Consider the following 57,671-nt stretch of genomic DNA (forward strand, 5'->3'; position numbering starts at 1 on the left):
CCTTGTCGCAGGTTTAATTGCCTATTCCTTCTTACCTAAAAAGCCCGCAATCAAGTATCAACCCGTCGAAACAAACCAATTAGCCGTTTTTTAAAATCGAACTCAGGTTACGAGGTCGATCAATTGGGTAAAAGAACTGTTTATGAAGGTCCTCAATTTATCTTTTATGCTGGAAAATATAGTGATTCAAAAAAGAGTACACAGGCAAGTGAAAAATAAGAACAGTTTATGAATATGCAAATGGAGAAAAAGTTATAGATGATACAGTAGGACATTGGAAAATGTCTAGATCTCCCTTCTGATATATTTTCATATCTATCATCACCCACCCAACTCCATCACCTTCCCCACAGTCTCAGGTACATCCTCGACATAGTGGCTGACATAGATCAAGGTAATCGTACTTCGCTCGCAGATTTGCTGCACGGTATCTTTAAAAAGTCTGCGCTGAAACTCATCCATGCCCTGTGACGCTTCGTCGAGAATCAGAAGTTTGGGTTGCTTGATTAGCGCTCGGGCAAGTAAAGTCCAGCGTTGGTTTTCTAAGGAAAGTCGATTGATGGGGATATTCTCAAATGCTTCCAGTTGGAAAAGTTTCATCCAGGATTCAGCTAAGGATTCATGCTCTTCATTTACTTTTCTAAATAAACCCATCGTATCAAAAAGCCCTGAAAGTATGACCTTACGACAAGTCTGATTAGTGGGAAAGAATCGACTGAGTTCTGGTGCTACAAATCCCGTAGGTCTTTTCACATCCCATATACTCTCACCGGTTCCACGCTTGCGTCCAAAAAGCCAGAAATTTTTAGAATAGGCTTGGGGATTTTCTCCAATCAGCAAACTGATCAAGGTCGATTTCCCAGTGCCATTAGCTCCTTTCAGAAGCCAACGCTCACCGGATTTCACTTCCCAATTGAGATTTTTCAGAATCTGCTTCTCTCCATAGTTGATACTGAGATTTTGCAGGCGAATAACTTCAGCATTTTCATTTGGCCTTTTTGACAAAAGCGAATCCAAAAGGCCCCAATCAAAAGACAATTTTTGTTCATGCTTGCCCGTCAGATGAAAGTCTTCTGCCAGCCAAGTATCTCCCACTCCCTTATTACTCAATCTTGCTATATGAGTAATTCCCGTGGGAATTTCATTCGCAGAAGTGGTCAGCAGCACATGAACTCCCTCGGAAATGATCGCTTTCAAAATCTCTCCAAACTCCTCCCTACTTTTCACATCCAAACCTGTCATCGGCTGATCCATCAGGTAAATGCTAGGCTGACGCATCAGTCCCACAGCCAGCGCCAGTCGTCTGGTTTCCCCATTAGAGAGCAAGAGTAGCGACTTATCCAGCAAGTGCTCCAAATGCAGCAATTCAGACACTTTCTCCAACGTCCAAGGCCCATCAACTTTCGCTTTTACTTCCAATAAATATTCCCCTACGGTAGCTGTATCCTCAGATTCTGAGGAATTGAACCGCTGCTGAAAGTAAAAGTTTTGCTGATTGGACTTATTGCGGATTTCGTAGCGCTGTGACACATACGCTATCAGATCCCGAAACGAATTGATCTCTCCTGACTTGGTCTTCTCTTCAGTATATTGCTTCGCAAAAGGACGGACAATTTCACCTGTTCGAACTACTGCATTTCCGCGAATAGCCTCTATGAAAGCAGTCATCTCTGCTCCAGAATTCCCAATAATAGCCCAGTGCTGCCTTTTTTCCCACTTGAAATCTAAGGATTTAAAAACTTGCTTTCCTTTTGAAAGAACTTGTGCGGAAGTGATTTTGAGAAGAGATTGCAAAATTTAAAATTGATGATTAGACTTTATTTTTACTGTCCATGACAATTGTTACTGGACCATCATTGACTAGTGAAACTTTCATATCTGCACCGAATTCTCCTGTACCAATGGGTTTGTCTAGTTCTGTTTGTAAGGCAGTGATCATTTTCTCATACAGGGGAATGGCGATGTCAGGCTTGGCCGCTTTGATATAAGAAGGCCGATTTCCTTTTTTGGTACTGGCATGAAGTGTAAACTGGGAAATCAGCAAAATCTCTCCGTCAATATCCAGCAGGCTTTTGTTCATCACCTCATTTTCGTCCGGGAAGATTCTCAGGTTCACGATTTTCTTCGAAAGCCAGGCGATATCCTCCTCCGTATCCGCCTCCTCAATTCCCAGTAAAATCATCAGGCCAATTCCGATTTCGGCTTTGACATTCCCGCCAATTTTCACTGATGCTTCAGAAGCGCGTTGGATTACTACGATCATTTACTTAAGTCTTGCATTTCTCCAGAGGAGATGATTTCTACAGAAGTTGTTTTTTGCGATAGCGCTGTTTTCACCATGGCCTTGGCTACTTGATAATCATGGATTGGTCGAAGATTTTTGAAAAGCTTCAGCCAAACCAAGGGTTTCATTGCGATGGTTGCTAGCTGTTCGCCAAGTCGGAACTCATTCCTATTTCCCAATAAAAGCGAAGGTCTGAATAAGCCCAAATAGGCAAACCCAATTGCTTTGAGATCTTCTTCCGTTTTGCCTTTGGTCTGGCTGTAAAATATTGAAGATTTTTCATCTGCACCTGAAGCTGATACATAGAGGAATTTGGATGCTCCAATTTTTTTAGCCCATTTCCCGAAGGTGATCACCAAGTCATGATCAATGGCGTAAAACTTCTCCTTGGAACCTGCTTGCTTGATGGTCGTTCCCAGTGAGGAAAATGCATGTACCTCAGCTGTTTTTTCGGTTATACTCTGGACAAGAGAATAAAATTCTCCACCCAAACTCTGAGAAGTGACTTTATCTACCCAATCCCAAGTGTCTAATTTCGCCATATCCCCTTCTATCTGGACAAGCTTCTGCTGCTTAATTGCAAGCTTTCTTCGGCCAATACTCAGGACGTAATCATAGCCCTCATTTTTAAAAAGATGGTGGAGAATCTCCTTACCTACAAGACCTGAAGCCCCAGAAATCAGTGCGATTTTCATCTGTTTATAATTGTTTTTTTAAAGGTCACATAGCCTGTCTCGTCCCGATAGTTATCGGGATCGATTCTGGAGAATCTCGCATAACAAATAATCATCCCACAGTGTGTCGCTTGCGTCATGCTCGATGTCATATGTTATATCGTTGAGGCAAACTGTGGAGTCAACTCCTCAGCTATTGCTTTATTTTTATCCCGTGCATACCACAGGTGTGTGCCATCGGCAAATTTTTTGGGAGTAATATTTTGAGGATCAAGTTTGAATGCTTTCAGGCGGTTTTGAAGAAATTCAGGCCTTGGTCCCCAGACAAAAAGCTCTTTGCTTAGGTCTTTACTCAAGCCAATCAAAATTGGAATTGACCTTGCTCCATCAGTAAGATAAGCATTCATCAGCTCTGGATTCTCATCCCTCAAGACAAATTTCAGCTCGATCAGTGGGTTCAATGCAGCTAGCTTAGCGATGAATGGCAAACTTTGCGCAGCATCTCCACACCAAGCTTCTGTGATCACCAGCCATACTTGTGGCGATGAAATGGAAGTGATTATTTTATCTAATTCTGGTGAAATCTTAGCCGTTTTATCCCAGCGATTCATTCGCTGCAGATTCATTTTTGTATAGTTCAGATAGCTTTCTGAGTGATTGACTCCAGTGGTCTTGCCCTCAGCCAGAAGCTGATCTATCATTTCTCGGTATTCTGAATATGTCTGAGCAGAATCAATAAGCTCAGGAGTAATCAATAACGTTTCTTGGTCTAGCATATCTTGTAATTTGGGAGCTAACAAGACATACTAAATCTGAGTTCTTTCCCAATCCAAAAAACCGTCAATCTCATCTTTTACTTTTGCATAAATGGCCAATATCACACTTAAATCATCTGCAAATCCAATCACTCCCAAAAAGTCAGGAATGATATCGATGGGAGAAACAAAGTAAACCAATGCTAAAAGTATCAATCCCAGCGTACTGTTGGTAAGTTTATGTGAACCGTTGAAATGTGCTTTGATCATTCGGATGAAAACTGAAACTGGCTCAATGAGTTTTTTCACACGAGGATTATCCCCAAATCTCAATATTTTATTCCCTACTCCTGCGATCAACTCACTGACTTTTTCTTTTTGCTTACCAAGCGCATCTACTTGTTTACCAAACAGTGCTTTGGCATTTTCGATTGTCACGGAAGTTTTAGATTTGAAGGATCCCATTTTCAAAAGTAAATTTGAATCTCTGATTTCACTTGTTTCAACGCATAACCTATAGGATCGTTTTTCCTTTCCAATGCTTGCGCAAAAATCGCCTTTGCCATATCAATCCCCGTAGCCTCTTCATTGAGCATTTGCCGGCTTTGGTTAATAATAGTAGTCACTTCCTCGACAGCACGCTTTACTGCCTCCCAAGTTTCCTCGGAAAAATATACCTGCTGAGAAAAATTATGGTTGAATTCCTCACGAATTTCCGCCAACAAAAGTGAATGTAATTCACCTGAAGTCAATCCTCCGGGATTAGATCTTCGCACCAAATTATTTGGAGTGATTCGCTCAAGAAATAGGCAAATTCGCTCAGCTGCCTGCAATCGAATTGGGAGAATTGTTTGAGAATTTTGGGTTTTCAATTCTACCAGTGTTTTTTCTCTTTCCTTCGAAAGAAAAGAAACAACCACGAGGTACATGCCATAAAGGACGATGCCAGCTGGCAAAAGAATTTTCAATAAATCGACTGCGTATTCCATTTTTGGGGATTAAACTCGAATTTGCACAAATTATCCCCGTTAGAAAACATCGAGGGAATGTAAATTACTATTTAGACGAACCAATTCCCTGCCAAAAGCATTTTCCACACATGATAATCCCAATTAAGATCACCGAAAAGGCCGAAGCAGAGATCAAAAATATTATGGCCAATAAAAACATTCCTGCTGATTATCACCTGCGCGTAGGTGTGAAAGGCGGTGGATGCGGTGGAATGTCATATGCATTGGGGTTTGACAAACCAAAAGAAGAAGATCAGCAATTTGAGATTTTAGGGATACCTGTGCTGATAGAGAAGCGCCATTTTATGTTCCTGATGGGAATGCAGATTGATTTTTTTGAAGGAGACGAAGCCCGAGGTTTTACTTTTGTTAATCCTGAAATTCCAAAGCGCCACGATCTGTGACTGCGCTACATTTTAAAGTTGTCCTGCTTCTCCAGAAGCTAGACTTAGTTAATGTATTCGTTCTCGCAACTGATCCGGGATTTTCCTAAATTCAGGGAGTTTTAAAGCCTTATTTTATGAAAAAGTCACTTCTCTCCTCAATACTATTTTTCATCTGTTTCATTACATTTTCTCAGGTAAAACAGCTTGAAAAAGACCAGGAAGCTGGCAAAGGAAATGTTTCTGCTCTAAACTGGCTGGAAGGCTTTTGGACTGGAACAGGATTCGGTGGCGAATGCGAGGAAGTGTGGATGCCAGCAGTGAATGGCAATATGATTGGGACTTTTCGCTTTTGGAGCGAAGGCAAACTTATTTTTTCAGAATTCATGAACATCGTCCAAGAAGGAGAAACCTTCTCTTTGAAACTCAAACATTTTAATGCAGACCTTTCCGCATGGGAGGAAAAGGAAGAGTGGACTACCTTCCGTTTGGTAGAAGTTGGTGAGAATATCGTTTATTTTCACGGATTAACTATGAAGCGAGAAGGTGATGAAATCAAGCTTTGGCTTGCGCTGACTGAAGATGGAGTAAGAACGATTGAGGAATTGAAATATGTGAAAAAGGCATTTTGATTAACACGAAATGAACTTGCCCTGAAAGGGATAATACCACAACAACGGTCATTAGGCCATTGTTTATTAAATTAGTTTTCATTTTTAAAGCCCAGAAAGGGCGCAATAACCTAACTCTCAAACCCTGGTTTTACTATCTCCCAAAACTCATCTAATGCGATAATTCTGGGTTTAAGGAATGCTATTATTTCTGGCCAATCTCCTTCATCCATCACATTGACAGCAGGCAACACTTTTTCAATTCTAGAAACCAACTGTCCAAACTCATTTTCCTGATGCAATTTCCAGCTCCACTCCTCGCCTACTGTTGACTCGAGCATTTGTTTAAATTGCCCAAACTGATCAAAATACAATTCCTGCAATTCTTCGTCGGGATGGCCAATTTCAATTCCAATTGACGCAAAATCACGCTCTGCTTTCATCCTAAAATAGATATGACGAACTCCTGTTTTGTAATTCGGCCAATTGATTCTTCTTCCCTCCGCATTCGGAATTGGCTTCATGTACTGCCCAAAAGCAATCCAAAACTCCGAACGTATTCTCGATGTCTCAGCTTTATTGTACAAGATTAGTAAGGTTGTTTGATTTTCAATAGTGCTTTGAGGATTCCAAGTGACCCAAAAATCCGTAGAATGACTAAGAAATGATTACGTATAATCTTCAGGATATTGGATTTGAACTGAGGAAAAACTTACTAATCCTCCAAGTGCGGGGTGATGTTTTTTGAGAGTTAATCTAATTTTGGTCGTTTTGGGATAGGCTTCCAAAATATCTGTCACGATCATATGCCCTAGATGCTCCAGCAATTTTACTTTTACATCCATTCTGGCTTTGATCAATTTGTACAATTTTGAATAATCCACCGTCGCACTCAAGTCATCCTGAAGCATTGCCTGGCGAAAATCTGTTTCCAGTTCTAGATCTAAAGTAAATCGATTCCCAAGGATGGATTCCTCCGGATAGGCTCCGTGATACGCATGAAATTCTATCCCTTCGAGGCTTACTTTTCCCATTAGTCAAATTGGTCAAAGAATGACCCCGATTGGTTCTTGGGATTTTCAGGATATTTAGGCTGAACTGCCTGAGGCTTGACCGTTTCAACAATTGGCTTTTGCTTGGCTTCTTCAAGTTCTTCTATGTCTTCTTCTAATGATTCATCCTCCAACTGCATCTTGGTATCTTCCATTTCTAGCTCTTCCTCTGCAACCTCAGCTTCATCAGTTTTCATTTCCAGATCAGGAGTGGAATCATGCGCTTCAATCTCAAGCTGCTCTTCGATCACTTCCATCTCTTCTAAAGGATTTTCCTCAATTTCTTCTTCAGAAATTTCTTCTTCATACCCGAGATTTTCCAGATTTGCAAAAGTAAACGTCTGGGATCTGCTCAATTCATCAATTGCTCTGGCATGTGCCTTGGCGTCGATTCTGGTGTAATGAGCTTCTGAAAGGTCAATTTGATTCAACGTGTCCTGTGCTATTCTCTTCAAGCTTTTCACCATAGATTCCCGTTGCTCCGCAAGACCTTCATAAGATCTTACCAATCCTTGCATGCTCTCCCGTAATTCTACAATGGTTTTTTTTGCTTTGGTTTCCGCAGCACCTATGATAGCAGCTGCCTGATCTTCTGACTGTTTCCTAGAGTCGGCTATCAACTGATCTATGTGCTTTGTTGCATTATCTGCCGTTTCATTTGCGTCAGCTATAATCAAATCCGCGGCTTCATTAGCTTCTACGATTATTGCTGCTCCAGTATCTTCAGCAGTTTTCAGTGTACGGAAAAGCGATTCCTCCACATCCTTCAATCGTTTTGCCTCAGCTTCTGTATTCTGGAGCTTGGTTTTAAGCTCCATATTTTCTTTATGAAGCTGGTCAACTACTTCACTGATTTCATCCAAAAAGATGGTTACTTCTTTTTTCTCATATCCTCTGAATCCAACTTCAAAGGTTTTTTGCCGAATGGCTGCTGGTGTAATCTTCATGGGTTAATTTGCTTCAATTTGCCAAATAGAAATAGTACGGTCGTCCGACACAGAAATTACATTGCCTTGATAGCTACTCCAAATTACTTTGTTTATTGAAGTGCCGTGACCCGCATTTCTAGCTTTGTCGATGACCTTGAGGAGTTTTTTCTCAGCTGCATCCCAAATCTTGATCGATTTGTCCATAGAGCAGGTGACTAGGAGATTCCCGTCCTCCTTGAAATATAAATAATTAATGGCATACATATGTGCCACAATGTTTTCTTGTAGTGAATAGGTGTCAGTTTCCCAAAATTTCAACCGCGCATCCCTACCCGCACTGACCAGAATCGATTCATCAGGAGAATATGAAAGTGCGAAGACTGAGTTGGTATGCCCAGTCAGGTTATTAAGGGGATGAAAATTGTCTGACAAATCAAGAATCTTGACAGTATGATCGCTCAAGCCTATTGCTAACTGACGTTTGTCTTTTGCCAAAGAAATGACACGAATACTCTTTTCACCCAGTTTGATATGCTTTTTAATCGTTTTTAAAAGAACATCTACTATGATCAATACACCATCCCCTGTTCCTATGTAGGCTTCATCCCCAAAGACTTTGATATCAAAAATAGCTTGGTCAGTCAATTTCAGCGACCAGATTTCCTTACCTTCATTCAGGTCAATGACATGAATTCCTTCGAAATTATGACCTATGAAAAGTAAATTCCTGAGTGAGTCTGTTGCCAAGGCATAAACTGAGTGTGGAAGTCTCGCGATCAACTTACCGTCCTTTGGATGTTCAAGATCCCACTCCACCACCATTCCATCTCCAGCCCCAGTATAAAAAAAACGGGGGTCACAGCCTTCAGTCAACGCATAGATGCAGTCATTGTGCCCTGTTAGTGTTTGTAACTTATTAACTTCTATTTTTGACATATATTGGACATAGACTTTGGTGCCCTTCTAGCCTATGCAAACAAAAATAGAAAAAATAGATTCTTCCTCGGCTTTGGCCATCAAGATTATCGAAACTCATGATGAATATGAGTTGGATTTCCTCAGCTTTAGAGAAAAACTATCCTATGCAAATATTTCCCATCTGGAAAAAAAGAGAGAATGGGCCACAGCACGAATGGCAATACGAGATGCGTTGGATCTGTTATACGTCCCTTATCCAGGATTTTTCAAAGATGAGCATGGGAAATCTCAGGCTATGAATGGTCACGGATATATTTCGCTATCTCATACAATAGGCTACGCAGGAGCAATCTATCACAGAGATAATCCAGTCGGAATTGATATGGATTTGATTAGGGAGAAAATCCTGAGAATTGGATTTAGGTTTTTGGATCAATCGGAACTGGACTTCTTGGAAAAAGACCCGCTACATTACACGATGGCTTGGTCGGCTAAAGAGTCCATCTTTAAATGTCAAGGGAAAAGAGGAGTTTCCTTTAGGGAAAACATACTTTTAGAACCATTTGATTCAAAGACTGGAATAATCAAAGGTAAGATCCGAGGGACGGATTTTACAGATCATCATTATACAGTACAAGTTCGAGTGATCTCGGATGTAGTATTGACTTACACCATTTGGTAAATGAAAAAACTACATCTAGTACTTCTTATTCTCCTTTCTACCACTTTTTCACTTTCCGCTCAAAATCTGCAAGTCATCAATCTCACAGATGCGGTCACTGGTAAAGTCATGAATATTCAATCACAGGTAAAAGGGAAAGGCTTGGTACTGATTTTTCATAGCTTGGCATGTCCTTTTGCAAAAATGTATGAGTCACGCTTAATCGCTTTGCGAAGCAAATACCAAAGTCAGGGCTTTACATTCCTGATGGTGAATCCGGAAGTCAGCAATAATGAGGGTGACAAAACGGCTTTGCGAAGCTATATCGATCAATCGGGCCTCAACATGCCCTACCTAATTGATGAAAACCAGACTTTAACTAAAGCTTACAAAATCACAAAAATCCCAGAAGTGATTGTGCTATCACCAGATGGCAACATTAGTTACAGGGGAGCCTTAGACAACAACCCCCAAGCTGAAAGTGCTGTGTCAGCCAAATACCTGGATAGAGCATTGGATTCGATTCTAAAGGGAGAAGCACCAAGTCCTCCGCAAGCCAGAGCAGTGGGCTGCAATGTTCGAACCTATTGAGCGTTCAATAGCTCAATTAACTCTTTGATTTCTTGTACTTTATCCGATTCTCCGAGCTTTTCGAAGGAATTCTCAAGATTTCGAAACATCCGCAACATGATCTGCAGATGCGCACAAGGCTCAAAGTAATCCTCCTTTGGTTCTATCTTCAACTGCTCCAAGTAATTAAAAATATCCCTTCTGCTAAAGATCAAGCCTTTGTTAAAAGCATTGATATAGAAAGTAATATCAGCTGATTTATAAGTAAGTACAAATAGATTTGGAAGATTCACGCCATAGATCGGCAAGCCAAGCTTCTTTGCTACGAGTAAATAAATAGAACATAAGGTTAATGGATTGCCACGCTTGGAATCCAGTACCGAGGACAGCATGCTATTAGCAGGGGAGTGAAAATTTTTGGTATTTGCAGAGAAACGGAGCGTATTAAACAACACATTATTGATCGCGCGAACCTGCTCGTATGGAGTTAAATCATTTTTAAATGCCGTCCAGACATCAAAGTAAATCTGGTGCATTTCAGCATTCAGCTTAGCATATTCCAGATCAGGATATTGATAAGTATTGATAATCCAAAGTCCAGTGAGTAAATCTCTATCATCGGTATCTCGCCAGTCAGTCAGCCTCGCTTTCAATAAGGAAAACTGAAGATCGTGCACCAATTCCTCAATCTCTTTTTGAATTTCAGGATTGAAGCTATTCTCCCACTTTTTTTCCAGAAAAGGGATAATATCATTCCCCAGAGAGATAATTCGATCCCGTACATGCATTCTTACTTCACGATCTGAATCATCCAATAAGGAAACCAAGGCGTTTAATTCTCCAGGTGTCAATTCACTCATAGTCAAAAGGCTACGGATAATAGAATAAAACTTATAATTAAGCTACTAAAAATCTTCTTAAGTCTGGATCACTCCAACGTTAAATCTTTCAGTAATCGGCGCATGATTCGCGGCTTCAATGCCCATGCTGATTACCTTTCTAGTCTCCCGAGGATCGATTACTCCATCTACCCAAAGTCTGGACGCAGCGTAGTAAGGGCTCAGTTCTTCGTTGTATTTGGAGGTGATTTCGTCTAGCAATTCTTTTTCATCCTTAGGAGTGATCTCTAGCCCCTTCTTCTTCAATCCAGCGACTTTGATCTGAAGCAAGGTATTTGCCGCAGCCGCTCCTGACATTACAGCCATCTGGGCGGTGGGCCAAGAGAATATTAGTCGAGGATCATAGGCTTTGCCGCACATCGCGTAATTGCCGGCACCGTAGGAATTACCTAAAATGAAGGTGAATTTTGGCACTACAGAATTGGCCATTGCATTGACCATCTTCGCACCATCTTTGATAATGCCTCCATGCTCTGCCTTGCTCCCCACCATAAACCCACTGACATCCTGAAGGAAAACCAGCGGTATTTTTCGCTGATTGCAATTCATAATAAATCGAGCAGCTTTGTCTGCCGAATCTGAATAAATCACTCCTCCCATCTGCATTTCTCCCTTGGCAGTTTTTACTATTTTGCGCTGATTTGCCACTATTCCAACTGCCCAGCCATCGACTCTAGCTGTCCCGCAGATCAGAGTTTTACCGTATTCTTCTTTGTACTCATCAAAGCTTCCACCATCTACAAGCCCCTTCAGGATCTGAAGCATATCATATGGCTTCACTCGCTCTGTCGGAAATGATGCAACTAGCTCTTCCCCCGTATAGCCTGGTTTTTGGGATTCTGAACGGTCAAATCCCGCTTTGGAATTGTGGCCTATTTTATCAAAAATCTTTCGGATCGCATCCAGACAATCCTGATCTGTGTCGTATTTGTTGTCTGTCACTCCAGAGATTTCGCAATGCGTAGTCGCTCCGCCCAATGTTTCATTGTCGATTGTTTCACCGATCGCTGACTTCACTAAATAAGAACCGGCCAGAAAAATAGATCCTGTCTTATCCACAATCATCGCCTCGTCCGACATAATAGGCAGATAGGCTCCGCCTGCTACGCAGCTACCCATGATCGCAGCAACTTGCACAATTCCCATTGCTGACATTTTCGCATTGTTTCGAAATTGCCTCCCGAAATGCTCCTTGTCCGGGAAAATCTCATTCTGCATAGGGAGAAAAACCCCTGCACTATCGACAAGGTAAATCACAGGAATATGATTTTCCATGGCGATTTCCTGTGCACGGAGATTCTTTTTGGCAGTCATAGGAAACCAAGCCCCAGCCTTTACGGTAGCATCATTGGCAACGATCATACACATTCTCCCACTCACATAGCCAATTCCTGTCACCACTCCTCCCGAAGGACATCCACCCTCTTCCTTATACATTCCATCAGCGACAAAAGCCCCAACTTCTAAAAAATCAGTGTTTTTATCACGCAGATAGTCAATTCGCTCACGAGCTGTGAGTTTTCCTTTAGCGTGCTCTTTTTCAATTCTTTTGGCCCCTCCACCTAGTTTTACCTGCTCGTATTTAGCTTGTAAATCCTGAAGTAAATTTTCCAGGCTTGGATTAGAATTTCCGGTAGTTACTGTCATTAGTCAAATTTGGGTTTAGAATCAAAATTCGCTGTTGATGCGATCAGTTATAATCATCAAGGTAAAAAAAAGCCCTTTCCAATTAAGAAAAAGGGCTATGAGATTCCAATTTAGTTTGCAAATTAATTCGCTTCTATAGATTCCTTATAGTTTCTGATAGATCGGTAGATCGCTGAGGCCATATACTCCTTACCTTGCTGGCTCATCAGAAATTTCTCTTCCGTGGAGTTGGATAAGAAGCCCAACTCAACCAGAACAGATGGCATAGAAGGAGTCCAAAGTACGTAGAAAGGGCCTTGCTTTACACCTCGGCTTTTACGCCCTACACGATCTCTAAATTGAGTTTCTACATTATCCGCTAGAGATACCGAATTCTCAAAATGAATCTTTGACATCAAATTGAACATCATATAAGACTCCGGTGAAGCAGGATCAAACCCTTCGTAGTTTTCCTCGTAATTATCTTCCAATAGGATTACTGAGTTTTCACGCTTTACAATATCAAAGTTGGCATCAAAATGTTTCGTCCCCATTACAAAAGTCTCTGTCCCATAAGCTGATTTATTTGGAGCCGAATTCGAATGAATGGAGACAAATAGATGAGCTTTGTTATTATTGGCGATCAGTGGCCGCTCTTTGAGGGTAGGAAAACTATCATCGTCCCTAGTATAAATAACTTCTACATCAGGCAGGTTTTCCTTGATGTATTTTCCAACCAAAAGTGTGACCGCAAGATTAATGTCTTTCTCCTTTGACCTAGATCCCAGATTGCCAGGATCTTTACCTCCGTGGCCAGCATCGAGGACTATCTTTGTCATCCTAAATGTAGGGACCATCGATTCGTTGGTGATAAATCCACCGAATACAAAGGGAATGCATAAAATCAGACTAAGAAGAATTTTTTTGTTTTTGGACCGTTCCATGAGGGCAATAAAATTAACTTTACACGAAATTTCACTCAAATTAAATAAAGCGTAAGCAACAGTGCAGGGATTCAAGCTCTTTTTATTTTGCTTTTTTGGGCTATTGATTGTTCCGCTAGTGGCGACTGCACAAGACCCCGTTCGCAAACCTGTAGAAAAGCCATTAGCACTTCCCGATACATTGATGCCGCCTTTGCGAGATTTGATAGATCTGGATACTATTCCGAATCCTACCGAAACACTCGCGCTTTCTGATTCGACAAAAATGATGCCCAGGAGTGATATCTCTACAGATATTACTTATTACGGTGAAGATAGTATCGTTTCGGATTTTACAGAAAACAAAGTTTACCTCTATAACCAAGCCTGGTTTGAGTACGGAACGATGAGGCTGGAGGCAGATCTGATTGTAATTGATTGGAAAAACTCTGAACTGTATGCAACCGGTGTCACAGATAGCTTGGGAAATGTAACCGGAAATCCATTTTTCAAAGACGGCTCTTCCTCCTATGAAATCAGGAAAGAAATGCGGTATAATTTTAAAACCCAGAAAGCCATTATCAAAGATGTGGTCACTGAACAGCAGGACGGTATTCTGAGAGGGGAAACCATCAAAAAAATGGAAGATGGTAGCGTCTATTTGGCAAATGGATATTACTCTACCTGTACACTTACCATCCCACACTACCATGTTGCTTCCAAAAAAATCAAATCTGTAGAAAACGGCCAAATTGTGTCGGGACCTTTCAATCTCTATTTCAATGGCATCCCCACACCTATAGGGTTGCCTTTTGGTATTCTTCCGAATACACCTGAAGAAAAAGCTTCTGGTTTGATCTTTCCTTCCTACGGTCAAGAACAAAAAAGAGGACTTTACCTTCGTGACTTAGGCTACTATTTTGCCATCAATGACTACATCCATGCTCGGGTGACGGGCGATATCTATTCCAATGGAGGGTGGGGACTAAAATCACAGGCTGTGTATAAAAAGCGCTATAGATTTGGAGGTTCTTTCAATATTGACTTCCAAAAATTCAAATCTCCAGAAACCGAATTAAATCCTGTTGATTACAATACATTCCGAATTCAATGGTCTCACAATCCTGAATCTCGAGGAAACAGCAGATTCTCCGCTTCAGTAAATGCCGGGTCCACAAGTTATTTTAACAACATCGTCAACCCAAATAACTTTACTAACAATGTAACTGCGGATTTGTCTTCGAATATAGTCTATAGCAAAACTTTTACGGGAACTCCCTTCTCCTTTGGTGCAAGTATGCGGCACTCCCAAAGTGTGCAGACAGGAGAAGTTCAACTTAGCTTGCCAACCATGAATTTGAGTATGAACAGGCAAAGCCCATTCAAAAATGTGGAATTTGAGCCGTTGAAAACCTTGAACATCGCTTATACTTTTGACCTTCAGAACTCCATTACCAATAAAGTAACCCAAGACTTTGGAGTAGATCCGGACTTGGTGCCAAATAATTCAGACGCGCCGGATCTTGTACCTTTCACTCCATCCAACTTTAGCTATTTACTACAGAACGCGAATAATGGTATGAGACACAGAGTCCCTGTAAGTTCTAATTTCAGACTGTTCAAACATTTCACAGGAACAGCTTCCGCCGACCTTACCGAACTTTGGTACCTCAAAAGAATCAACTATTTCTATAATCCAAACGAAGAGCGAGTGGACAAAATATTAGAAGATGGATTTAATCGAGTGACATATTATTCCAGCTCTTTCAGTTTGAACACTAATATCTATGGGTTCTTCAACTTCAAAAAAGGGAAAATCCAAACCATACGACAGCTTATTCAGCCTTCTCTTAGCTTTAGCTTCAGTCCTGATTTCTCGGACCCTTCTTATGGTTATTATCAGGAAGTGCCGATCAATGATGAAGGTGACACGCGTTTGTTCTCGAGGTACCAAGGTTTCTCCTATAGTGGTGCTCCACAGGGAGAAAGTAGAGCTATGAGTTTCAGGATAAGAAGTGTCCTAGAAGCAAAAATTCTCGATAAAAATGATTCAACTGAAGAGAAGACAACCAAGAAAATCCCATTATTGGAAAGCATCGATCTGAATTCCAGCTATAATTTTGCTGCAGATTCATTCAATCTAGCACCAATTCGAATCAGTGCCCGGACAAGCTTTTTCAACAGAAAACTTTCAGTAAACATGAGTTCCACGCTAGATCCTTATGCTACTGGAACCTTTACGAATACAAGTGGGACAGAAACGATCCGATCAATCAATCAATATGCCTGGAAAAATGGACAGGGAATTGGAACTATACGAAATGCTTCACTGAACATGAATGCCTCTATCAATCCTAGCAGTGCTCAAAATCAAGGGGAGGTCAGGGATGAACTTACTGATCAATTTTTGCAGCAAGGTGGGGTGATGGATGAATTTGTGGAAAGTGAAATTAATAGAATCGCCACCGACCCTAGCCAATACATCGATTGGGACATTCCATGGAACGTTTCGTTTGGGTATGTTCTCGCCTATAACAAGCAAGTGTCAGGAAATAAAAATATTACGCAGTCAGTCAGTATGAGGGGAGATTTTTCCTTATCTGAAAAGTGGAAAATCAACTTCAACACTGGCTTTGATGCACAAACCAAAAAGCTCACGCAGACCATGGTCGGTATTGCCAGAGATCTGCACTGCTGGCAGATGAATGTCAATTGGGTTCCATTTGGCGCATTCACTTCCTACAACATTGACATTCGGGTGAAATCGACTATTCTTCAAGATTTAAAAGTATCCAGGAGAAGATCGTTTTTTGACAACTAATCGATTTCGGATTGGTGATTTCGGATATCGGATTTGCTAAACCCATGTTCACCTTAAGCAAGGGTGTTAATTGATGGATTGAAAAATCTATATAATAAGCTTATTTAGTACAGTTTTTTACACTTCCCCATCTATTTTTATTATGAAAGAACAACTTATAGCCAGATCCAAAGCTTTCGCAATTGCGATAATTCAAATGACTGAAAGCTTGCCACGGAGAAATGCTACCTATATCATTTCTAACCAAATCGTTAAATCCTCATCTTCAATTGGAGCGAATTACAGAGCTGCTTTACGAGGAAGATCAAAAGCAGAATTCATTGCCAAGTTAGGCATAGTGGAGGAGGAAGCAGACGAAACTTTGTACTGGTTAGAAATTTTGAGAGAAGGTGGGATTGCTTCCAAAGAAATCATTGATCCACTATGGAAAGAGTGTAATGAGCTTTTATCTATTTTTATAGCAACAATCAAAACAACAAAATCAAACCGTACTTAAATCCTAGCACGGAATATCCGAAATCAAAAATCCGAAACCCGAAATCGCTAAACTCTAGACCTACTTATCGGCATAGTCATACAACGTGGACCACCTAGACCTCGTGAAAGCTCGGAGGAAGGAATCTCCAATACCTCCACACCCATACTTCTCAATGCCCGGTTAGTATGAACATTTCTATTGTAAGAGATTACCCTTCTTGGACCAATGGCAAAAACGTTGGCTCCATCAAACCATTGCTCACGCATCGCGTAATCAGGGTTGCCAGCGGCAGTGTGTAGAATCTCCAAATGCGAAATTTCCCGCTCAAGTACGGTAAGTAATGACTCTTTCAAGACTTCTCGTTTGATATGAACTTTGTCATCTTTGATTTCTTTCAGCGTATAAAGTGACGTTTGCAGCACTGCATTCATTGCGTCAGGATAGGTCAGCACGAGATTTTCATCCAAAATCGTAAACACCGTATCTAAGTGCATAAACTGTCGTTTTTGAGGGAGGTGAACTTCATACACTCGCTCTACGGTTCCTTCTGCCAGCATGGCTTTAGCTGCATGGTAGATTGCCTTCTCATCCGTGCGCTCCGAATTACCAATAGCCACAGCCTTCTGAGATAAGATAATCACATCTCCTCCTTCTATACTTGGCGGATTGTCATGTCCTAAAACCGGATACAATTGATTGATATTTTCCTTGAAATCAAGATGGTTCTCAAAAATAGTCCGAAGCAAATCCGCCTCTCGCTGTCTTCCTTCCATCCTCATACTAGAAAAAATAACCCCTCCAGGTGTCAAAGCCATAGGGTCCCTCTGAAAGTACAGGTTGGGACAAGGTGATATTACAAAAGCAAACTCCATAAGTTCACCGGCATTCAACTTAGGCAGTTTCTGACGGAGCTCATGAACCTTCAATCCTGCCGTCAAAATCCCTGCGCATTCAGCCGTGGAATACCGCTGCAAAATATCTTCTGCCAAATGGACCATACCAGATCTCTTAAGCGACTCCTGCATCAACTGAAGCAAAATCTTCTGATCATAAAGCACGCGAATGAGCAACTCCCGCAATTGATACACTTGAGCCCCAGTGGACTCTTTGATCAAATTCGAAAATGCATCATGTTCATGCTGCAAAGCTTCGAGATAAGGTACATCATCAAACAATAAAAATTCCTTATTGTAGGGAGTCAATCGATCAATTTCCTTCCCCGGTCTATGCATCAAAACAGCTTTGAGCGTGCCGAATTCCGAATTAAGTCTTAGGTTCATTTGATTAACACTTTAGCATCTATTTTAACAAAAAATTATCATATCTCAAAAAATTTAAGTTTTTCATTAAGAAAATGAAAAATGAAGTATGCTATAGTTTCGGACATTTATGAATAAATTCTTCCTAAAAGTCACAGCGAAATTCATTTAGGGTATCATTGTTGAATGCTAATAGGATCACCTAAGCCAATTCCAATGAAATTAGAAAATACCACATTCAAAAAACTTTCAATTACTTTTTACTTAGTCAGCGCCCTATTGCTGGGTAGTTGTGATACGTTAAGCCAATTAAGCAAGGCGTTGGATCTCGGCACTCCCACAGATTCAGAGATCAATTCTGGCCTGAAGCAGGCATTGGAATATGGTACAAGCTACGCCTCGGATCGCCTTTCAAAGGAAGATGGGTACTTAGGTAATTTGGCTATAAAAATTGCGTTTCCTGAAGAAGCCCAAAAAGTGGAGAATACGCTACGCTCACTTGGACTTGGTAGTCTATGTGACCAAGTGATCACCAGCGTAAATCGAGCAGCCGAGGATGCGGCCATCGAAGCCAAACCTATATTTGTGGCAGCTATCAAAGATATGAGCATTACTGATGTGAAGAATATTCTCCTTGGCGCTGATAATGCTGCGACGTCATATTTTGAAAATAAAACCACCACTTCTCTGGAGGGAAAATTCAAACCTATTATCGAAAGCAGTTTGACTAAAGTAGGCGCTACCAAATATTGGAGTGATGTGATCGGTAGATACAATAAAATCCCGCTGATGACCCCAATTGAGACGGATCTATCGAAGTATGTAACCCAAAAAGCGATTGATGGATTGTTTTATGAGATTGCAAAAGAGGAATTGAAAATCCGTGAAAATGCAGCTGCCAGAAGCACCATATTATTACAAAAAGTATTTGGCTACGCTGAAAAACAGGGTGCCTAATTTACCCGATTAAAGTTGCTGACAAACCCCTAAGCCGGATCCACAGGATTCGGCTTTTTATTTTGTGTTAACATCGAAAGAGCAAAAATTTATGCTTTAGCAGTACGGGAAATCCGTTTCTTGTGTATTATCTCCCCCCATGTGAGTGTCTTCACTCACGTGATAATTGTTTTATTCAGGTAGAATTTTAGGCTTTATGGAATTTGAAAGGGTTCTTTCATTTTGACAATCAAGAAGACCGAGAGTGGAGACACTCACGGCGGCAAATAAATCAAGTTCAGCTTCTGGAGAAGCAAGACAGCGACTTAATTAAATAGAAATCAAGAATATCAATACAGTGCACTGCAATTACTGACATCCCTTCGTGCATTTCTTCGTGTCTCTTCGTGGCCAATAAACAAAAAACCGAGCCTCACAGCCCGGTTTTCCTTTTTTATACAAATACATAATCAACAACTTATTTGAAGATATGCTTTTTCATTTTCCGATCACTTTTATCAACATGCCTTTATTCACTTGATCTGTCAACTGCATCCCATTGAGAAGGGAAAGCTCTTCAAACCGCTCAGATGACATACCAAAATGTTGAAAAGCTGCCTGTAAAGCCATCTGATTGGGTACGGTTTTGATTTTGATGATATCAGGTTTGCGATTTAGTTTCTCTGAATCACGCAATTCCTGAAAATCGCGCATGGTTTTTTGAAAGACTGATTGATAAGAATCAAACTTAGCGAGATCTGAAATTCCCATCAGACTATAAATATTCCCTTCAAACTGAATAAGAGTTGAAAGAACACGAATGGTACCTTGCTCCTGCTTTTGATCGGCCACCATTACTAAAGCAGGCATTCTATTAATGGTCTCTTTCTTAGATTCAACCATAGTCAACGTGTACTTTTCTAAGACTGAATTTGCCGCTTCCTCTAATGTAGCACCGGGGGCTAGAGTAAGCATCATGATAGCATCTCCTGACTTAGGTGCCATTTGAAACTGCTGAGGAGTGTTTTGATGACTCCAGGCTGATGGGATCGGAAACTGGATTTTTAACACTGGATGGTAAAACATGCTGTTCTCCACAAAACCTTGTTTCGGATCTTCGCCTACTATCAGTCCGTCAATTTTCTTCAGATAACTATCTCTATTAATCTCAAATTCAGTTTCTTTAGATTTTTGCTGCCAGTCTTTCGCTAGATTTTCGACTGTGGCATTTCTTTCGTCCGGAGAAGGGTGGGTCGAGAGAAAAGGTGGGATATCTTCTGCTCCAGTATTTCCCTGCTGTCTTTCCAAGGTTTCGAAAAAGCCCGCCATTTCAGTGGCATCATACCCGATTTGGGAAGAATATTCCACACCTAACTTATCAGATTGACGTTCTGCATCTCTTCCAAATTTCAATAAAGCCAATTGCATTCCTTGGGACAAAGGATCCACAAATTGACCTAATTCCGGCACCAATATAATCCCAGCTAAGAGACCTAGTTGACCAAATAACTGATTTCGCTGCTGAATCACTGAGTGCCTAGCCGTAACATGTCCAATCTCATGACCTAAAACTCCCGCAAACTCTGCTTCATTATTGAAATGTGCCATAATACCGCGCGTGAAATACACATAGCCACCAGGTACTGCAAAGGCATTTATGACTGGTGAATCCACTATTTTGAATTCGTAAGCCAATTTAGGTCTGTGTGAGATTGCCGCCATTTCATTACCCTTGGTTGTGATAAATTCTTGAAGTTGGGGATCTTCGTAAAGACCAAAAAAGGCGACAATTTCTGGGTCTGACTGCTGTCCCATGGCAATTTCCTGAGCTTCAGACATCAATACAATCTGCTTTTTTCCAGTTACAGGATTGATAGCACAAGAACTTAAACTCAAAAGTATAAATACCGAACAGAGGTTAAAGATGTCCTTGAAAGTTCTCATATGATCATAAGTTTTAGCTGTTATATTTTAATAAGTAATGGAAAATTTCATTCCAATTTTATCAGCCAAATGAAACTAGTTTTTTCTGACTGGCAAAAGTGGTTATTTATATCTAAGAAAAGTGAATTTCACTGAGCATAAACTATGCGTTGGGTTGGATTTTTAAACCATATCTGAGAAAGACTTTAATAGCGAAAGTCGTGAGAGTGGACACTCACGGCGGCGAAAGCCTTCGTGCATTTCTTCGCTCCCTTCGTGGCTAAAAACAATAAAACCGAGCCTCGCAGCCCGGTTTTATTGTAGATATCAAGTAGAACTCAATCCACTAGAGACACCGAGATAGCATCCCCATCTTTGGTCACTTTTGCAACTCCTTTGCCTGTAAGGCCCTTCATTGCTACATCCCATTTCTTTCCACTAAGTCCTGCTTTTGCTTTTAGATCGGCTAAAGCCACAGGAGATTCCTGCTTTAAAAGTTCGAAAATCCCTTTTTCCTCTTCAGTCATTTCCACCTGCTTTTTCTCTGGCCTCATCTGAGGAAAGAATAGCACTTCTTGGATAGTGGTATTATTTGTAAGCAACATGGTCAAGCGGTCTATACCGATTCCTAAACCTGAAGTTGGCGGCATTCCGTATTCCAAGGCACGAAGAAAATCTTCATCCATCGCCATAGCTTCGTCGTCACCCCGCTCAGCTAATTTCAACTGATCTTCAAATCGCTCACGCTGATCAATAGGATCATTTAACTCTGTATAGGCATTGGCTATTTCTTTTCCATTCACAAATAGCTCAAAACGTTCCACCAAACCTGGTTCCGTTCTATGCTTCTTTGCCAAAGGCGTCATCTCAATCGGATAATCTGTGATGTAAGTTGGCTGGATCAAGTTTGCCTCCACCTTCTCACCGAAGATCTCATCGACTAGCTTACCTTTGCCCATGGATGCATCGGTTTCAATACCCATCTCCGCGCAGACTTTGCGTAGTCCTTCCTCATCCATCTTGCTCACATCGATTCCAGCATTTTCCTTGATGGAATCATACATGGTCAGCCTTCTATACGGTCCAGCAAACTCGATTTCATTAGCACCAACAGTGATTTTGGTTTTGCCATGGATCGACTCAGTAACCTGCTCAATCAATTCTTCCACCATTTCCATCATCCAGATATAATCTTTGTAGGCCACATAGATTTCCATGGAAGTGAATTCCGGATTATGGGTACGGTCCATCCCTTCATTTCGGAACATTTTACCAAACTCATACACTCCGTCAAATCCACCAACAATCAGTCTCTTGAGATACAATTCATTAGCGATTCTCAAGAAAAGCGGCATATCCAGGGTATTGTGATGCGTATCGAACGGACGGGCAGCAGCTCCACCATGTACGGCTTGAAGGATTGGGGTCTCTACTTCCAGCCATCCATGATCATCAAAATACCTACGCATCTGCGTGATGATTCTAGAGCGGGTGATAAAAGTCTTCTTCACCTCAGGATTCACTGTCAGATCCACATAGCGCTGACGATATCTCATCTCAGGATCAGTAAATCCATCATGCACATTGCCTTCCTCATCTCTTTTCACCACAGGAAGAGGCTTCACAGATTTAGAAAGAATGGTCAATTCCGTGACATGGAGAGATATCTCACCTGTCTGAGTAGTAAAAATATAGCCTTTCAAGCCAAGGAAATCTCCTATGCCCAATAGCTTTTTAAAAACCGTATTATATAATGTCTTGTCTTCGCCTTCACAGATATCATCGCGACGCACGTAGAATTGCAGACGACCCGTAGCATCTTGAATCTCTCCAAAAGACGCCGAGCCCATAATACGACGGCTCATCAAACGCCCCGCAATAGAAATACCCTTGTAATCGTTTTTGCGATTTTCATAGTTACGATGAATATCCTCCGCAGTGACATTGATCGGAAATGCCTCTGCAGGATAGGGATTGATCCCCAATTTCATCAGTTCTTCCCGATCTTTACGTCTTTCTATTTCCTGTTCGCTCAAAAGTTGCATTATATTGATTTGATATTTGTTTGTTCTTTTTTATTGTCAGGTGTTTAGATGACCGATGTCCGATGATTGCCATCACCTTACAACATTCTACCTCTCACCTCTTACTCTTCACCACTTACAATTTGCCACTCACCTTTCACATTCTCTGACACTGCCCACTGAGACTGATCACCGCCTACTCTTCTTCCTTCTCTCAAGTTCTCTTTTTATCATTGAAAATTCCCTACTGCTTTGTCCTGCAATACTGGAATTCTCAGAAGCCCTGCGAATCAGATATGGCATTACTTTTTCCACAGGTCCATAGGGCACATATTTCAATACTCTATAACCGGCATCAGCAAGATTGAAGGAGATATTATCACTCATTCCATAGAGCTGCGCAAAGAATACGCGATCTGACTCCTTGTCTATTCCATGCTTCTCGATTAGTTCTACCACAAGATGATTACTAGCTTCATTGTGCGAACCGCTCACTAAGTAAACGTCATTCGCTATGCAAAACTCCACACCGAGATTGTAGTCTTTATCAGTCGCTGATTTGCTAGGTTGAATCGGACTTTCATAGCCCATTTCGGCTGCTCGCTCAGCTTCTTTTTCCATATATGCTCCACGTACCAATTTAGCTCCTAAGAGATAACCCTTAGATTTGGAAACTACTTCAGCGGCTTTTAAGCGAGCCAGCATATCGTGACGATACATCTGATAGGTATTATATACTATGCAGCTTTCTCGGTTGTATTTCTCCATGGCTTCGTATGCCAACTCATCAATCACATCCTGAAACCAGGATTCCTCAGCATCAACCAATATTTTTATTCCATTTTGGAAAGCCGCATTGCACAATTGATCCACCCGGTTTTTCATTCTGTCAAAAGCCAATCTTTCTTCCTTTGAAAGCGTCTCACCAGCCTGCACCTTCGTCATGATCTGATAATCCCCTAACCCAGTTACTTTGAAAACTGCGAATGGCAAAGAGCTTTGATTCTCCGCTTTCTCAATAGTTTTCAATATCTCAGCGCAAGTCTGATCATAACTGGCTTCATCCCCTTCTCCCTCTACCGAGTAATCAAGTGTACTTTCCACACCATATTTCGCCAATTTCTGTGCAGCCGATGTGCTTTCAGCTATTGTCTCTCCTCCACAAAAATGCCCGAACATTGTCTGCTTCATAATTCCTTTTATAGGTAGATTGAGCTTAAACCCAATATTAGTCAGAGCAATCCCGATATCAGAAACAAATTTATTGTTCAACATGGCAAAAACCATGTACATTTTCCTGAGTTCTGAATTACTTTTTGAGGCAAAGGCAACCTTTAAATTCTCAAAAGAAATAGTGGATTTGGTGGGCATATTCCTGAAATAAAGCTGCAAAGATATTAAAAAAACTGCTTTCGCTTTCCTTTTGTTATGATAATTCAGGTGATGTAAAGACGGTTAAAAGAGACTTAAAATAAGAGAATGAGGAATGTTATCAGAAGGCAGGAATAATCAATATGAGCGAATAAAGTATATACACCTGAAATACGATAGACCTAATTTCTTATTGTGGAATCAAAATCTATAACAATATCCTTTCTCCAAATCCTCCTGAAACATTTTTAAATTATACCAAAAAATATTTTATAATCATTTCCGGATATTTTCATCAGCAAATCAGAATATTATTCCGAAAACAGCTTCCATATTGTTGAAATTTAAAAATTTTCAATGAATTGCCTGTATCGTTGAGGATTAAATAACATAGGTGGTAAAAAATTAATTTTGATTTTAAAAATCACCACTTTACATTTGACACATGTTAAACACAGCCGCTACATATTTTAGCTTCTTTTACTTTTACTTTCGAAGACAAAATCGAATCGGAGTTGTGTATTGCCTAGCTTAATCTAAAAAGAACATATACCACATAAAGCCCGATTCGAAAGAGTCGGGCTTTTTTCATTTAAAGCTCAGTATTATGAAAGAACACAAGCAAATCAAAGACTGGGGCCTAGGACTAACAGGCCCAACCATCATCGCAGGTCCCTGCTCCGCAGAGACTCCAGAGCAAATCGAGCAGATTTGTATCGAGATGAAGGAAAACAATGTAATCCCATCCATGTTCCGTGCAGGGATCTGGAAGCCAAGAACCAGACCAGGAAGCTTCGAAGGTATCGGTGAAGAAGGACTAAAGTGGATGGAGATCGTTCGTCATCATCTGAACATCCCCATCACTGTGGAAGTGGGAAATGCTGCTCACGCAGAAATAGCCCTTAGAAACAAGGTAGATGTGGTTTGGGTCGGCGCAAGAACTACTGTAAACCCTTTCGCTGTTCAGGAAATTGCTGACGCATTGAAAGGAACCGATATTCCGGTGATGGTAAAAAACCCAATGAATCCTGATCTAGATCTTTGGATAGGAGCTTTGGAAAGATTCCACGCAGTGGGCCTGACGAAATTGGCAGCCATTCACAGAGGGTTCTCCGATTCGTATGACAAGCGATACAGAAACAAGCCAAACTGGTCAATGCCAATGCATTTGAAGCGTGTATGGACTGGCATGGAAGTGATCAATGACCCTTCTCATATTGTAGGGAAAAGAGACGGTATCTTGGAAATCTCCCAGAAGGCTATGAATTTTGGTCTAGACGGGTTAATGATCGAGACTCACCACGATCCGGACAAAGCTTGGTCTGATGCAAAGCAGCAAGTAACTCCTGCTCGTTTGAAAGAGATTTTGGATGCTATTGACTTCAAAAAACCACTAGAATCCGAGCAGCCTAGCGAGCGTCTCTATGATCTTAGAAGAGCTGTAGATCACTTGGATGATCAGTTGCTGGATATTCTTCAGGAAAGATTTGCTGTGATCGACCAGATCGGTGCGCACAAAAGAGAGCATCACCTATCCGTATTTCAGTCTGATCGCTGGAAAGAAGTGATGGAGGGACGTACTGCAAAGGGAGTTCAGAAAAACCTTAGCGAGAAATTTATGAGGGAGTTGCTTTATTGTATCCATGAAGAGTCAGTAAAGCGTCAAGAAAAGCAGCTTAGAGAAGCTGCGCCGGTAAAAAAGTAAATTCATAATCACTGAGCTAATTTAAGTCTGAGGGGAAGGTTTCTCCTCGGACTTTTTCTCCTAATTTAGACTCAGTAAACTCCCGTTTTTGTGAACTCAATTATCTTTTCTGAAAATGCATCTGTTGATTTGACCGCTGTGCTCAGCGAACTCAAATTTTCCAGTCTTTTTATTCTGACAGATGAAAACACTAAGAAGCATTGTCTCCCATTAGTTGAAGAAGTTTTCCCATCAACAAGTACTTTTCTGACGATAGATTCTGGGGAAAAGAACAAGACCATCGCTACTTGCATGCAAATCTGGGCAGCGATGACCGAAGCCCAACTCGACAGAAAAGCTCTTTTCTTAAATATTGGAGGCGGGGTGCTTGGAGACATGGGAGGATTTTGTGCGAGCATTTACAAAAGAGGAATTCGCTTTATCAATATGCCTACTACCCTCCTAAGTCAAGTGGATGCAAGTGTGGGGGGGAAATTGGGAGTGGATTTCGAAGGACTGAAAAATCACCTCGGGGTATTCAATGAACCTGAGACAGTTATTGTAGCATCCGAATTCCTAAATACACTACCAGAACTTCAACTTAGATCTGGCTATGCCGAGATCATAAAGCATGGATTGATTCGTGACAAGAAGTATTTCGAGAGTCTGGATTTTGACCACTGGCAAAGTTCTTATTGGAATCCACTGATCCATCATTCTGTGGAGATCAAAAGAGATGTTGTCAAAGAAGACCCAAAAGAAGCCGGTTTACGAAAAATCTTAAATTTTGGACATACGATAGGCCATGCATTTGAAACTTACTTTTTGGATGGATCTCGGCATTTATTACATGGAGAAGCCATTGCTGTCGGCATGATTTGCGAAGCTTGGCTTTCACACAAAAAATTAGACCTTTCGAAGTCAGAAGTGGAGCAAATTCAATCTGCCTTTTTGAAAGTGTACGGCAAAATAGAAATCTTGGAAACTGACATTCCTGCAGTCCTGGATTTTTGCCTCCAAGACAAAAAGAATGAAGGCAAAGAATTGATGTTTTCTTTGCTCAATTCCATCGGCGATTGCAGGTATAATATTCCTGTCACCCGGGAGGAAATCCGTGAAGCAATCCATTATTACCAAAATTTACCTCAGACCTAATTTCATATATTTTGAATACTGAAACCATGGAAACCATACATCTGGCTCAAAAATCAGATTTTTCGGCTACCCATATTCCTCTTCCTTCTTCCAAAAGTGAATCCAATCGAGTACTTATTATTGATGCACTGACAGATGGGAAGAATAAGCTAAGTAACCTTGCTGAAGCACGTGACACACAGACAATGATCAGTTTGTTGAAGAAAAATCCGCCGGTTTATGACGTGCTGGATGCAGGAACTACGATGCGATTTTTGACAGCCTATGCCGCTATCACCAATCAGAAAAAGGTGATGACAGGAACACCGAGGATGTGCGAGCGTCCGATTGGGATCTTGGTAGATGCCCTAAGAACAGTGGGTGCAGAAATTCATTATTTAGGCGTGGAAGGCTATCCACCGATGGCAATTCATGGCCTTCCTGAGCAGACAAGTGATAAAGTAAAAATCAGAGGAGACGTTTCCAGCCAATATATTTCAGCGATGTTGATGATTGCTCCTTTGCTACCGAAGGGACTGGAAGTAGAATTAGAAGGCAAGGTTGGTTCTCGCTCATATATAGAGATGACCCTGGATTCCATGTCTCAGTTTGGAATCAACTACACTTGGACTGAGAATAAAATCTCCGTTCCCCATCAAGCCTACCAGCCTACAACTTTTGCGGTAGAAAGCGACTGGTCGGGAGCAGGATATTGGTTCAGTCTCTTGGCTTGCGCTGATTCAGGAGAGCTATTTCTTTCCGGTCTGAAAGAAAACAGCCTTCAAGGGGATTCTGCAGTAGTGGAGATCATGGGGCAGTTAGGTGTGAAAAGCACCTTTCAAGATGGAGGCGTCTTATTGCAGAAAAAGGAAGTTACTGGATTGAAAACCTGGGACTTCACCCACTGTCCTGATTTGGCACAGACTATCGCGGTGACTTGCGCCATTTTAGGACAGAATGCTACTTTTACAGGTCTTGAAAGTCTGAAAATCAAGGAGACTGATAGAATTTATGCATTGCAGCAAGAGCTAGCAAAATTCAATGCGGACTTAAAAGAAATAGAACCTGAAGTCTATCAGGTAATCCCATCGGTGACCATGCCTTCAGAAGTGAAAATCCATACCTATGAAGATCACAGGATGGCGATGGCTTTTATGCCTTTAATCACCAAAACACGGGTAAGTATAGAAGATCCTTCCGTCGTAAATAAATCTTATCCGAGCTTTTGGAAACATTGCCAGCTTGCGGGGATTTCTATCGTAAGTCAATCCTAATCTATGAGCAAGCTTAAAATAGCCATTCAAGGCGTTCCCGGTTCTTTCCACCACCAAGTAGCGATGCGTAATTTCGGTGAAGACATACAAATTTTGGATTTCACCACCTTTGAGCCTGTAGCAAGGTCTGTGGCAAATGGCGAAGCTGATTTTGCCGTGATGGCAATAGAGAACTCCATTGCGGGAGCGATTTTACCCAATTATGACTTGATAGATCGCTATGGCTTGAGTATCCGCGATGAATACTATCTGCCTATCGGGCATCAATTCATGGCTCTTCCAGGACAGACTATTGATGATATTACCGAAGTCCGCTCTCATCCTATGGCCCTTTTGCAGTGCAAGGCTTTTTTTGCGCAGCATCCCCATATCCAACTCAAAGAAGACACAGACACTGCATCAGTAGCCCGTGATATAGCTAAAGAAAACCTAAAAGGCGTAGCAGCAATAGCTTCAAGTATTGCAGCCGGTATTTATGGAATGGAGATCCTCGCGCCGGATATTCAGACGGTGAAAAGTAATTTTACCCGCTTTATAATTCTTCAAAAAGAATCTTTAAAACCGGCTAATTCTGCTAATAAAGCATCCATTAAGGTCACCATACAAAACCACAAAGGAGGATTAGCAAAACTTCTGACTTTGATATCTGAAAAAGGGATTGATTTGAGCAAAATCCAGTCAATTCCAGTGATCGAAAAACCTTGGGAATATGCGTTTTTCATCGATTTGGTTTTTGAAGATCATGCCATACTCTCACAGACAATTGAAGAAATTCGAACTAGTTTTGGTGAAGTGAAAATTTTTGGAGAATACTTGAGTCGAAAATGACATATTTATCTGCCTCCATCCAATAAAACTAATTTTCTTTGTTTAGTGGCCGGAAGACCGAAGACATCCCGATGGCTATCGGGAGATCGAAGTAGCAGAAATGCATGAGTTCATCCAATCCTAAAATGCTTTTGTCTCTGGTAGAACTAGTGATGAAAATTAAAAAATTAAGAAGAAAACACATAAAATCGAGCATGACTCAAGAATCACACACTGAGACGATTATAATGTATGCGAGATTCCATATAGCCTTTAAAAGACAAATTATAAGCATATGAAAGGCTTTGCAGATCGAGTAAGCAGTGTAGAAGAATATTATTTTTCTGCAAAACTCCGTGAGGTAAATCAGATGATTGCCGACGGAAAACCAGTCATCAACCTGGGAATAGGCAGTCCGGACATGGCTCCCGACAAAAAAGTAATTGATGCACTGAAAAATACTGCAGATAATCCTCATTCGCATGGGTATCAGAGCTATCAGGGAATTCCTGAATTGAGAATTTCCATAGCGAATTTCTACGCCAGAGAATACGGAGTCAGCCTAGATCCAAACAAGGAAATCCTCCCGATGATGGGTTCTAAAGAAGGAATCATGCATCTCAGCATGACTTTCTTGAATGCCGATGAGGAGGTACTGGTTCCCAATCCGGGTTATCCAACCTACACTTCTGTCACCAATTTGCTGGGTGCAAAACCAGTTTATTACAATATTGATCTGACTAAAGCCGGACGGCCGAACCTGGAAGAGTTAGAGAAACAGGATCTAAGCAAAGTGAAATTGATGTGGATCAACTATCCGCATATGCCCACAGGCGCGACGGGAAGCAGAGCTATTTTGCAAGAATTAGTGGCTTTTGCCAAAAAGCATGAAATTGTATTGCTCCATGACAATCCGTACAGTCATATTCTGACGAAGGAGCCAATCAGTATTTTGTCAATCCCTGGAGCGAAGGAGGTTGCAATGGAGCTGAACTCTCTAAGTAAAGCATTTAATATGCCTGGTTGGCGAGTAGGAATGCTTGCCGGTCGGGAAGACTGGATTGCGAAAGTACTGAAAGTGAAAAGCAACATGGATTCTGGGATGTTTTTGGGAATTCAGAAAGGCGCAATAGCGGCACTGAACCTAGGGGAAAGTTGGTTTTCGGATATTGAAAGCACGTACCAAAGTCGCAGAAAGCTGGTATGGAAGCTGGCGGATAAACTCAACTTGACTTACGACACCAACGCCGCGGGTTTATTTGTCTGGTGCAAAGCACCTGATGATAAAACTGCCGATCAAGTGGTGGACGAGTTGCTATACGAAAGGAATATATTTATCACTCCTGGAAAAATCTTCGGTTCGGAAGGCGAAGGCTATGTACGCTTTTCGCTTTGCATGCCGGAATTCAAGATCCTGGAAGCTATCAATCGCATTAAATAACATAATCATATGAAAAAATTACACATTGTCGGTTTAGGGCTTCTTGGGGGCTCATTTGCTTTGGCAGCCAAGGATAAATTCCCCGGAATTATTATTACCGGAACTGATGCCGACGACACAAACCTACAGGATGCATTAAATCTGGGAATCATTCAGGAAGCCAAAGATGCACCGGATGCTGACACGGATATTGTCATTTTAGCTACTCCAGCTGATAGCTTGGGAGATCTACTTTTGAAAACTCTAGATCAAATCGGGGAGCACACCTTGGTTTTTGATGTAGGGTCTACAAAAGCCAAACTTTGCGATCTAGTGGCAGATCATCCTAAAAGGAAACAATACCTAGCAGCTCACCCAATCGCAGGAACCGAATATTCAGGCCCAAAAGCAGCGCTTACAGGACTATTGGACCGCAAAGTGATAATCATCTGCGAACTGGAAAAAACTGATTTACAATTGAAAGAGAAGGCTTACGAGCTTTTCGATGCGCTTAATCTGAAACTGAGATTTATGGATCCTGACGAGCATGACCGTCATTTGGCATTTGTATCTCACCTTTCACATATTTCTTCATTTATGTTGGGCAAAACTGTCTTACAGAAAATGGAAGATGAGAAAAGCATCTTCGATATGGCAGGTTCAGGATTTGCTTCTACAGTTCGTCTGGCGAAATCAAGTCCGGCGATGTGGGCTCCTATTTTTGTAGAAAACAAGGAAAATATCTTGTCTGCGTTAGACGGTTACATTTCGAATCTGACATCTTTTCGTGATAAAATCGCAGCAAGCGATGGTCAGGGATTATCTGATGAAATGACAGAAATCAATTCGATCCGGAATATTCTGGATTTGGAAAGGTAAACCGATTTCGGGTTTCTGAAAGCGCCATATGCCACGAAAGCAAATGGCGTTTTTTTTATTTTTGTTTATATCCGATTATGCCCTAACTATCAATAAGATGAACCGTTTTCTATCTTTGTTTCGTTAATTCAGTATCTTATCATCGCTAGAGTTTTTATAAAGCCCAAAGAAATGACATTACAATATATCCATGATACCGAAGGAAATACTACTGGAGTCATAATCCCAATCAAGGAGTGGCAATCTCTGAAAGCGAAATATTCCGAACTACAAGAAGCTGAAAACCCTACAGAGCTAACTGCATGGCAAAAAAAAATAATTAACGAACGTCTGTCCGACTATTATAATAATCCAGACAATGTCTGTGATTTTGACAAAACACTTGATGATATCGAACGGGGTGTATGAATTTCACCTTTGTCAATAGACCAAAAGTAAAAATTGACATCAGTAGTGCTGTCGCCTATTACAAAGAAATTAATCCAGAGCTGGCTAAGCAGTTTTTATTCCGTATCCGGGAAGCCAAAACCCGTATTGCCCAATCACCTCTAGGATTTCAGTTCAAGTATAATGAAGTCAGAACAATAATGCTCAATCAGTTCCCCTACCATGTTCATTATCTGATTGAAAACTCAAAAAAACAAATCATTATTCTCGCGATCATCCATTCGCACAAAAAAACACAGGATTATACAGAAAGGTAGCTCAACTCGTACGGATAATTCTAAAGAAAGCCTGAGTTTAAAACATTTGTATCATGAACTTCGACAATAAGACTATATCCAAAAATCCGTATTTTCATCCTACTAAAACCTAAACCCATACTCATGAAGTACTTTTTCAGTCTAGCACTCTTGCTAATAACCACAGTTGGATTATCTCAATCTTCTGATCAATGGACCACGGTAGAAACCGCCAATTACCCGCTGCCAAGACATGAAAACTCATTCGTCGAATGCGATGGTAAATTTTATCTTCTGGGAGGAAGAGGAATCAAACCGATTGAAGAATATGACCCTAAAACTAATATGTGGAAGACTTTGGCCATGGCTCCAATGGAATTCCATCATTTCCAAGCCATTTCTTTTAAGAATGAAATCTATGTAATCGGAGCATTGACGGGGGGGTATCCACATGAGACTCCTTTGAAGAACTTCTTAATTTTCAACCCTAAAACCAATACTTGGCGGGAAGGCGCGGAAATCCCTGAAGATAGACGCAGAGGTTCTGCAGGAGTTTTAACGCGGGGAGATAAGATCTATATGGTGTGTGGTATTGTCGATGGGCATTACGCAGACTTTGTTCCCTGGCTAGATGAATATGACACTAAAACAGGTGAATGGACTGTGCTTCCTGATGCTCCAAGACCGAGGGACCACTTTGGTGCGGTACTCGTAGATGATAAAATTTATGCTGCCGGCGGCAGAACTTCCCATGCTGAAATAGGAAAAGTACTAGATCTAGTGATCTCTGAAGTTGACTTTTTTGATTTCAAAACCAATTCTTGGAGCACGGTTGAAGCTGACTTGCCGACGCCGAGAGGTGGAACTTCTTCTATCGGAAAAGGTCCCTATTTACTTGTAATGAACGGCGAAAGCACAGTGCAGGAAGCTTCACATTCGGAAGTGGAAGTACTTGACACCCGAACTGGCACATGGTCTAGATTACCTGATTTGAACCAAGGTCGTCATGGAACTGGAGTGATTTATCACAAAGGTAAACTCTATGTAGCTGCCGGAAGTGCGAATCGAGGTGGAGGGCCGGAATTGAATGACATGGAAGTGCTGAAGTGGAAATAACTATTGCATATTTCAAATAGAAAAATTGATTTTTCCACTTAGGTTCTTTGATCTCTCATTTCCTTAATTTCCCTTAACAAAATCAACTTTTTTAAATAATTGGCTTTCATTTTGAATACCCACAAGTAGAACTAACCAAACACATATGAGAAATTACTTAACTATAATGTTCGCCTTTTTAATGGCTGCCCCACTTTTAGCTCAGGACAACATGACTGTCCCTTTGATTGAAGTGGAAGGATTTAGTGAGAAAAAAATCGCTCCAGATGAAGCGGCTTTCCAGATTAATTTGGAGGAAAAAGCAATGAAAGTCACAGATGCTGTGCAAGTGCTGAACAAAAAGACACAATTGCTAGCTGATGCTTTGAAGAAAGCTAAAATCAAGGATTATAAATTAATTGCTGACAATTACTCTGTAGATGTCAATCGCATTTACAGAAGTGGAACCCAGCGTGATTCAGGGTATGTTGCCAGACAATCGTTGAGAGTGGTGACTAATAGCAAGAATGAAGATTTGCAGAAAATTGTTGAATCAATTCAAGGAGCTGGAGATATGAGTTTCAATTTAAATTTCCAGATTTCTGAAGCTACGCAGAGGTCTTTAGAAGATGAATTGCTAACAGCTGCCTTGAAAAATGCTGAAAGCAGAGCACAACTTATCGCTCAAGCTTTGGGAATCAAATCAATCCGCGTTCATCGAGTTTCCTTGGAGTCCCAACCTATTGCCTATGCAGTCGCCAAAATGGAAATGATGCGCACAAGTGCTGATGCTGCTGCACCTCCATTGTTAAATCCAGATGAGCAGAGTCTTCAGAAGCGGGTGTATGTAAAATATACTTATTGAAATTAAGTCCGCGAAAGCGGACTTTTACGTAACTTTTTGAAAACCAACATTATTAACTTCTCAAATTTTTATGTGATGAATGAAGCAGACATCAAAAACAAACCTAGCGTTCATGCTAAAATTGAGGCTAAATGTCAAGAAATAGGCTTTGATATGCCTTCAGATCTCTATATAGGCACATTATTGAAATCATTGGTAGCGAGTAAACCATGCGGACATTTCCTCGAACTTGGGACTGGAATAGGTTTATCCCTCTCTTGGATGGCAGATGGCATAGATGATTGTGGAAGCATTATTTCCATAGACAATGACCCAAAACTAACGGGGATAGTTAGCCAATTTTTTATGCTTGATTCAAGAGTCAATATTCTTTGCCAGGATGGTACTGAGTGGATCAAAAATTATTCTGGTGATAAATTCGACTTGATATTTGCAGATGCTTGGCCTGGCAAATACAGCGATTTAGATGAAACACTGGCATTACTAAAGATTGGTGGAATCTATGTCATAGACGATATGGATGAGCAGCCAAACTGGCCACAAGGACATTCGGAAAAAGCTGAGGAATTAGTCAAGAGATTGGAGAACAGGAAAGATTTTAATATTACTAAAATGAACTGGTCATCAGGGATTATTTTAATGACAAAACTTAGGTAGCTAAATTCTATCAATATTTTCCCAAAAAAATAGGTATGCGTAGCGATCATAAAGCTATCAAATAAATAAAAAAAGTGACTACCCCGATTGCTAGTCCAATAATGAATACAGTGTAAGCATGGCCAAGGAGTTTATATTTTCTGTTTAAAACTTTCCCTTGATAGTACAATGAAATCGCCATCTGCTCCTGAACTTCTTTCTTTGAAATCAAAACACGGTCTATTTCTGAAAGGTATTCAGTCAGTGAAAAATTAGAACTGACACCAAAAAACATCATACTAGATTTTACTTCCTCATTCAGGCTGTTTCGCTTTCCCAATACCTTAGGCCTAGCCGCTTGAACCGCTAGTACAGTAGATATAAGGCAAGTGGTCAGTAAAATTAAAATCGGGATCAGAAAAACAGTCCGCTGATAATCTATCTGATGCGCTATTGTACCATATCCAATAATCGCCACCACAGAAGATATTACTAGCGCGTTGATGCTTATGACAATGTTAGCTTTGTTATCCGCGATTTGGAGCAGATTACAATTATTCATAAAAGTCACCCGGAAAAAAGTCTGTTGGGCTCTTTCAGTTTTATCTTTTTTGGACTCTGAAATTTCTTCCATCTTGATACCTTTTATAAACAATTAATTTACATAATAATTTCTCACGAACCTTAAGTAACTGGAAGAGTTTTAATTAGCATTTGCTTCCAAAATCATAACAAAAAGGAAATGCTGGAAAACCAGGTCCAAATGGAAAAAGTCGGTATACTTAAACCATAAACCAAGTGAGTAATGAACGATTCAAGAAGAGAGTTTTTAAAGAAAGCTGCCTTAGTAACAGGTGGTGCAAGCATCTGGAGCTCTATGCCAATGGCAGTGCAGCGTGCTATGGCGATTCCAGCAGCGCCTGGGACTACTTTTTATGATGCTGAGCATGTAGTGATGCTGATGCAAGAGAACCGATCTTTTGATCACTGCTTTGGCACTATGAAAGGCGTACGCGGGTTCAATGACCCAAGAGCAATCTCTCTTCCTGATCAAAATCCTGTATGGCTCCAGCCAGACAAAGACGGAAATCGCTTTGCTCCTTTCCGCTTTGACATCAAGGACACCAAAGCCACCTGGATGAGCGGAACTCCTCACTCTTGGGAGAATCAAGTCGACGCAAGAAACGATGGGAAATACAACAATTGGATTGAGGCAAAAAGACCTGGCAAAGAATACTACGATCTGCCGCTGACCATGGGCTTTTATAGCCGTGAGGATCTGCCATTCTACTATGCACTTGCTGATGCATTCACGGTATGTGATCAGCACTTTTGCGCAGCACTTACTGGCACCACTACCAACAGAAGTTACTTCTGGACTGGAAAAACTCATGGAGCTGATGGAGAAAAGGCAAAAGTCCGAAATGGAGAATTATCCTATAATAAAGAGGGGAATTGGAAGACTTTTCCAGAGCGATTGGAGGAAAATGACATCTCTTGGAAAGTTTACCAAAATGAGCTCAGTATCACTTCCGAACTAGAAGGTGAAGCAGAATCACTTTTAGCCAATTTCACAGACAATAATCTGGAGTGGTTTTCCCAGTATGGAGTGCGCTTCAATCCTGCACATTACCTTTTTCTCCAAAAAAGAGAAAAAGAACTACCCGTTGAAATAGCAGAATTGAAAGCAAAATTGGAAGGTAATCCAGCGAATGTCGATGAGTTGCAAAAAGAATTGAAGGAAAAAGAAGATGGGCTGGCCTATCTGGAAGTGTACCTTAAAAAATGGAATGCCGAGGAATTTGAAAAGCTCTCTGATCATGCTAAAAGCCTTCACAAAAAAGCATTTCAAACTAATACCGGTGATCCTGACTATCATCAAACTGAAAAACTTTCCTACCAAGAAAATGGTGAAGATCGGGAGACCTTGATCCCTAAGGGAGATATTCTGTTCCAAATCAGAAAGGATGTCAAAGAAGGGAATCTACCCACAGTCACTTGGTTAGTAGCTCCTCAAAAATTCTCTGATCATCCCAGTGCGCCTTGGTATGGTGCGTGGTACGCATCGGAAGTAATGAATATTTTGACGGAAGATCCTGAAGTATGGAAGAAGACCATCTTTATTATCAATTACGATGAGAATGATGGCTATTTCGATCATATCCCTCCTTTCGTTCCACCACATCCTCATGAGCCAAATGGAAGAATGTCGGCTGGACTATCCAGTGCAGGAGAATTTGTCACCGCCGAGGAAGAATTAAAAGCCGGGTTCAAACCTGATGAAGCAAGAACAAGCCCAGTTGGCTTAGGATACAGAGTTCCACTAATAATTGCTTCACCATGGTCACGTGGTGGGTGGGTCAATTCTGAAGTTTGTGACATCACTTCCACTATTCAGTTTTTGGAGAAGTTCCTTTCTAAAAAGACTGGAAAGAACATCGAAGAATCCAATATCAGTTCTTGGCGACGGACCGTAAGTGGAGATTTGACTTCAGCTTTCCGACCATACAATGGCGAGAAAATAAACCACGCAGAACCGGTAGACCAGGAGGAGTATGTAAAGCAGATATACAATGCCAAATTCAAGAACATCCCAACTAATTTCATTAAGCTAACAGAAGAAGAAGCTAGAAAAGAAGCCTCAAATCAAGCAAATTCATCTGTTTTCGCTACTCAAGAACCTGGCACGAAAGCTTCCAATGCATTGAAATATGACTTACATGCTAATGGCATGATCAGTCCTGACGGAAAGAAATTTATAATCACTTTCACTGCGTCTCAAGAGATTTTTGGAAAGGATGCTTTAGGCTCGGGATTCAATGTCTATGCTCCGGGAAACTATCTTAATCAAAAGACCAACTCATTTGAACCGGTAAAGACTTGGGCTTTTGCAGTGAAGTCCGGTGATAGTATTTCTTACGAATGGCCTATAGAAGAATTCGAAAACGGGCTTTATCACTTGAGAGTATATGGCCCAAATGGCTTCTACAGGGAATTTAAGGGTTCATCTGCTGGATCCACGTTAGAAGTTGGTGCAACCCCTCTTTTAAGAAACAAAAAAGTCAGCCAGCAACTTGAACTCAGGGTCAAAAACACTTCCCCGTCAAATCTGACCTTGATAGCAAAGGATGATGTCTATCTGAAACTCACTAAGGAGATCAAGCTTGGAGCTGGCGCTGATACCAGTTTGAAAATTGATACGAAGCAACACAAAGGCTGGTACCAATTTAGTCTTTATGCTAAAGAAGATCCAAGATTAGAAATCACTTACGCTGGTAGATTGGAGACTGGAAAGGATAGTATTTCAGATCCTCAGATGGGGCGAGCGGTATAGGATTGACTTCGTCAAATACTTCCTAGCTGCATTGTCCTAACAGCATAAAGATTATTACAAATACCAAGATTGTACCTAGGCATCCTCCACCTAATTTATAGGCTCCATAGCCAGCGATTAGTCCTTTGAAGATATTGTTCATTTCCGGGATTTTATAAGTTTGGAATGGATTGTTATGGCATCGATTCACAAGTTGTGCCATAGCGTTTTTAAATTTGAGAATTCGTCAAAAGCCATCTCGTGGTTAAATGAGTATGCCTTTGAGCCAAGTCTATTGCGTTTAGCTTTTTCTTGAGGAAATCCCCCTATACTCCGCCGTGGCGGAGGGAGTTACAAAATCTGAACCTCCATTTTTGATCCACAAAATTCACGGCGGAAATTTGAGATCATATATTCTTAGATAAGAAACATACACTCTAAACTGAATACTCTGAGAAAGAAACATCCCAAGTTGGGCATTGGAATTTTCCACTTCGCATTCTTTTAAAACACCAGCAATCCATGCTCTCGAAGGATTTCCCAAACTTCAGATTCCACTAATTCCTCAAAATCTCCAAATTCCAACTCATAACTTTCCCGAATAGGCTTAAGTGTATTGAGTTTTTGATTATACCCCACCGTTAGTAACATTTCACTAACCCACTGACCCAGATCAAGCGGAAGTTCCATGGCAAAGTCTTCCTTTTTTCCAGAGAAAATCAATTCTGAGAGCTCATCTTCTTCGAAAACCTGCAACTCTGGCTGAGCTCCAATCCATAAAATCCTATTTCGATCTTTATATTCTGGAGTAGGTTCATTCCTGATTTCATTTGCAATAAAATTCTTGGGTACTGTAGTCTTTGGAACTTTGGTTTCAAACCATTCCTGAAGCGGTACATCAAAACACACCCCATGCATATAATTGAAAAGTGATTTGCGCAAGCCTTCACCATAAAGCTCATGATCAGCTCCTGTAGGATCATCGTGTGGCAGGTCATTATTAGCAAAAGAACCTTCGACTGGCATTAGATTAACAGCTCCAAAAGCCTGTGGATCAAGGCCAACTGGGCTGTGTGCCGTCATCGCAAATCGATGCCAGAAACCAGATTGGATCACACCAGATTGGATCAATTGTCTGACCATTTCCAGGGAATCAATCGTCTCCTGAGCCGTTTGGGTAGGAAAACCATACATCAGATAAGCATGAACCATTATTCCTGCTTGGGTAAAATGATTGGTTACCTGAGCAACTTGAGAGACCGTCACTCCTTTTTTGATCAATGCCAGCAAACGGTCTGAAGCTACTTCCAAACCTCCGGAAACGGCAATACATCCAGAAGCTCTGAAGAGTCGACAAAGATCTGCAGTGAAATTGCTTTCGAAGCGAATATTCGTCCACCAGACCACAGAAAGCTCTCTACGTAGAATCTCAATTGCCAAATCCCGCATCAATGCCGGGGGTGCGGCCTCATCAACAAAGTGGAAACCATTTTCTCCGGTTTGAGCGATAATTTCTTCTATCCGATCACATAAAATGGATGCTGTAATTGGCTCATATCTTCCGATGTAATCTAGAGAAACATCACAAAAGGTACATTTACCCCAATAGCAGCCATGCGCCAGCGTCATCTTATTCCAGCGACCATCCGACCAAAGTCTGTGCATAGGATTGGCCACCTCAATTACAGAAAGGTAATCTCGGATCAGCAAATCGCTGTAATCAGGAGTTCCTACTTCGCGCTGAGGGACATCCTTAGCAGGATTACTATTGCAAAAAGTCACTTTCCCATCAATTCGGGCAAAAGTCCTTTTCAAATCAGTAATTGGAATTTTCCCCTCCAGATGATCCAATAATAACCGAATGGGCGCTTCACCATCATCCAGTACGATAAAATCTATGTAATCAAAAACGCTAGGTTCTTTTAGCGAGCGAAGTTCTGTGTTTGGATATCCTCCCCCCATCCAAAGCACCAATTCAGGATGGTGCTTTTTGAGGAATTGGCCACATTTGAAAGCACCGTAGAGATTTCCCGGGAAAGGCACAGAAAATGCCACGGAAGTCGGTTGATACTGCTGGATTTTTTGCTTTAGCAAGTCACACATCATCCCATCGATTAAGCCAGAATCCTGATGTAAAGCTTTATGCATTTCATCAAAAGAGTTGGCAGAAAGCCCTAACCGCTCCGCATATCTGCTAAAGCCAAAATTCGGATCAATCTGCTCAGAGATCAGATCCCCTATGTCCTCCAGATAAAGTGTGGCAAAATACCTTGCCTTATCACGAATTCCCAGTGTCCCAAATGCCCACTCCAGATCATCCAATTGCTCGAAGCGACTTGCCTCAGGCAGATAATCTCCTTCGGCAATACGGTAGGCAAGTGTTGGGTTTTTATCCTGCAGAAAAGCGATCACAGGATCTATGGATTGTAGGTAGTTTGCGTTCAGACGCACAATACGGGCAGCATTATCAGACAATTCAGACTGTTTGGGTGCTATCTCTTCGAAGATTCTGGTTAAGCCTGTCTTAGAAAAAAGCTGCAAAATCACCTCAATTCCCAAGTCCACTTGATTGGATTCTACCCCGATTTGATTGAGGTAACCTTTCAAATAGGCCGTGGCTGGATAAGGCGTATTGAGCTGAGTAAAAGGCGGAGTGATGAATAGAACTTTCGAGGCCAAGATGTAAGAGAAGTGATTAGAGGCTGCAAGTTCGGAAGAAAATTGTTCTTATGTGGTTTTCCTCAATGATGCCAGTAAGGTTATTGCTTTGTCTTAAAGGCAGGAAGACCGGAGACGGAAGAGTGGTGTCCGATGACCGGTGACCGATGCAACCTCAACGCCCGTGTTTTCTAAATTCTCGGCCCTGATGCAATTGAGGCGACTCCTCCTTTCTCAAAGGGGGCAAGGGGGATTTAGCACACAATAGGCTAGAAAATTACATGAGCGCCAATAATTGCTTCTGACATTTTAGTAAATTACCCAACTAGCCATATAACCCAAACCATGCAAGAATTAAGAAAAGAAGATATCAACCAAGAGGTTTTTGAACTTTATGATGCTTATGCTCACAACAAACTGGAGCGAAGACAATTTATAGAAAAACTCTCCACCTATGCCGTCGGAGGTATTACAGTAGCTGCTTTGATGAGTGCTATGATGCCTAATTATGAAGATACCCGCACGATCAAATCCGATGATCCGCGCTTAGCATCCGAATACATCACCTATGACTCTCCTAAGGGCGGCGGCGAAATCAAAGGACTGCTCTCCATCCCTCAGGGAACTACCGGCAAAGTCCCTGGAGTGGTGGTCGTCCACGAAAACCGTGGGCTAAATCCCTACATCGAAGATGTGGGAAGAAGAACGGCTGTAGATGGATTTATCTCTTTGGCGCCAGATGCACTAACTCCGCTGGGAGGCTATCCCGGCAATGACGACGAAGGACGTGCGATGCAGAGCAAGCTGGACAGAAATGAAATGCTGGAGGACTTTATCGCAGCATATGAATACCTGAAAAACCATCCCAACTGCACAGGAGAAGTGGGCGTAGTAGGATTCTGCTTCGGTGGTTGGATCACCAATATGATGGCAGTGCGGATTCCAGATCTGGGCGCGGCAGTTCCTTATTATGGAGGTCAGCCTTCCGCGGAGGAAGCAGCCCTGATCAAAGCACCGCTAATGCTGCAATTCGCTGGTTTGGATGAGCGGGTAAATGCCGGATGGCCAGCCTATGAGGAAGTCCTAAAGGAAAACGAAGTAGAATACCAGGCATTTATCTATCCAGATACCAATCATGGTTTTCATAACAATACCACTCCCCGCTACGATGAAGCAGCAGCCACTTTATCTTGGGATCGAACAATAGGTTTTTTCAAAGTACATCTACAGGGATAACCCACAGAAAAAAGGAGTGCTGGAAGGCACTCCTTTTTTATCCAAAACACAAAAAAACCTTTCTGAATAAATGAAATCATTAAAAACACTAGTTCCTTTTTTAGCTGTTATACTCCTATCCTTTTCATGCACCAATCCAACCATAGATTGGTCAGAGCAGATTGAAATCACCAAATGGTATGAAGGTAAGAATGGTGCGATTTCCATCACCTATGACGATGGCATCATTAATCAGTTGACCATCGCAAAACCAATAATGGATAGTTTAAATCTTCCTGGCACTTTTTTCATCATCACCGGAAAAGTCGAAGGATCTGGCAAAGGAAAATTCATCGGCAGAGATCCAGATAGCATCATTGCTGAAACTTCAACCTTCAAAACTGATTCCACCAATTTCTTTGAGCGCGCCTCCCTAATTGCTTTTACCGGAACTACCGAAGCTGAGGACTATCATGCAAATGTGGGTTCACTCTATGAAGCTGGTAAAATTGACGAAGCATATCAGCTACTAGACGAGGGATATGAAAAAATCAGAAACGGTAGCATGAGAAACACGAATGATGTGGTTTTTCATAATAACCCAGTTGACACTACTACTTGGGAGCAATACAAATCTTATGCTGAACAAGGCCATGAAATCTCTTCCCACACGGTCACGCATCCCAGACTCGCTGTTCTCGATGAGGCAAACTTACGTTATGAGTTAGGGCAGAGTAAGGCTGACTTAGCGAAATTTATGGGCGAGGAATCTACTTTTTCTGCCGAAGGTCCTTATGGTACAGAAAATGAAAGAGTCATGGAGTACGCATACGATATATATCCTGCACTAAGAAACCGAATGCCTGAAGACTGGCTTGAAGAAATAAATAGAGGAAGCAGAAAACAGCCTGGCGAAACCAGTAAGGAATATGTTCAGTGGCAAAGAGGTGCACTTAGCACCACAGGTGTTGATCAGATGAAATCTTGGGTCGACACTACGAATGCACATGATAACATTTGGCTAGTTTTGGTTATTCATGGTGTTGAGGATTATGGCTGGGAACCTTTGACGACTGTAGTGTTAAAAGAATACTTTGCTCATATTAAAGAAAATGAGGATTCCCTGTGGATTGCAACATTTGGAGACGTCACTAAGTATCTTCGGGAACGAAAAGCTGCTACTATCACGGCTGAGCTTGAATCAGATGAAATCAGAATCACCATGACTTCTGAGTTAGACCCCAAGGTGTATGACATTCCTTTGACGCTAAAAACCTACCTGCCAGATGGATGGGTAAGTGTAAATCTGAAGCAAAGTGAATACGATAGCCCTCTTGAAGTCTTGTCAGATCCGAAAGGTGAATATGTACAGTATTCTATTTCCCCAACCGAAACCAGCGTTACACTTGTCAAAATGGAGTGAAGCTTATGCTAGTTTTCATGTGTTTATAATTGTTTTTCAATGGTCATAACCTGTCCCGTGACGAAGGAAGCGGGATGGAATCTCGAACCAGGAATAATCATCCCTCTGTGTGTCATTCTTCGACATGCACGATTTCATCTGATTATAAGTTAAATTTTTCAGTCCTTTTAGAGAAATAGTCGAGTGAGTTTACTGGGGCGATTAAGTATCCTCTTTGGTAACACTTAAGTCATTCTATATTCTTTGTTCTTTTGCCTTGACGCAAAAGAACCAAAAAGTCAAGACGCCAGCAAAGCTTCACCCCGCATGCCAGCCGCCTGGCTCGCTGCTGCGTCCTTCCAGCGCGCCCTAACAACAAACAAATCTGCTGATGCGGTGTTTGCTGTGATATAATCATACCCTCCATAAAGTGGTTTGTGAAGACACAAACCACGGCGGCCGTAATTCAATCCTTTCAGGGTTGGTAATATCCTCCGCCCAAGTGAGTGTCCCCACTCACGTGATTATTGGAATAAATCCATCTATTCTTTTTTTGATTCCAAGCGATTTGGAAGGGTTTCTTAAACGGCTTGAAGAAAGTTGTGAGTGAGGACACTCACAACGGCGAAAGAGTTTCCCCACTGAGGGCAGTCCATGGTTAGTCCAAGGTGAGTTTGTAACTACACCTTCGTATTTCTCAGAATTTGTAATTCAATTTGTCTATAAACCGGTCGGCGAGCCACAGACCACGGCGGCAGCAAAATCCCAGGAGTACTAATTCTGATTTTTTCCTTTACATGATCTTACCTCGGCTTGCTAATTGCTAGCTTTAAACAGTAAACATTACATTTTTATATATGATAGACAGTAAATTTAATATCGCCGTACTTATTGACGGTGACAACGCCCAAGCCAGATTAATTAAAGAAATACTGGAAGAAGTATCCAAGTATGGAAAAGCGACGATTAGAAGAATATACGGAGACTGGACCACTCCACACATGAACAGCTGGAAGGAAATGATCAACCTTCATTCTTTCAGCCCCATCCAGAAATTTTCCTACACAACTGGCAAGAACTCTACGGATAGCTCGATGATCATCGATGCGATGGATATACTCCACAGTAATAGTGTTGATGGTTTTTGTATCGTTTCCTCAGATTCTGATTACACAGGATTGGCAAAAAGAATCCGTGAAGAAGGCATGTTCGTGATGGGAATCGGACGCAGGATAACTCCTAAAGCCTTTGTACAATCTTGCGAGATTTTCACTTATGCTGAAAATCTTTCACCTCAAGCCAAAGAGGAAAACAACAAAGCAGAGGCGAAGAAAACTGAGAAAAGTCAGGTGAATACTACACGTAAAAATGTGGTAGTAGAGGAAGAAGTCAAGAAAGAAACTCCTGTCAAAGAAACTCAAGAACTGGATTTAAAGATCATAGATAAAGCCTTTGAAATATCCTCAGATGAGGAAGAAGAAATCCACATTGCAAAAATCGGCGCTTCACTTCGAAAGATTGACCCAAGTTTTGATCCCCGATCCTATGGCTTCAGAAATCTGACAGAGCTTTTCAAAAGTTTGAAAAAATATCAGGTAATGAAAAACGAAGTAAATGGGTTGAATTATCCACTAGTGAAGCTGAAGTAGGCGGGGTGCAGGATGACTTTTATCGGATGCAGGGTGACCGAAGCCGGGTGTAGCCTCAATACTAGTATTTAGCGAACCCTTTGATGCTTGAGTACTTTTGATAGAAAAGAAAAAAAGGTAATATAGGAAATGGTTAACGCTAACGTTGAGTGCACATCGGACATCGGGCAACGGACATAAAAACATCATGGGATTGAAAATCATCATCACCGGGACTACAGGAATGGTTGGCGAAGGCGTAATGCAGCGCTGTCTGGAAAATCCTACCATCGAAAAGGTAATCGCGATCAGCCGAAAGCCTAATGGTCATCAGTATCCTAAACTGCAAGAGATTATCCATTCAGATTTCACCGATCTACATACAATAGAAAGTCAGATGACAGGCTATGATGCCTGCTTTTTCTGTGCGGGAATTTCATCCGTAGGAATCAGCAAGGAGCAATACGAAAAGATCACTTATGAGTTAACGTTGAGTTTTGCCACGACTTTGGCGAAGCTTAATCCTCAGATGACTTTCACCTATGTCTCAGGGCAAGGAACAGACAGTTCTGAGAAAGGGAACAGTCACTGGGCGAGAGTGAAAGGCAAAACGGAGAATGAGTTGAAGAAGCTTCCATTCAAAAAAGTATATGCCTATCGACCCGGAGCTATGAAACCAATGGATGGAGCGAAACACGTGCTTCCTTGGTATAAATACCTTGCTTGGATGTATCCTATCGGAAGGAAGCTATTTCCAAATGGATTTAATACGTTGGCCGAGGTCGGTGATTCCATGGTATATGTAAGTTCAAATCACTATAACGAATTTATTTTGGAAGGAAGGGAGATCACCGAAACGGCAAATCTTCTGAACTTAAGCAAATCTATCTGAAGCTTTGATAAAGAGTGAAACCAGTAAAGGATTCGCTCAACTTTACGATGAGGTGACACAGGACATCCGACACCTCTCACCTGACACCTCTCACTCTATTTTCTCCAGCTTAAACACCTCAAAACTCATCAGATCTTCCTTATTCCCAGGGTTGTCCGGATGGCTAATGGAGATAAATAACCCATCCTCATTCACGAATGAATTGCCTGGATAATAGGTGTTTTCAGGCATCAGAGTTTCCCCCAAGACATTCAAGTCCTTATCCAAAATCATCACGGCAAACTTTCGCGGGAATCTCCTCAGTTGATTGATCTCCTCTTCATTCTGTACTTCTACTTTGGAAAAAACAAAGCGATAGAAAACACCTCGGTATTCGTCATAAAGAAGGCGCTCGTAGCGGTCTGAGGCATATACATACTTCATCGTTTGAAATCGGTCTGTCCCATCGGCAAAGCTTGAAAAACTTTGGTCTACGTGTTGACTTTTTGCATCCACACTTTTTATGAAATTTCCATCCAAATCAGTGACGTATAAATTATGGTCAGCGGCAAGGCTGTAAACCAAATTCTCCTCTGTAGCTGCCATACTAAAATCCAAAAGTTTTGGACCAGATGCATTATAACCAGCAGGCCAAGTCATAGGCAGTAGATTCACTTCTGAATTCTCAAGATTAACAGTATAGCTGAGTGCCTTTGAGGCAAGTGTATCATCTGCAACTTTTATCTGATCTGCTTCAAACTTTGTATTCACCAATAGTTTATTTCCTCTTAAAATGGGCGTATAGTTATAATGTGCATTGTGTACAAAAGCGGCCAAATATCCCAAAGGAGGCTCATATTTATAGTTGGCTTTGATGCTCCCACTCGTATCGGTAAGCTGAAGATTCCTCATAGGATACCCGAATAGAAAAATACTGTCCATACTCTGCACGTGGATCCCCGAAATATATTCTACTCCTTCTGGTCCTTCCAGATCAAAAATCACCCGCTTCACCAAAGTCCTTGAATCAAGATTATACAGCTGAAGCTCGTTATTAGACTGGTTAACATTGAACAGCCAGCTGCCATTTTCATCCTGAAAAGGCACCAAGCCATCGCTCACATTCGAAGTTTGACTGTCTATTTGCAGTGAAACCAACTGACCGTCAGACACAAGTTGCTGCGGAGTAGTAATGTTCTCTTGACCGGATCCGCAGCTTTGTAAAAAACTCAGGGCCATCAACATTAGAAATGAAAAGAGGTAAGATTTTTTCATGAACCTAATTTAAAAGTTTCAGCTTGTAATAGACTATATAATCCTCCTCAGTTTCAAAAAAATCCGGATGTTTCAATGCTATTATTTCATCCTCCTCAGTCAGTATTGTGGAAAAGATCAGTCCCTTTGGAACAGGGATATCATTTTGAAGTAAATTCTCTTAACTCAGTTCCTCGGTGCAATATTGAATACAAATGCTCTATACTTTAGCAAGGCCACAAAAATACCTCCTCCAAAAGCATTGCCAAGCAAGGCTGTACTTTGGAATGATAGATAATTCCAAAACGAGATATCAGGAGAAGTCAACATACCGGAAAACACTTCCACACTTCCTATTATACTGTGGTGAAGTCCTGTAAATGACATAACTGCTGTAATCAGAAAAATCATGACAATCCTGCTAATTGTATCTCTAGATGAAGCTAACAACCAAGAAAGTAAACCCATCAGCCATCCGGCGACAATCGCACTGACAAAGATCACATGAGCATCAGCATGAAGCACATGCTTCGCTATTGTCACCACTACATCAGTATTAAAAATCCCCAAATGCGGTCCAAGCCACAGTAGAATTCCAGACATCACATAGCCTCCCACAAGATTTCCGGCAATTACTATACCCCATAGTTTCAGCATACTCAGTATAGACCGCTTTTTATTCAAAACAGGAAGCGTAAGAAGTGCAGTCTGCTCTGTAAAAAGAATACTTTGACCCAGTACCACCAAAATAAAACCTAGAGGATATACCAACGCAACTATACGGATAATGGAGCCTTCGTCTACCTTTCCGATCAAAAAGAAATAAAGCGAACAAATCATCAAATAGCTAAAGCCAATCTCCAAACCAGCCGTCAATGAACTGGTAAATAAGCTTTGGGGGATTTTCTCATAGATTTCTTGTGCATCATTAATCTGATCACGGAGTATCTCACCATGTGTCTTGGCAGTATCTCTTCCCTTAGCGCTGGACTTTTGTAACTCCTTGTCAATGTCCTGTTGCTTTTCCGCAATTAGTTGCTCCTCCGTTTTCTCTTTTTTCCAAATCATTATTAGGTGATTACAAATAGAACTAGCTCAATTTAAGTTTATCAGAATGATTTCAGAATAAAAAAAGGATGTATGCTAAAACGAATTCCCAAGCGTAGTCAATGAACAACTTAAAAAACTACTCGGAGGTTCTACATGCAGTCAAAATATTAAATTCAAATCTTCTATCATTCTTTAAGATGTCAAAAAAGTCCTCCAGATAGTTATTCATAAACTTAACTTCATACCCAGATACCAAGTATTCAAGCTGCTTTATCTCAGCGAAAAGCAATAATTCTTTCTCCAAAAACTCATCTCTGATTGCTTTCATCAGTAATTCATCTCTGCAAAAACCTCTGTATAATCTCTGGCTGACTGTCTTTATATCTACCAGATTGCTGACCTGAGCGTAAGGAGGTAAAACCATCCCAGTCATATCAAAATCATAAGCCAGCGGGACTACTGTTTTCGAATCAAGTTTCAGTATTTTCATATTATGCTGGTGCATACTAGACCAGTCTGTATTCCCAATCATATATTGAAACAAATCATGCCGAATCGCAGCCGAATCCTCTAAAACAGTTCCAATAATCCTTGTATTTTCCAAAATCTCACCGCCAAAACGATCGGCAACCTTATCATCATCCTCAATTAAAAATCCTAGAAGCTGCTCAGATTGCCCCTGCTTATCATCTTCATTCTCAAAATTGATACGGATCATTCGTGTATGAAAAGTATATTCACTCACTTGCTCATAGAGTTGGTAGCATAGAAATTCCTTCACTATGTAGGTATCAGCATTTTTACCTTTGGAGCAAGGAAAAACTATTTTCAAATTTCTGCTCCCATCAAAAATATTACCCTTGCCTTCTTTCTTTTTGAGCCTCATCCTGACTGGGGGATAATAGCAATTTTCCTTACGGAAATTTCCCCTCACCCTCAAACCCACATTCAATGTATCAACCGCGCCATCTCCATTTTTATAAATCAGCATTGAATCCATGAAAGTCGAATCATTGGTCTCCTTCCGAAGCTTCTTCACAGAAAATTTTAGGCTGATTTCCAAGATTTCGTCGGAGTCAAAAAGCCGCTCATCTTGCCTCGGAAATGCAGCAAAACATATAATTATAAAACAGCAAAAGAGGGGTGAAAACTTTTTCATACTCCTAAAGTTTTAACTTGAAAAAACCCAACGAAACTAATTAAATAGGATTATCTGAATAGACTCAATTTAATTATTCTAAGCTATAAATTTTTAGGAATGAAGATTTTAAATTCCAATTGATGGCTCAGGTAGTCTTCTATGCTATAGATTGGTTAGCAAAATATTCTTGAACTCCACTTCTGCTCCTTCGGCTTGTAAGGCTATCTTCCCACGGGTAGCTGTCGCATTGAAACCATCATTCACTAGATCACCATTCAGCCAGACAGTTACTTTGTCGGCGTCACATACGATCTTGATATGATTCCATTCACCAAGCGGCTTTTCTGAATCATCAGTAAGATTCTTGATTCTTCTCTCCTTCCTTCCGTTCACACCCCAATTCTCCTTCGGACCACGTCTAGCTTCCATATCCTCCACCTCGATATTCTGCTCTATACACCAAAAATCCCCTGCGTTACTGTGCATCAGCTGAACTTCGATAGACTTCGGGAACATATCGTACAAAGCCCGAGGCGTAGATGCATGAACTAATATCCCGCAATTGCCAGGCTTACCAGCAAATCTATAATCAAGCTCCAGCGTGTAATTTTCATATTCAGCTTCTGAGATCAAGTGGCCCTGAGGCGTTCCCAAGCTCACCAAAAGTCCGTCTCTGATGATAAATGGAATTCTTAAAGAACTATCAGCTTCTAGATCGGGGACGTCCATATACCATCCTGTTAGGCTTTTTCCATCGAAAAGGCTTTTGGTTTGACTTTGAGCAAAAAAGGTAACTAGGACAAAAAGTAATAACAAGGTAATTTTTCGCATGGTTTTGGGATAAAGTTAATGAGACATTAATCTAAAAAGAATCCACCAATTCTCATGAGATACTTTCCCAAAGTCTAATCTCAATAGACTATTAAAATCTAACCGTTGACTAAGGAAGAACCTTCGACTCCGGTCAGGCTGACAAATCTCTGGTTCAGTCTCATGACTTGGACCTTAATAATGAAGTCTCCAGACTTCTATCAGTTTAAACAATCAGTGGCAGTCTGAAGACTGCATTGAAACAGGCACAAGCCTGCCTGACCGGTAGGCAGGTCTGAAGACTTGCGCCAAACACTGCGACTGACCACTACTTCACCCTAGCTTCCCATATCCTCATAAATAGCATATGCGCCATCCGTCTTGCATGTTCCTTGGCGTAATTAGCATTTTCACCCACAAAATATCTATCAATCGTACCAAACCACAATTCCAGCCAATTGCCAAAATGGGCCTGTTCTATGCTATTGTCCACTTCAGCATCTACTTTTCTGTGAACTTTTACTGGATTAAATTTCCCAGCACCAGGACCAGTTTGCAGTAAAATCATCTCCCAGAAATCACTCAGATGAACCAAATGAGTTTCCCAATCTTTCACTACCCCATTGAAAATAGGGCCAAGTGTATCATGTAGGCGGATTTGATCATAAAATCGCCGCACCAAAAAATCAACCTCTTTCCTCGATTTTATATCTATTTTATCCATTTTTCTTATTTCAGAATCGGTTGAAGCACCTCCAATTTCCCATCTATTGTTGTAGGAATCGGAAGCCCAAGAATCTTACAAATCAATGGATAAACATGAATATTCTGAAAAGTCTCTATTTCCATACCTGATTTGAAAGCAGGTCCATTTGCATAGAATATAGCATGCATATCCTTGTAAGCTGGACTGAACCCATGCTCACCAAATACATCCGTCCCCAAGGTAGCTGCATTTTCTTTGATCCTTGGCAGAGCGGATTCCCAAGCAAGGTAATAGTATCTGTCAGGGATAATCAAAATATCTCCAATCCGATCTTTGTACATCAGATCCTGATAATTCTCCTTGTCGTCCACGTCAGTGATGTGAATTGGTAAATCTGACTTTTCCAGTTCTCTAATCACCTTTTTTTTGTCTTTTTGATCCTCCAGATATAAGTGGGCCAATGCTCCATTATTCACAACTCTTGCAGAAATATCTTTGGTCAATTCAGTCAAATTAAGGTAATGATCCACTGGAATATCCATCATCCCATGATCAGACACCACTATCACATTAATGTCCAAATCATAGCTTTTGAGCCCCTCGAATAATGCCCCTAATTCAAAATCTAGTTTCGTCAAGCGAGTGGACAATTGCTCGTCATTTGTCGGTCCATAGCGATGACCGATATCATCCATATCAGAAAAATACAATGTAATCAACCTTGGACGCTCCGCTTCTGGTAATTCCAACCACTTAAAAACCTCAGTTACTCTGGTTAGGTTACTTACTCTTCCATCATAATCATGATAATAGCTAGGCCGGATTCCTTGCACATCGGCTTCTGATCCCACAAAAAAATAGCTGGCGGCGATCATTTTATTCTGCTCCGCAAGTACCCAGAGTGGTGTCCCTCCATACCAAGTCCCATCTTGAACAATCTCCTTTTTCCCCATTCCATAGATTAGATCCTTCTCTGGATCGTAAAAGGAATTGTCCACCAGTCCATGATGCTCGGGCTTCAACCCTGTAGCAATGGTGTAGTGGTTTGGGAAGGTCTTGCTAGGAAAGGAAGGCATCATACTTTCAGCGGCTACTCCATCGGCTATAAACCGGGTAAGATTCTCTGGCTTAAACCGCTCTACGTAATCGTACCTGAACCCATCCAGAGAAATTAAGATCACTATTGGTTCTTTTGTTTCTTTGCTTTCTTGGGAAAAAGCAAGAACAGGAAATACTAAAACTGCAAACAGCAGAATACAGAATCTTTTCATTAGTCGATCTTTCTGCAAAAATACCTGCTAGAGCTTTGGCAAGCAATCAAATCATAACTATTAACAGATTGATAAAGTCAAGTAGCCGCTAACCTTGTTATTTCTGAAAATAAGCGTGATCCTCCAGCCAATCTTTTAAACGATCAGGCCAGTGATTTATACTTACAAATTCAGAACGAAAACCCATATTGAACGCATGCTCATCTTTAGAAAATAAGTGCATTTCCACATCTGCGCCTGCTTTCCGGTAAGCCAACATTGTATCCACAATGGTACTAGAACAGCATTCATCATTATTTGCGGCGACTAGAAAAACTGGTGGTGCGTCCGAAGACACGGTCTCTGGTGTACCTAATGGCCCTGGATATACTTGGATTTGAAAATTAGGCTGAGCAGCAAATCGCTCTATTGGATCACTGGAATTAGCATCTCCTGCATTCGCATCATATGCTACCCAATTGACCACTTCTCCGCCAGCGGAGAACCCCATAATACCAACTCGATCTGAATCTATCCCCCAATTCTCAGCATTGGAGCGTACTAACCTCATCGCTCGGATCACATCCTGAGTGGGGTGCTCTTCTGTGTATGGCGAATCCTCTTCACGGAAAAGTCTATATTTCAAAACACCAACCGTCACACCAAGCTCATTGAGGAATTTAGCGGGAGCGACTCCCTCTCCGTTGTACCCCAAATTTCTAAACCCTCCACCTGGACAAACCAGAATGAAGCTTCCATTAGGTTTTTCGGGCTTAAATAGTGTAATGCTCGGATTATGAATATTCCTTACCCACCAATCCTGAGCGAGTTCAGGTTCATCTTTCTTTGATTCAAAACCTGGAGCACCATTTTCCCAGAGATAGATTTTCTCTGAATTCCCTTGGGCAAATACAAAGTTCGGCAAGAACAGGACTAGGCAAATAAGGAGTTTACTCATCGAAATTTTAGGTTAATAGGGTTAATCAAAGTCAAGCTCTAAAATGAGCCCTAACAAACTACTACTTTTCGGGGATATCAGCAGCAAACAAATCCTTTGTTACCACAGAATCGGGAATCTTTTCCCATGTGGGATAATTCAAAACAGCTTTATTCAGCTCAGAATTGATATGGTACGTGAATTGAAATTAGTAAGTGTATCAAACAAACAATGATATGAAAACAACCAACAAACTTTTAATGGCGACCCTTATAGCCTCGGCTACCTTGGGTGCTGTAAGTTGCAAATCAAGTAATGCAGTAAAAGGTGGTGCAATCGGCGGAACCGCTGGTGGAGTGCTTGGTGGCGTCATCGCAGGTAAAGGAAATACTGCTGTAGGTGTTTTGATAGGATCGGCGATCGGTGGATCTGCTGGAGCTATTATTGGAAACCAAATGGACAAAGCAGCCGAAGAGCTTCAACGAGATCTTGAAGGAGCAACTGTAGAACGTGTGGGTGAAGGAATCAAAATCACATTTGACTCTGGACTGATGTTTCCTGTAGACAAATCTGAATTGAGTGATATCTCTAAGGGAAACCTTACTGAGCTAGCTTCAACATTGAAAAAATATGAGGATACCAATGTCCTTGTAGAAGGTCATACAGACAATACGGGTGCGGATGATTACAACATGGACTTATCGCGCAGAAGAGCGTATTCGGTTGAAGATTATTTGACAGAAAATGGAATCGCAAAAAGCAGAATGGAAATCACTGCTTATGGTGAGATGCAACCAACAGATACTAATGATACTGAAGCCGGGCGTCAGCAAAATAGAAGAGTGGAAGTAGCTATCTATGCAAATAAGAAAATGCAGAAAATGGCTAAAAAAGGTGAACTGGGAGAAATTTAATCTACCAAACTAGCCCTTTATTTTAATCCGAAAGGCGACCGATGGTCGCCTTTCTTTGATTAATTCCTTTACTGATTTTGATTCCTCTGCTGGACATGCCTGATTACTCATATCATCGATGATCATCGCCCAAGTACGGTCAAAAATCTATTCGCATCAAAAAATCAGTTTGAATCTCATCTCCAAAAGGAAAAGCATGAGAACTGAATATACTTAAGCCATTTTTTTCGTAGAATTTAATCGCGCGATTATTCTTCTCCCAAACGCCCAGCCAGAGATATTTTTTCCTGTTGAGCTTCGCAAAATTGATGGTATGATTTAGTAAAATCTTACCCAAACCTAACCCAATATACTTTTCAAGTAGATAAAGTCTAGCCACTTCCAAACTTGAATTATCATTAAGATCAGTCTGGGCAGGAACAAAATTGACTTTTGAATAGCCCGCTAGTTCTCCGTCCACCTCTAGTAGAAAAAATACCGACGCCGGACTCTCCATTTCCTCTGCGAACTGCTCCTCAGTAAAAGCTTCTTCAAGGTAAGAGTTTACGTTTTCAATTTTATTTCGTTCGGAGAAAGCTTCGACAAACGAGATTCTTGCCATTTCCACCAAAGAATTCAGGTCAGCAAAATTGGCTTTTCTGATTAAATAAGGCATGATATTATAGTATGATTCAACCCCCTTTTGTGGAGTTTTTCAATTTTGACACAAATCTAATTTGATTTCCCTTTCTTTAGCTGGAAACCAGCCCTTTTTCTGAAAGAAAAAAATGCCAGCATCTAGGCCATACGGTTACAGGACTACCCTCCATATCCCGGATATATTTGGGAAGTTCTACTACCTAGTTCAAAAGAGCTTTAATCTTTCCCTCAATCTCCCTTGCTTTTTCTTCCGCCTCTGTTAAAGAAAACCCAGCATTAAGTCCAGGCCTCAAGTGCCCAGTCGAAGCAAGCCATGAATCTCGAAGTAAAGTTTGTCTCTGAGAAATAAGACTTAAAATTTCTTCGCCATTGGCAAATAAAGCAATAGCCTCATGAATATCATCGAAGTCATTGACTTCAGATTCCCCTAGACTAATCAAAATCCCTCTTGCCATCAACCAATGCCCTACTTCTCCCGGATGAATACCGTCTTTTGCCAAATAATACGCACTGTCCAAAACTCGCTGGTCTTCTATATATTTTCGCATCGGCCAGTGAATATCTATCACTTTCCAATCATCAGTATATCTTCGGGATAATAACCAATCCGAATAATTATCCAACACATTCGAATAGGCAGCACCTTTTGCAGGATCATATACCGGAGGTGTCATATAAATAACATCGGCCTTTATTTCTGAAATCTTAGAATCCAACCAGTTGATTCCATCCTTGTATTTTTGAAATCTCTCCTCATCCAATGGCATGTATATCCCATCATTCATCCCGTAATTCACAAAAACCAAATCAGGCTTAAGTTGCTCAAGCACCCTATCCAATCGCTCATGTAGATCTGGTCTTGGGAAAGCACCATTGGCATGATTAGCCTCAGATAGACCAGAAACGGTCTCACTTGGTAAGCCTACATTAATCCATTCCAACTCCCGATCAGGGTAATTCAATCTGTAATACATTTCCAGGTAGCTAATGTATTGACCAGAATAAGTGATGCTATTGCCCAAAAAGACAATTCGTGTGGCTTCAGCTGGGATCGAATAATAAGACTGCGAAAAAACAGAAATACTTGAACCTATCAGCAGCAAGAAAACAAGTACTACTCGAATCATGATTAGAGTTTTGGTATAATTCATGTATTTACTTTCAAGTTAAACAGAAAGTAATTTACTCCTATAAATGCTCCACTTATGAATTTTCATTTGTGCGCATAGCAGTAGCGGAGTAACTTCACTTTCAATTGCTTTAACTCAACAGGGATTTTATAAATTTTCAAATAAAGAAATGGCTTCAGGATTATTTGCACTGCTAGATGACATCGCGACGCTGATGGATGATGTGGCAGTAATGAGTAAAGTAGCTGCTAAAAAAACAGCGGGTTTATTGGGTGATGATTTGGCTGTAAATGCGGAGAAAGCTTCTGGCTTCGTCTCCGAACGGGAAATCCCGGTTCTTTGGGCAATCACCAAAGGCTCTCTTCTGAATAAAGCAATCATTCTTCCTGTAGCTTTTTTGCTTAGTGCGTTTGTCCCGGTTGCCATTACATACATCTTATTACTCGGAGGTTTATACCTCGCATACGAAGGCGCAGAAAAAATCCACGAATACATTTTTCCCCACAAGCATCACAAAACCATAATAATTGAGGAAAATATCACTAAGGAGGAGATCCTTCTAAAAGAAAAAGAAAAGATAAAATCCGCAGTCATCACTGACTTTATATTGTCTGTAGAGATTGTAATTATTGCTTTGGGAACAGTAGTGGGTGAACCTATTCTTGAGCAAATCATCGTTGTTACCATTATTGCTCTGATCGCTACCGTAGGTGTGTATGGTATAGTCGCACTAATCGTTCGTATGGATGAGCTCGGGCTTAGACTGATCGCGATGAACGATCGTAAGGACAGTTTTTCGGACAAGGTCGGACTTGTGCTGGTCAGTGCTCTTCCCAAAATAATAAAAGCAATGGGCTTTATTGGAACTATAGCTTTGCTTTTGGTTTCTGGCGGAATTTTTGTTCATAGCATTGACTTTTTCCATCATCTTTTCCCTTCAGTGCCAGCTATCATTACAGAATTTCTGGTTGGACTGGTAGTTGGTTTTATTGTTCTGGGGATTATTAAACTTGGGAAAAAGCTCTTCAAAAAGGACTAGATCAGGATTTCAAAATTTCTCGAAATATTTACCAAGATCTTCTGCTCAAATAGCTAAGGTTTATTGTCACATGTGATTAACTTATAGTTCTTTCAATAAAGTTCTATAGATGCAAACCCAGTATAGCTATTTCGCAATTATTGTAATGATTCTCTTCTCTTCTTTTGCTGCTCATGGGCAAGACAAGAATTTTGAAGGAACCTCCCATGCTTTTTCGCCGGACTATCAAAAACCTATTTTTGAAAATGATCAGAGAGTTGAAAAGATCATAGAAATCTTACCGGAACTAGAAGCTCTGATGGCAAAGTATGCCAAGGAAAATAATATTCCGGGAATTGCCTATGGCATAGTAGTAGACAATGAGTTGGTCATAGCCTCTTCTACTGGCTTACTGGATGTGTCCCAAAATATTCCAGCAGAATCCACCTCTGCCTTCCGAATTGCTTCGATGACGAAGAGTTTTACTGCGATGGCTATAATGGATCTGAGAGACAAAGGCAAACTCGCACTTAATGATCCAGTTGCCAAATACATCCCCGAGATGTCAAAACTTCAATACCTGACGGAAGATGCTCCTATTATTGATATTGAAAATCTGTTAACTATGACGGCTGGATTTCCTGAAGACAATCCCTGGGGAGATCGACAACTAGATGAATCAGATCAGATGCTCATGGGATTGATTAGCGAAGGCATCTCCTTTGCGAATGCACCTTCTTTTCAATTCGAATACAGTAATACTGGTTATGCAATTCTTGCTTTTCAATTCGAATACAGTAATACTGGTTATGCAATTCTTGGTCAGATCATCTCCAAAGTTTCTGGCCTACCTTACCAAGAATACATCAAAGAGAATATTTTACTGCCTCTGGGAATGACTCATACGTATTGGGAAATCGACGATGTGCCCATAAATCAGTTGGCAATTGGCTATCGGTGGGAAGATGAGCAGTGGAAAAAGGAACCTATGCTGCATGATGGCGCTTTTGGAGCAATGGGTGGACTGATTACTTCGATAGAAGATTTCAGCAAGTATGTTGGTTTCCATTTGTCTGCCTGGCCAATTCGAAATGGAGTTGAAAGTGGCCCAATCAAACGTAGCTCTCTCCGGGAAATGCAAACGCCACAAT

Annotated in this window: 54 protein-coding genes and 1 pseudogene (1 of these 55 running past the window's edge); 27 read left to right on the forward strand and 28 right to left on the reverse strand. The window is 41.1% G+C overall.

Annotated elements, in window-relative coordinates:
* Positions 1-94, forward strand: a pseudogene (locus SYJ56_RS26070) (IS982 family transposase); the annotation flags it as partial.
* Positions 95-321: 227 nt separating this feature from the next.
* Here the strand turns inward: SYJ56_RS26070 and SYJ56_RS17970 are convergent.
* From SYJ56_RS17970 to SYJ56_RS17995, 6 genes are all read right to left on the reverse strand, one after another.
* Positions 322-1,794, reverse strand: a complete 1,473-nt coding sequence (locus SYJ56_RS17970; RefSeq protein ID WP_323836507.1) for an ATP-binding cassette domain-containing protein — start codon at positions 1,792-1,794, stop codon at positions 322-324.
* A gap of 16 nt (positions 1,795-1,810) precedes the next feature.
* Positions 1,811-2,263, reverse strand: a complete 453-nt coding sequence (dtd, locus tag SYJ56_RS17975; RefSeq protein ID WP_323836509.1) for a D-aminoacyl-tRNA deacylase — start codon at positions 2,261-2,263, stop codon at positions 1,811-1,813.
* Complete coding sequence (locus tag SYJ56_RS17980; protein WP_323836511.1) at positions 2,260-2,979, reverse strand: NAD-dependent epimerase/dehydratase family protein; 720 nt, start codon at positions 2,977-2,979, stop codon at positions 2,260-2,262. Before SYJ56_RS17980 ends, dtd begins: the two co-directional genes overlap by 4 nt.
* A 134-nt stretch (positions 2,980-3,113) precedes the next feature.
* Positions 3,114-3,734, reverse strand: coding sequence for a thioredoxin family protein (locus SYJ56_RS17985; RefSeq protein ID WP_323836513.1), 621 nt, complete (start codon positions 3,732-3,734; stop codon positions 3,114-3,116).
* Between the two features lie 30 nt (positions 3,735-3,764).
* Positions 3,765-4,178 carry a YkvA family protein gene (locus tag SYJ56_RS17990; protein WP_323836515.1) on the reverse strand — a complete coding sequence of 138 codons (414 nt, stop codon included), beginning with the start codon at positions 4,176-4,178 and terminating at the stop codon, positions 3,765-3,767.
* Between the two features lie 2 nt (positions 4,179-4,180).
* On the reverse strand, positions 4,181-4,702 hold the full coding sequence (locus tag SYJ56_RS17995; protein ID WP_323836517.1) for a DUF7935 family protein: 522 nt from the start codon (positions 4,700-4,702) through the stop codon (positions 4,181-4,183).
* A 110-nt stretch (positions 4,703-4,812) separates the two neighbouring features.
* Between SYJ56_RS17995 and SYJ56_RS18000 the strand changes: the two genes are divergently transcribed.
* Both SYJ56_RS18000 and SYJ56_RS18005 read left to right on the forward strand, forming a co-directional pair.
* The gene (locus SYJ56_RS18000; protein ID WP_323836519.1) at positions 4,813-5,127 is read left to right on the forward strand and encodes a HesB/IscA family protein; all 315 of its coding nucleotides are present in this window, start codon (positions 4,813-4,815) and stop codon (positions 5,125-5,127) included.
* Positions 5,128-5,243: 116 nt separating this feature from the next.
* Positions 5,244-5,738 carry a DUF6265 family protein gene (locus SYJ56_RS18005; protein WP_323836521.1) on the forward strand — a complete coding sequence of 165 codons (495 nt, stop codon included), beginning with the start codon at positions 5,244-5,246 and terminating at the stop codon, positions 5,736-5,738.
* Positions 5,739-5,848: 110 nt separating this feature from the next.
* Here the strand turns inward: SYJ56_RS18005 and SYJ56_RS18010 are convergent, their stop codons facing one another.
* The 4 genes from SYJ56_RS18010 to SYJ56_RS18025 form a co-directional block, all read right to left on the reverse strand.
* Positions 5,849-6,304, reverse strand: a complete 456-nt coding sequence (locus tag SYJ56_RS18010) for a DUF4268 domain-containing protein (protein WP_323836523.1) — start codon at positions 6,302-6,304, stop codon at positions 5,849-5,851.
* A gap of 81 nt (positions 6,305-6,385) precedes the next feature.
* Positions 6,386-6,751: a dihydroneopterin aldolase gene (gene folB / locus SYJ56_RS18015; RefSeq protein WP_323836525.1), complete on the reverse strand. Its 366-nt coding sequence runs from the start codon at positions 6,749-6,751 to the stop codon at positions 6,386-6,388.
* Positions 6,751-7,716 carry a DivIVA domain-containing protein gene (locus SYJ56_RS18020; RefSeq protein WP_323836527.1) on the reverse strand — a complete coding sequence of 322 codons (966 nt, stop codon included), beginning with the start codon at positions 7,714-7,716 and terminating at the stop codon, positions 6,751-6,753. Before SYJ56_RS18020 ends, folB begins: the two co-directional genes overlap by 1 nt.
* Before the next feature lie 3 nt (positions 7,717-7,719).
* Positions 7,720-8,634, reverse strand: a complete 915-nt coding sequence (locus SYJ56_RS18025; RefSeq protein WP_323836529.1) for a WD40 repeat domain-containing protein — start codon at positions 8,632-8,634, stop codon at positions 7,720-7,722.
* Positions 8,635-8,668: 34 nt separating this feature from the next.
* Here SYJ56_RS18025 and SYJ56_RS18030 point away from each other — a divergent pair, with 34 nt between their 5' ends.
* Both SYJ56_RS18030 and SYJ56_RS18035 read left to right on the forward strand, forming a co-directional pair.
* A complete protein-coding gene (locus SYJ56_RS18030; RefSeq protein ID WP_323836531.1) occupies positions 8,669-9,298 on the forward strand; it encodes a 4'-phosphopantetheinyl transferase family protein in 630 nt (209 codons plus the stop codon).
* Positions 9,299-9,868, forward strand: a complete 570-nt coding sequence (locus SYJ56_RS18035) for a redoxin domain-containing protein (protein WP_323836533.1) — start codon at positions 9,299-9,301, stop codon at positions 9,866-9,868. It begins immediately after the preceding gene.
* Here SYJ56_RS18035 and SYJ56_RS18040 read toward each other — a convergent pair.
* From SYJ56_RS18040 to SYJ56_RS18050, 3 genes are all read right to left on the reverse strand, one after another.
* On the reverse strand, positions 9,862-10,707 hold the full coding sequence (locus SYJ56_RS18040) for a transglutaminase-like domain-containing protein (protein WP_323836535.1): 846 nt from the start codon (positions 10,705-10,707) through the stop codon (positions 9,862-9,864). The genes SYJ56_RS18035 and SYJ56_RS18040 overlap by 7 nt on opposite strands.
* Positions 10,708-10,764: 57 nt before the next feature.
* Positions 10,765-12,393, reverse strand: coding sequence for an acyl-CoA carboxylase subunit beta (locus SYJ56_RS18045; RefSeq protein ID WP_323836537.1), 1,629 nt, complete (start codon positions 12,391-12,393; stop codon positions 10,765-10,767).
* Positions 12,394-12,515: 122 nt separating this feature from the next.
* Positions 12,516-13,316: an N-acetylmuramoyl-L-alanine amidase family protein gene (locus tag SYJ56_RS18050; RefSeq protein ID WP_323836539.1), complete on the reverse strand. Its 801-nt coding sequence runs from the start codon at positions 13,314-13,316 to the stop codon at positions 12,516-12,518.
* 61 nt (positions 13,317-13,377) lie between these two features.
* Here SYJ56_RS18050 and SYJ56_RS18055 point away from each other — a divergent pair, with 61 nt between their 5' ends.
* A complete protein-coding gene (locus SYJ56_RS18055) occupies positions 13,378-16,116 on the forward strand; it encodes a putative LPS assembly protein LptD (protein WP_323836541.1) in 2,739 nt (912 codons plus the stop codon).
* A 142-nt stretch (positions 16,117-16,258) separates the two neighbouring features.
* Positions 16,259-16,612, forward strand: coding sequence for a four helix bundle protein (locus tag SYJ56_RS18060; protein ID WP_323836542.1), 354 nt, complete (start codon positions 16,259-16,261; stop codon positions 16,610-16,612).
* Between the two features lie 47 nt (positions 16,613-16,659).
* Here SYJ56_RS18060 and SYJ56_RS18065 read toward each other — a convergent pair whose 3' ends face one another.
* A complete protein-coding gene (locus SYJ56_RS18065) occupies positions 16,660-17,874 on the reverse strand; it encodes an arginine deiminase (RefSeq protein WP_323836543.1) in 1,215 nt (404 codons plus the stop codon).
* 195 nt (positions 17,875-18,069) lie between these two features.
* Between SYJ56_RS18065 and SYJ56_RS18070 the strand changes: the two genes are divergently transcribed.
* Complete coding sequence (locus tag SYJ56_RS18070; protein ID WP_323836545.1) at positions 18,070-18,810, forward strand: DUF4197 domain-containing protein; 741 nt, start codon at positions 18,070-18,072, stop codon at positions 18,808-18,810.
* A gap of 477 nt (positions 18,811-19,287) precedes the next feature.
* On the opposite strand, the gene SYJ56_RS18075 is transcribed toward SYJ56_RS18070, so the two are convergent.
* The 3 genes from SYJ56_RS18075 to SYJ56_RS18085 form a co-directional block, all read right to left on the reverse strand.
* On the reverse strand, positions 19,288-20,733 hold the full coding sequence (locus SYJ56_RS18075) for a M48 family metalloprotease (protein WP_323836547.1): 1,446 nt from the start codon (positions 20,731-20,733) through the stop codon (positions 19,288-19,290).
* Between the two features lie 317 nt (positions 20,734-21,050).
* On the reverse strand, positions 21,051-22,757 hold the full coding sequence (lysS, locus tag SYJ56_RS18080; protein ID WP_323836549.1) for a lysine--tRNA ligase: 1,707 nt from the start codon (positions 22,755-22,757) through the stop codon (positions 21,051-21,053).
* A gap of 168 nt (positions 22,758-22,925) precedes the next feature.
* On the reverse strand, positions 22,926-24,107 hold the full coding sequence (locus tag SYJ56_RS18085) for a proline dehydrogenase family protein (RefSeq protein WP_323836551.1): 1,182 nt from the start codon (positions 24,105-24,107) through the stop codon (positions 22,926-22,928).
* Positions 24,108-24,714: 607 nt separating this feature from the next.
* On the opposite strand from SYJ56_RS18085, the gene SYJ56_RS18090 reads away from it, so the two are divergent.
* The 11 genes from SYJ56_RS18090 (at position 24,715) to SYJ56_RS18140 (ending at position 34,605) form a co-directional block, all read left to right on the forward strand.
* Entirely contained in the window at positions 24,715-25,812 is a 1,098-nt protein-coding gene (locus SYJ56_RS18090; RefSeq protein WP_323836553.1) for a chorismate mutase, read from the forward strand.
* A 90-nt stretch (positions 25,813-25,902) separates the two neighbouring features.
* Positions 25,903-26,946, forward strand: a complete 1,044-nt coding sequence (gene aroB, locus SYJ56_RS18095) for a 3-dehydroquinate synthase (protein ID WP_323836555.1) — start codon at positions 25,903-25,905, stop codon at positions 26,944-26,946.
* Between the two features lie 26 nt (positions 26,947-26,972).
* Complete coding sequence (locus tag SYJ56_RS18100; RefSeq protein ID WP_323836557.1) at positions 26,973-28,199, forward strand: 3-phosphoshikimate 1-carboxyvinyltransferase; 1,227 nt, start codon at positions 26,973-26,975, stop codon at positions 28,197-28,199.
* 3 nt (positions 28,200-28,202) lie between these two features.
* Positions 28,203-29,027 (forward strand): prephenate dehydratase, encoded by an 825-nt coding sequence (locus SYJ56_RS18105; protein WP_323836559.1) that lies wholly within the window; start codon positions 28,203-28,205, stop codon positions 29,025-29,027.
* A gap of 274 nt (positions 29,028-29,301) precedes the next feature.
* On the forward strand, positions 29,302-30,447 hold the full coding sequence (locus SYJ56_RS18110) for a pyridoxal phosphate-dependent aminotransferase (protein WP_323836561.1): 1,146 nt from the start codon (positions 29,302-29,304) through the stop codon (positions 30,445-30,447).
* A 9-nt stretch (positions 30,448-30,456) separates the two neighbouring features.
* The gene (locus SYJ56_RS18115; protein WP_323836563.1) at positions 30,457-31,305 is read left to right on the forward strand and encodes a prephenate dehydrogenase; all 849 of its coding nucleotides are present in this window, start codon (positions 30,457-30,459) and stop codon (positions 31,303-31,305) included.
* A gap of 171 nt (positions 31,306-31,476) precedes the next feature.
* Positions 31,477-31,713, forward strand: a complete 237-nt coding sequence (locus tag SYJ56_RS18120; protein ID WP_323836565.1) for a hypothetical protein — start codon at positions 31,477-31,479, stop codon at positions 31,711-31,713.
* The gene (locus tag SYJ56_RS18125) at positions 31,710-32,009 is read left to right on the forward strand and encodes a type II toxin-antitoxin system RelE/ParE family toxin (RefSeq protein ID WP_323836567.1); all 300 of its coding nucleotides are present in this window, start codon (positions 31,710-31,712) and stop codon (positions 32,007-32,009) included. Before SYJ56_RS18120 ends, SYJ56_RS18125 begins: the two co-directional genes overlap by 4 nt.
* Positions 32,010-32,132: 123 nt before the next feature.
* Positions 32,133-33,104: a Kelch repeat-containing protein gene (locus tag SYJ56_RS18130; protein ID WP_323836569.1), complete on the forward strand. Its 972-nt coding sequence runs from the start codon at positions 32,133-32,135 to the stop codon at positions 33,102-33,104.
* 145 nt (positions 33,105-33,249) lie between these two features.
* On the forward strand, positions 33,250-33,948 hold the full coding sequence (locus SYJ56_RS18135; RefSeq protein WP_323836571.1) for an SIMPL domain-containing protein: 699 nt from the start codon (positions 33,250-33,252) through the stop codon (positions 33,946-33,948).
* A gap of 75 nt (positions 33,949-34,023) precedes the next feature.
* Positions 34,024-34,605 carry an O-methyltransferase gene (locus tag SYJ56_RS18140; RefSeq protein ID WP_323836574.1) on the forward strand — a complete coding sequence of 194 codons (582 nt, stop codon included), beginning with the start codon at positions 34,024-34,026 and terminating at the stop codon, positions 34,603-34,605.
* 46 nt (positions 34,606-34,651) lie between these two features.
* Here SYJ56_RS18140 and SYJ56_RS18145 read toward each other — a convergent pair whose 3' ends face one another.
* Positions 34,652-35,218, reverse strand: coding sequence for a Pycsar system effector family protein (locus tag SYJ56_RS18145; RefSeq protein ID WP_323836576.1), 567 nt, complete (start codon positions 35,216-35,218; stop codon positions 34,652-34,654).
* Positions 35,219-35,389: 171 nt separating this feature from the next.
* Here SYJ56_RS18145 and SYJ56_RS18150 point away from each other — a divergent pair, with 171 nt between their 5' ends.
* Complete coding sequence (locus tag SYJ56_RS18150) at positions 35,390-37,918, forward strand: phosphocholine-specific phospholipase C (protein WP_323836578.1); 2,529 nt, start codon at positions 35,390-35,392, stop codon at positions 37,916-37,918.
* Between the two features lie 483 nt (positions 37,919-38,401).
* Here the strand turns inward: SYJ56_RS18150 and SYJ56_RS18155 are convergent, their stop codons facing one another.
* The gene (locus tag SYJ56_RS18155) at positions 38,402-40,576 is read right to left on the reverse strand and encodes a B12-binding domain-containing radical SAM protein (RefSeq protein WP_323836580.1); all 2,175 of its coding nucleotides are present in this window, start codon (positions 40,574-40,576) and stop codon (positions 38,402-38,404) included.
* 324 nt (positions 40,577-40,900) lie between these two features.
* Here SYJ56_RS18155 and SYJ56_RS18160 point away from each other — a divergent pair, with 324 nt between their 5' ends.
* The 4 genes from SYJ56_RS18160 to SYJ56_RS18175 all read left to right on the forward strand — a co-directional run bounded on the left by SYJ56_RS18160 (position 40,901) and on the right by SYJ56_RS18175 (position 45,692).
* A complete protein-coding gene (locus SYJ56_RS18160; protein WP_323836582.1) occupies positions 40,901-41,791 on the forward strand; it encodes a dienelactone hydrolase family protein in 891 nt (296 codons plus the stop codon).
* Positions 41,792-41,861: 70 nt separating this feature from the next.
* A complete protein-coding gene (locus tag SYJ56_RS18165) occupies positions 41,862-43,193 on the forward strand; it encodes a polysaccharide deacetylase family protein (protein WP_323836584.1) in 1,332 nt (443 codons plus the stop codon).
* An 836-nt stretch (positions 43,194-44,029) separates the two neighbouring features.
* On the forward strand, positions 44,030-44,821 hold the full coding sequence (locus SYJ56_RS18170) for an NYN domain-containing protein (protein ID WP_323836586.1): 792 nt from the start codon (positions 44,030-44,032) through the stop codon (positions 44,819-44,821).
* A 187-nt stretch (positions 44,822-45,008) separates the two neighbouring features.
* Positions 45,009-45,692 carry an NAD-dependent epimerase/dehydratase family protein gene (locus SYJ56_RS18175; protein WP_323836588.1) on the forward strand — a complete coding sequence of 228 codons (684 nt, stop codon included), beginning with the start codon at positions 45,009-45,011 and terminating at the stop codon, positions 45,690-45,692.
* A gap of 90 nt (positions 45,693-45,782) precedes the next feature.
* On the opposite strand, the gene SYJ56_RS18180 is transcribed toward SYJ56_RS18175, so the two are convergent.
* The 7 genes from SYJ56_RS18180 to SYJ56_RS18210 all read right to left on the reverse strand — a co-directional run bounded on the left by SYJ56_RS18180 (position 45,783) and on the right by SYJ56_RS18210 (position 52,840).
* Complete coding sequence (locus SYJ56_RS18180; protein WP_323836590.1) at positions 45,783-46,946, reverse strand: DUF4221 family protein; 1,164 nt, start codon at positions 46,944-46,946, stop codon at positions 45,783-45,785.
* 165 nt (positions 46,947-47,111) lie between these two features.
* Positions 47,112-47,993 (reverse strand): formate/nitrite transporter family protein, encoded by an 882-nt coding sequence (locus SYJ56_RS18185; protein WP_323836592.1) that lies wholly within the window; start codon positions 47,991-47,993, stop codon positions 47,112-47,114.
* Between the two features lie 118 nt (positions 47,994-48,111).
* Complete coding sequence (locus SYJ56_RS18190) at positions 48,112-49,134, reverse strand: hypothetical protein (RefSeq protein WP_323836594.1); 1,023 nt, start codon at positions 49,132-49,134, stop codon at positions 48,112-48,114.
* 144 nt (positions 49,135-49,278) lie between these two features.
* Positions 49,279-49,947 carry a 3-keto-disaccharide hydrolase gene (locus tag SYJ56_RS18195; protein WP_323836596.1) on the reverse strand — a complete coding sequence of 223 codons (669 nt, stop codon included), beginning with the start codon at positions 49,945-49,947 and terminating at the stop codon, positions 49,279-49,281.
* A 307-nt stretch (positions 49,948-50,254) separates the two neighbouring features.
* Complete coding sequence (locus SYJ56_RS18200) at positions 50,255-50,650, reverse strand: group III truncated hemoglobin (protein WP_323836598.1); 396 nt, start codon at positions 50,648-50,650, stop codon at positions 50,255-50,257.
* A gap of 5 nt (positions 50,651-50,655) precedes the next feature.
* Positions 50,656-51,903, reverse strand: coding sequence for an alkaline phosphatase family protein (locus SYJ56_RS18205; RefSeq protein WP_323836600.1), 1,248 nt, complete (start codon positions 51,901-51,903; stop codon positions 50,656-50,658).
* 97 nt (positions 51,904-52,000) lie between these two features.
* Entirely contained in the window at positions 52,001-52,840 is an 840-nt protein-coding gene (locus SYJ56_RS18210) for an alpha/beta hydrolase (protein ID WP_323836601.1), read from the reverse strand.
* A 215-nt stretch (positions 52,841-53,055) separates the two neighbouring features.
* Here SYJ56_RS18210 and SYJ56_RS18215 point away from each other — a divergent pair, with 215 nt between their 5' ends.
* Positions 53,056-53,733, forward strand: a complete 678-nt coding sequence (locus SYJ56_RS18215) for a YiaD family glycine zipper/OmpA-like lipoprotein (RefSeq protein ID WP_323836603.1) — start codon at positions 53,056-53,058, stop codon at positions 53,731-53,733.
* Between the two features lie 139 nt (positions 53,734-53,872).
* Here the strand turns inward: SYJ56_RS18215 and SYJ56_RS18220 are convergent, their stop codons facing one another.
* Together SYJ56_RS18220 and SYJ56_RS18225 are read right to left on the reverse strand one after the other, a co-directional pair.
* Positions 53,873-54,388, reverse strand: a complete 516-nt coding sequence (locus SYJ56_RS18220) for a GNAT family N-acetyltransferase (RefSeq protein ID WP_323836605.1) — start codon at positions 54,386-54,388, stop codon at positions 53,873-53,875.
* Between the two features lie 184 nt (positions 54,389-54,572).
* Positions 54,573-55,499, reverse strand: coding sequence for an SGNH/GDSL hydrolase family protein (locus SYJ56_RS18225; protein ID WP_323836606.1), 927 nt, complete (start codon positions 55,497-55,499; stop codon positions 54,573-54,575).
* Between the two features lie 172 nt (positions 55,500-55,671).
* Between SYJ56_RS18225 and SYJ56_RS18230 the strand changes: the two genes are divergently transcribed.
* Both SYJ56_RS18230 and SYJ56_RS18235 read left to right on the forward strand, forming a co-directional pair.
* Positions 55,672-56,541 carry a DUF808 domain-containing protein gene (locus SYJ56_RS18230; RefSeq protein ID WP_323836608.1) on the forward strand — a complete coding sequence of 290 codons (870 nt, stop codon included), beginning with the start codon at positions 55,672-55,674 and terminating at the stop codon, positions 56,539-56,541.
* Between the two features lie 109 nt (positions 56,542-56,650).
* Positions 56,651-57,671 carry the 5' portion of a serine hydrolase domain-containing protein gene (locus tag SYJ56_RS18235; RefSeq protein ID WP_323836610.1) on the forward strand. 581 nt of this gene lie beyond the right edge of the window, so only the first 1,021 of its 1,602 coding nucleotides appear in the window; the start codon lies at positions 56,651-56,653; the stop codon falls past the right edge of the window.

It is taken from the genome of Algoriphagus aurantiacus, from assembly GCF_035156405.1.
Lineage (GTDB): Bacteria > Bacteroidota > Bacteroidia > Cytophagales > Cyclobacteriaceae > Algoriphagus > Algoriphagus aurantiacus.

Coding starts and splice junctions, on each gene's coding strand:
- dtd (WP_323836509.1), bottom strand. CDS start 2,263: ATGATCGTAGTAATCCAACGCGCTTCTGAAGCATCAGTGAAAATTGGC.
- SYJ56_RS17980 (WP_323836511.1), bottom strand. CDS start 2,979: ATGAAAATCGCACTGATTTCTGGGGCTTCAGGTCTTGTAGGTAAGGAG.
- SYJ56_RS17985 (WP_323836513.1), bottom strand. CDS start 3,734: ATGCTAGACCAAGAAACGTTATTGATTACTCCTGAGCTTATTGATTCT.
- SYJ56_RS17990 (WP_323836515.1), bottom strand. CDS start 4,178: ATGGGATCCTTCAAATCTAAAACTTCCGTGACAATCGAAAATGCCAAA.
- SYJ56_RS17995 (WP_323836517.1), bottom strand. CDS start 4,702: ATGGAATACGCAGTCGATTTATTGAAAATTCTTTTGCCAGCTGGCATC.
- SYJ56_RS18000 (WP_323836519.1), top strand. CDS start 4,813: ATGATAATCCCAATTAAGATCACCGAAAAGGCCGAAGCAGAGATCAAA.
- SYJ56_RS18005 (WP_323836521.1), top strand. CDS start 5,244: ATGAAAAAGTCACTTCTCTCCTCAATACTATTTTTCATCTGTTTCATT.
- folB (WP_323836525.1), bottom strand. CDS start 6,751: ATGGGAAAAGTAAGCCTCGAAGGGATAGAATTTCATGCGTATCACGGA.
- SYJ56_RS18020 (WP_323836527.1), bottom strand. CDS start 7,716: ATGAAGATTACACCAGCAGCCATTCGGCAAAAAACCTTTGAAGTTGGA.
- SYJ56_RS18025 (WP_323836529.1), bottom strand. CDS start 8,634: ATGTCAAAAATAGAAGTTAATAAGTTACAAACACTAACAGGGCACAAT.
- SYJ56_RS18030 (WP_323836531.1), top strand. CDS start 8,669: ATGCAAACAAAAATAGAAAAAATAGATTCTTCCTCGGCTTTGGCCATC.
- SYJ56_RS18035 (WP_323836533.1), top strand. CDS start 9,299: ATGAAAAAACTACATCTAGTACTTCTTATTCTCCTTTCTACCACTTTT.
- SYJ56_RS18040 (WP_323836535.1), bottom strand. CDS start 10,707: ATGAGTGAATTGACACCTGGAGAATTAAACGCCTTGGTTTCCTTATTG.
- SYJ56_RS18045 (WP_323836537.1), bottom strand. CDS start 12,393: ATGACAGTAACTACCGGAAATTCTAATCCAAGCCTGGAAAATTTACTT.
- SYJ56_RS18050 (WP_323836539.1), bottom strand. CDS start 13,316: ATGGAACGGTCCAAAAACAAAAAAATTCTTCTTAGTCTGATTTTATGC.
- SYJ56_RS18060 (WP_323836542.1), top strand. CDS start 16,259: ATGAAAGAACAACTTATAGCCAGATCCAAAGCTTTCGCAATTGCGATA.
- SYJ56_RS18065 (WP_323836543.1), bottom strand. CDS start 17,874: ATGAACCTAAGACTTAATTCGGAATTCGGCACGCTCAAAGCTGTTTTG.
- SYJ56_RS18070 (WP_323836545.1), top strand. CDS start 18,070: ATGAAATTAGAAAATACCACATTCAAAAAACTTTCAATTACTTTTTAC.
- SYJ56_RS18075 (WP_323836547.1), bottom strand. CDS start 20,733: ATGAGAACTTTCAAGGACATCTTTAACCTCTGTTCGGTATTTATACTT.
- lysS (WP_323836549.1), bottom strand. CDS start 22,757: ATGCAACTTTTGAGCGAACAGGAAATAGAAAGACGTAAAGATCGGGAA.
- SYJ56_RS18085 (WP_323836551.1), bottom strand. CDS start 24,107: ATGCCCACCAAATCCACTATTTCTTTTGAGAATTTAAAGGTTGCCTTT.
- SYJ56_RS18090 (WP_323836553.1), top strand. CDS start 24,715: ATGAAAGAACACAAGCAAATCAAAGACTGGGGCCTAGGACTAACAGGC.
- SYJ56_RS18100 (WP_323836557.1), top strand. CDS start 26,973: ATGGAAACCATACATCTGGCTCAAAAATCAGATTTTTCGGCTACCCAT.
- SYJ56_RS18105 (WP_323836559.1), top strand. CDS start 28,203: ATGAGCAAGCTTAAAATAGCCATTCAAGGCGTTCCCGGTTCTTTCCAC.
- SYJ56_RS18110 (WP_323836561.1), top strand. CDS start 29,302: ATGAAAGGCTTTGCAGATCGAGTAAGCAGTGTAGAAGAATATTATTTT.
- SYJ56_RS18115 (WP_323836563.1), top strand. CDS start 30,457: ATGAAAAAATTACACATTGTCGGTTTAGGGCTTCTTGGGGGCTCATTT.
- SYJ56_RS18120 (WP_323836565.1), top strand. CDS start 31,477: ATGACATTACAATATATCCATGATACCGAAGGAAATACTACTGGAGTC.
- SYJ56_RS18125 (WP_323836567.1), top strand. CDS start 31,710: ATGAATTTCACCTTTGTCAATAGACCAAAAGTAAAAATTGACATCAGT.
- SYJ56_RS18130 (WP_323836569.1), top strand. CDS start 32,133: ATGAAGTACTTTTTCAGTCTAGCACTCTTGCTAATAACCACAGTTGGA.
- SYJ56_RS18135 (WP_323836571.1), top strand. CDS start 33,250: ATGAGAAATTACTTAACTATAATGTTCGCCTTTTTAATGGCTGCCCCA.
- SYJ56_RS18140 (WP_323836574.1), top strand. CDS start 34,024: ATGAATGAAGCAGACATCAAAAACAAACCTAGCGTTCATGCTAAAATT.
- SYJ56_RS18145 (WP_323836576.1), bottom strand. CDS start 35,218: ATGGAAGAAATTTCAGAGTCCAAAAAAGATAAAACTGAAAGAGCCCAA.
- SYJ56_RS18150 (WP_323836578.1), top strand. CDS start 35,390: ATGAACGATTCAAGAAGAGAGTTTTTAAAGAAAGCTGCCTTAGTAACA.
- SYJ56_RS18160 (WP_323836582.1), top strand. CDS start 40,901: ATGCAAGAATTAAGAAAAGAAGATATCAACCAAGAGGTTTTTGAACTT.
- SYJ56_RS18165 (WP_323836584.1), top strand. CDS start 41,862: ATGAAATCATTAAAAACACTAGTTCCTTTTTTAGCTGTTATACTCCTA.
- SYJ56_RS18170 (WP_323836586.1), top strand. CDS start 44,030: ATGATAGACAGTAAATTTAATATCGCCGTACTTATTGACGGTGACAAC.
- SYJ56_RS18175 (WP_323836588.1), top strand. CDS start 45,009: ATGGGATTGAAAATCATCATCACCGGGACTACAGGAATGGTTGGCGAA.
- SYJ56_RS18180 (WP_323836590.1), bottom strand. CDS start 46,946: ATGAAAAAATCTTACCTCTTTTCATTTCTAATGTTGATGGCCCTGAGT.
- SYJ56_RS18185 (WP_323836592.1), bottom strand. CDS start 47,993: ATGATTTGGAAAAAAGAGAAAACGGAGGAGCAACTAATTGCGGAAAAG.
- SYJ56_RS18190 (WP_323836594.1), bottom strand. CDS start 49,134: ATGAAAAAGTTTTCACCCCTCTTTTGCTGTTTTATAATTATATGTTTT.
- SYJ56_RS18195 (WP_323836596.1), bottom strand. CDS start 49,947: ATGCGAAAAATTACCTTGTTATTACTTTTTGTCCTAGTTACCTTTTTT.
- SYJ56_RS18200 (WP_323836598.1), bottom strand. CDS start 50,650: ATGGATAAAATAGATATAAAATCGAGGAAAGAGGTTGATTTTTTGGTG.
- SYJ56_RS18205 (WP_323836600.1), bottom strand. CDS start 51,903: ATGAAAAGATTCTGTATTCTGCTGTTTGCAGTTTTAGTATTTCCTGTT.
- SYJ56_RS18210 (WP_323836601.1), bottom strand. CDS start 52,840: ATGAGTAAACTCCTTATTTGCCTAGTCCTGTTCTTGCCGAACTTTGTA.
- SYJ56_RS18215 (WP_323836603.1), top strand. CDS start 53,056: ATGAAAACAACCAACAAACTTTTAATGGCGACCCTTATAGCCTCGGCT.
- SYJ56_RS18220 (WP_323836605.1), bottom strand. CDS start 54,388: ATGCCTTATTTAATCAGAAAAGCCAATTTTGCTGACCTGAATTCTTTG.
- SYJ56_RS18225 (WP_323836606.1), bottom strand. CDS start 55,499: ATGATTCGAGTAGTACTTGTTTTCTTGCTGCTGATAGGTTCAAGTATT.
- SYJ56_RS18230 (WP_323836608.1), top strand. CDS start 55,672: ATGGCTTCAGGATTATTTGCACTGCTAGATGACATCGCGACGCTGATG.